General features: G+C 54.2%; 56 protein-coding genes, 1 tRNA gene and 1 riboswitch (1 of these 58 cut by a window edge). Of the genes, 48 read left to right on the forward strand and 9 right to left on the reverse strand.

Annotated features, from left to right (window positions below; translation table 11 throughout):
• Positions 1-182: 182 nt before the first annotated feature.
• The 13 genes from ilvA (at position 183) to B5F80_RS00870 (ending at position 12,116) form a co-directional block, all read left to right on the forward strand.
• The gene (gene ilvA, locus B5F80_RS00810) at positions 183-1,403 is read left to right on the forward strand and encodes a threonine ammonia-lyase (RefSeq protein ID WP_087476909.1); all 1,221 of its coding nucleotides are present in this window, start codon (positions 183-185) and stop codon (positions 1,401-1,403) included.
• Between the two features lie 22 nt (positions 1,404-1,425).
• On the forward strand, positions 1,426-2,820 hold the full coding sequence (locus B5F80_RS00815; RefSeq protein WP_087476910.1) for an amino acid permease: 1,395 nt from the start codon (positions 1,426-1,428) through the stop codon (positions 2,818-2,820).
• 171 nt (positions 2,821-2,991) lie between these two features.
• The gene (locus B5F80_RS00820; protein WP_087476911.1) at positions 2,992-3,378 is read left to right on the forward strand and encodes a RidA family protein; all 387 of its coding nucleotides are present in this window, start codon (positions 2,992-2,994) and stop codon (positions 3,376-3,378) included.
• Positions 3,379-3,550: 172 nt separating this feature from the next.
• Positions 3,551-3,626 (forward strand) — tRNA-Lys (locus tag B5F80_RS00825).
• A 161-nt stretch (positions 3,627-3,787) separates the two neighbouring features.
• A complete protein-coding gene (locus B5F80_RS00830; RefSeq protein WP_087476912.1) occupies positions 3,788-5,239 on the forward strand; it encodes a leucyl aminopeptidase family protein in 1,452 nt (483 codons plus the stop codon).
• On the forward strand, positions 5,236-6,042 hold the full coding sequence (locus B5F80_RS00835) for a PHP domain-containing protein (protein ID WP_087476913.1): 807 nt from the start codon (positions 5,236-5,238) through the stop codon (positions 6,040-6,042). Before B5F80_RS00830 ends, B5F80_RS00835 begins: the two co-directional genes overlap by 4 nt.
• Before the next feature lie 9 nt (positions 6,043-6,051).
• Positions 6,052-6,876, forward strand: a complete 825-nt coding sequence (locus B5F80_RS00840) for a hypothetical protein (protein WP_087476988.1) — start codon at positions 6,052-6,054, stop codon at positions 6,874-6,876.
• 13 nt (positions 6,877-6,889) lie between these two features.
• The gene (locus tag B5F80_RS00845; RefSeq protein ID WP_204246308.1) at positions 6,890-7,708 is read left to right on the forward strand and encodes an MBL fold metallo-hydrolase; all 819 of its coding nucleotides are present in this window, start codon (positions 6,890-6,892) and stop codon (positions 7,706-7,708) included.
• A gap of 36 nt (positions 7,709-7,744) precedes the next feature.
• Complete coding sequence (locus B5F80_RS00850) at positions 7,745-8,098, forward strand: hypothetical protein (RefSeq protein WP_087476915.1); 354 nt, start codon at positions 7,745-7,747, stop codon at positions 8,096-8,098.
• 23 nt (positions 8,099-8,121) lie between these two features.
• Positions 8,122-8,745 (forward strand): DUF1847 domain-containing protein, encoded by a 624-nt coding sequence (locus B5F80_RS00855; protein WP_087476916.1) that lies wholly within the window; start codon positions 8,122-8,124, stop codon positions 8,743-8,745.
• Positions 8,746-8,825: 80 nt separating this feature from the next.
• Positions 8,826-8,903, forward strand: a riboswitch (ZMP/ZTP riboswitch).
• A 61-nt stretch (positions 8,904-8,964) separates the two neighbouring features.
• The gene (locus B5F80_RS00860; RefSeq protein ID WP_087476917.1) at positions 8,965-10,140 is read left to right on the forward strand and encodes a phosphoribosylaminoimidazolecarboxamide formyltransferase; all 1,176 of its coding nucleotides are present in this window, start codon (positions 8,965-8,967) and stop codon (positions 10,138-10,140) included.
• A gap of 123 nt (positions 10,141-10,263) precedes the next feature.
• Entirely contained in the window at positions 10,264-11,388 is a 1,125-nt protein-coding gene (locus B5F80_RS00865) for a DUF362 domain-containing protein (RefSeq protein ID WP_087476918.1), read from the forward strand.
• 266 nt (positions 11,389-11,654) lie between these two features.
• On the forward strand, positions 11,655-12,116 hold the full coding sequence (locus tag B5F80_RS00870) for a hypothetical protein (RefSeq protein WP_087476919.1): 462 nt from the start codon (positions 11,655-11,657) through the stop codon (positions 12,114-12,116).
• Positions 12,117-12,173: 57 nt separating this feature from the next.
• Here B5F80_RS00870 and B5F80_RS00875 read toward each other — a convergent pair whose 3' ends face one another.
• Complete coding sequence (locus B5F80_RS00875) at positions 12,174-13,619, reverse strand: amino acid permease (protein WP_087476920.1); 1,446 nt, start codon at positions 13,617-13,619, stop codon at positions 12,174-12,176.
• Between the two features lie 142 nt (positions 13,620-13,761).
• Positions 13,762-14,532 carry an IclR family transcriptional regulator gene (locus tag B5F80_RS00880; protein ID WP_087476921.1) on the reverse strand — a complete coding sequence of 257 codons (771 nt, stop codon included), beginning with the start codon at positions 14,530-14,532 and terminating at the stop codon, positions 13,762-13,764.
• A 243-nt stretch (positions 14,533-14,775) separates the two neighbouring features.
• Between B5F80_RS00880 and B5F80_RS00885 the strand changes: the two genes are divergently transcribed.
• The 7 genes from B5F80_RS00885 (at position 14,776) to B5F80_RS00915 (ending at position 20,913) form a co-directional block, all read left to right on the forward strand.
• Positions 14,776-15,312: a 2-oxoacid:acceptor oxidoreductase family protein gene (locus tag B5F80_RS00885; protein ID WP_157949742.1), complete on the forward strand. Its 537-nt coding sequence runs from the start codon at positions 14,776-14,778 to the stop codon at positions 15,310-15,312.
• 12 nt (positions 15,313-15,324) lie between these two features.
• Entirely contained in the window at positions 15,325-15,591 is a 267-nt protein-coding gene (locus B5F80_RS00890) for a 4Fe-4S dicluster domain-containing protein (protein WP_087476923.1), read from the forward strand.
• Between the two features lie 3 nt (positions 15,592-15,594).
• On the forward strand, positions 15,595-16,776 hold the full coding sequence (gene porA / locus B5F80_RS00895; RefSeq protein ID WP_087476924.1) for a phenylglyoxylate dehydrogenase: 1,182 nt from the start codon (positions 15,595-15,597) through the stop codon (positions 16,774-16,776).
• A 12-nt stretch (positions 16,777-16,788) separates the two neighbouring features.
• A complete protein-coding gene (locus B5F80_RS00900; protein ID WP_087476925.1) occupies positions 16,789-17,697 on the forward strand; it encodes a thiamine pyrophosphate-dependent enzyme in 909 nt (302 codons plus the stop codon).
• Positions 17,698-17,843: 146 nt separating this feature from the next.
• Positions 17,844-18,113 carry a chorismate mutase gene (locus B5F80_RS00905; RefSeq protein ID WP_087476926.1) on the forward strand — a complete coding sequence of 90 codons (270 nt, stop codon included), beginning with the start codon at positions 17,844-17,846 and terminating at the stop codon, positions 18,111-18,113.
• 2 nt (positions 18,114-18,115) lie between these two features.
• Positions 18,116-20,278 carry an ATP-dependent RecD-like DNA helicase gene (locus B5F80_RS00910; RefSeq protein WP_087476927.1) on the forward strand — a complete coding sequence of 721 codons (2,163 nt, stop codon included), beginning with the start codon at positions 18,116-18,118 and terminating at the stop codon, positions 20,276-20,278.
• Positions 20,272-20,913, forward strand: coding sequence for a ComF family protein (locus B5F80_RS00915; protein ID WP_087476928.1), 642 nt, complete (start codon positions 20,272-20,274; stop codon positions 20,911-20,913). The genes B5F80_RS00910 and B5F80_RS00915 overlap by 7 nt, the downstream gene beginning before the upstream one ends.
• Here B5F80_RS00915 and B5F80_RS00920 read toward each other — a convergent pair.
• Positions 20,908-21,516: an HD domain-containing phosphohydrolase gene (locus B5F80_RS00920; RefSeq protein ID WP_087476929.1), complete on the reverse strand. Its 609-nt coding sequence runs from the start codon at positions 21,514-21,516 to the stop codon at positions 20,908-20,910. The two genes, B5F80_RS00915 and B5F80_RS00920, sit on opposite strands and share 6 nt — an antisense overlap.
• Positions 21,517-21,545: 29 nt before the next feature.
• Entirely contained in the window at positions 21,546-22,052 is a 507-nt protein-coding gene (locus tag B5F80_RS00925) for an S-adenosylmethionine decarboxylase (protein WP_087476930.1), read from the reverse strand.
• Positions 22,053-22,361: 309 nt separating this feature from the next.
• Between B5F80_RS00925 and nadA the strand changes: the two genes are divergently transcribed.
• Genes nadA through nadC form a run of 3 tightly spaced genes read left to right on the forward strand, consistent with a single transcriptional unit; the run spans position 22,362 to position 25,464 of the window.
• A complete protein-coding gene (gene nadA, locus B5F80_RS00930; RefSeq protein ID WP_087476931.1) occupies positions 22,362-23,270 on the forward strand; it encodes a quinolinate synthase NadA in 909 nt (302 codons plus the stop codon).
• A gap of 26 nt (positions 23,271-23,296) precedes the next feature.
• Positions 23,297-24,607, forward strand: coding sequence for an L-aspartate oxidase (locus tag B5F80_RS00935; protein WP_087476932.1), 1,311 nt, complete (start codon positions 23,297-23,299; stop codon positions 24,605-24,607).
• On the forward strand, positions 24,604-25,464 hold the full coding sequence (nadC, locus tag B5F80_RS00940) for a carboxylating nicotinate-nucleotide diphosphorylase (RefSeq protein WP_233127939.1): 861 nt from the start codon (positions 24,604-24,606) through the stop codon (positions 25,462-25,464). The genes B5F80_RS00935 and nadC overlap by 4 nt, the downstream gene beginning before the upstream one ends.
• Before the next feature lie 65 nt (positions 25,465-25,529).
• Here nadC and B5F80_RS00945 read toward each other — a convergent pair whose 3' ends face one another.
• Positions 25,530-26,105, reverse strand: a complete 576-nt coding sequence (locus tag B5F80_RS00945; RefSeq protein ID WP_158099939.1) for a PepSY domain-containing protein — start codon at positions 26,103-26,105, stop codon at positions 25,530-25,532.
• Positions 26,106-26,228: 123 nt separating this feature from the next.
• Positions 26,229-28,820, reverse strand: a complete 2,592-nt coding sequence (clpB, locus tag B5F80_RS00950) for an ATP-dependent chaperone ClpB (protein ID WP_087476934.1) — start codon at positions 28,818-28,820, stop codon at positions 26,229-26,231.
• A gap of 194 nt (positions 28,821-29,014) precedes the next feature.
• Here clpB and B5F80_RS00955 point away from each other — a divergent pair, with 194 nt between their 5' ends.
• Positions 29,015-29,824 (forward strand): tetratricopeptide repeat protein, encoded by an 810-nt coding sequence (locus B5F80_RS00955; protein WP_087476935.1) that lies wholly within the window; start codon positions 29,015-29,017, stop codon positions 29,822-29,824.
• A gap of 153 nt (positions 29,825-29,977) precedes the next feature.
• Here the strand turns inward: B5F80_RS00955 and gltS are convergent, their stop codons facing one another.
• Both gltS and B5F80_RS00965 read right to left on the reverse strand, forming a co-directional pair.
• Positions 29,978-31,246: a sodium/glutamate symporter gene (gltS, locus tag B5F80_RS00960; protein WP_239386275.1), complete on the reverse strand. Its 1,269-nt coding sequence runs from the start codon at positions 31,244-31,246 to the stop codon at positions 29,978-29,980.
• A 137-nt stretch (positions 31,247-31,383) separates the two neighbouring features.
• Positions 31,384-32,601 carry a nucleotidyltransferase family protein gene (locus tag B5F80_RS00965; RefSeq protein ID WP_087476936.1) on the reverse strand — a complete coding sequence of 406 codons (1,218 nt, stop codon included), beginning with the start codon at positions 32,599-32,601 and terminating at the stop codon, positions 31,384-31,386.
• Positions 32,602-32,823: 222 nt separating this feature from the next.
• Here B5F80_RS00965 and B5F80_RS00970 point away from each other — a divergent pair, with 222 nt between their 5' ends.
• From B5F80_RS00970 to B5F80_RS01065, 20 genes are all read left to right on the forward strand, one after another.
• Complete coding sequence (locus tag B5F80_RS00970) at positions 32,824-33,363, forward strand: hypothetical protein (protein ID WP_232818840.1); 540 nt, start codon at positions 32,824-32,826, stop codon at positions 33,361-33,363.
• 28 nt (positions 33,364-33,391) lie between these two features.
• On the forward strand, positions 33,392-34,588 hold the full coding sequence (locus B5F80_RS00975; protein ID WP_087476938.1) for an acetate kinase: 1,197 nt from the start codon (positions 33,392-33,394) through the stop codon (positions 34,586-34,588).
• Between the two features lie 141 nt (positions 34,589-34,729).
• Complete coding sequence (locus B5F80_RS00980; protein ID WP_087476939.1) at positions 34,730-35,419, forward strand: HAD family hydrolase; 690 nt, start codon at positions 34,730-34,732, stop codon at positions 35,417-35,419.
• Positions 35,420-35,429: 10 nt separating this feature from the next.
• Positions 35,430-36,806, forward strand: a complete 1,377-nt coding sequence (radA, locus tag B5F80_RS00985; protein WP_087476940.1) for a DNA repair protein RadA — start codon at positions 35,430-35,432, stop codon at positions 36,804-36,806.
• Between the two features lie 172 nt (positions 36,807-36,978).
• Positions 36,979-38,172, forward strand: coding sequence for a TRAM domain-containing protein (locus B5F80_RS00990; protein ID WP_087476941.1), 1,194 nt, complete (start codon positions 36,979-36,981; stop codon positions 38,170-38,172).
• Entirely contained in the window at positions 38,173-39,363 is a 1,191-nt protein-coding gene (gene ispD, locus B5F80_RS00995) for a 2-C-methyl-D-erythritol 4-phosphate cytidylyltransferase (protein WP_232818841.1), read from the forward strand.
• Between the two features lie 22 nt (positions 39,364-39,385).
• The gene (gene gltX, locus B5F80_RS01000) at positions 39,386-40,849 is read left to right on the forward strand and encodes a glutamate--tRNA ligase (protein WP_087476942.1); all 1,464 of its coding nucleotides are present in this window, start codon (positions 39,386-39,388) and stop codon (positions 40,847-40,849) included.
• Between the two features lie 314 nt (positions 40,850-41,163).
• The gene (gene cysS, locus B5F80_RS01005; protein WP_087476943.1) at positions 41,164-42,609 is read left to right on the forward strand and encodes a cysteine--tRNA ligase; all 1,446 of its coding nucleotides are present in this window, start codon (positions 41,164-41,166) and stop codon (positions 42,607-42,609) included.
• Entirely contained in the window at positions 42,606-43,091 is a 486-nt protein-coding gene (locus tag B5F80_RS01010; RefSeq protein ID WP_087476992.1) for a ribonuclease III domain-containing protein, read from the forward strand. Before cysS ends, B5F80_RS01010 begins: the two co-directional genes overlap by 4 nt.
• 2 nt (positions 43,092-43,093) lie before the next feature.
• Positions 43,094-43,843 carry a 23S rRNA (guanosine(2251)-2'-O)-methyltransferase RlmB gene (gene rlmB, locus B5F80_RS01015; protein ID WP_087476944.1) on the forward strand — a complete coding sequence of 250 codons (750 nt, stop codon included), beginning with the start codon at positions 43,094-43,096 and terminating at the stop codon, positions 43,841-43,843.
• A complete protein-coding gene (locus B5F80_RS01020) occupies positions 43,840-44,367 on the forward strand; it encodes an NYN domain-containing protein (protein WP_087476945.1) in 528 nt (175 codons plus the stop codon). The genes rlmB and B5F80_RS01020 overlap by 4 nt, the downstream gene beginning before the upstream one ends.
• Positions 44,368-44,379: 12 nt before the next feature.
• Positions 44,380-45,069 (forward strand): RNA polymerase sporulation sigma factor SigH, encoded by a 690-nt coding sequence (sigH, locus tag B5F80_RS01025; RefSeq protein WP_087476946.1) that lies wholly within the window; start codon positions 44,380-44,382, stop codon positions 45,067-45,069.
• 44 nt (positions 45,070-45,113) lie between these two features.
• A complete protein-coding gene (gene secG / locus B5F80_RS01030) occupies positions 45,114-45,350 on the forward strand; it encodes a preprotein translocase subunit SecG (RefSeq protein ID WP_087476947.1) in 237 nt (78 codons plus the stop codon).
• An 80-nt stretch (positions 45,351-45,430) separates the two neighbouring features.
• Positions 45,431-47,755: a ribonuclease R gene (gene rnr, locus B5F80_RS01035; protein ID WP_087476993.1), complete on the forward strand. Its 2,325-nt coding sequence runs from the start codon at positions 45,431-45,433 to the stop codon at positions 47,753-47,755.
• 12 nt (positions 47,756-47,767) lie between these two features.
• Entirely contained in the window at positions 47,768-48,235 is a 468-nt protein-coding gene (smpB, locus tag B5F80_RS01040) for an SsrA-binding protein SmpB (protein ID WP_087476948.1), read from the forward strand.
• A 243-nt stretch (positions 48,236-48,478) separates the two neighbouring features.
• A complete protein-coding gene (locus B5F80_RS01045; RefSeq protein WP_087476949.1) occupies positions 48,479-49,405 on the forward strand; it encodes a phosphate/phosphite/phosphonate ABC transporter substrate-binding protein in 927 nt (308 codons plus the stop codon).
• Between the two features lie 14 nt (positions 49,406-49,419).
• Positions 49,420-50,214, forward strand: a complete 795-nt coding sequence (phnC, locus tag B5F80_RS01050) for a phosphonate ABC transporter ATP-binding protein (protein WP_087476950.1) — start codon at positions 49,420-49,422, stop codon at positions 50,212-50,214.
• Positions 50,211-50,984: an ABC transporter permease subunit gene (locus tag B5F80_RS01055; RefSeq protein WP_204246309.1), complete on the forward strand. Its 774-nt coding sequence runs from the start codon at positions 50,211-50,213 to the stop codon at positions 50,982-50,984. The genes phnC and B5F80_RS01055 overlap by 4 nt, the downstream gene beginning before the upstream one ends.
• Positions 50,981-51,820 (forward strand): ABC transporter permease subunit, encoded by an 840-nt coding sequence (locus B5F80_RS01060; RefSeq protein WP_158099940.1) that lies wholly within the window; start codon positions 50,981-50,983, stop codon positions 51,818-51,820. Before B5F80_RS01055 ends, B5F80_RS01060 begins: the two co-directional genes overlap by 4 nt.
• Positions 51,821-51,834: 14 nt before the next feature.
• A complete protein-coding gene (locus B5F80_RS01065; protein ID WP_158099941.1) occupies positions 51,835-52,965 on the forward strand; it encodes a phosphonoacetaldehyde reductase in 1,131 nt (376 codons plus the stop codon).
• Between the two features lie 75 nt (positions 52,966-53,040).
• Here B5F80_RS01065 and B5F80_RS01070 read toward each other — a convergent pair whose 3' ends face one another.
• Positions 53,041-53,502: a nucleoside deaminase gene (locus tag B5F80_RS01070; RefSeq protein ID WP_198643550.1), complete on the reverse strand. Its 462-nt coding sequence runs from the start codon at positions 53,500-53,502 to the stop codon at positions 53,041-53,043.
• A gap of 193 nt (positions 53,503-53,695) precedes the next feature.
• Between B5F80_RS01070 and B5F80_RS01075 the strand changes: the two genes are divergently transcribed.
• The 4 genes in view from B5F80_RS01075 to coaE are tightly spaced (at most 13 nt apart) and all read left to right on the forward strand, a layout consistent with a single transcriptional unit that may run on beyond the window.
• Positions 53,696-54,100, forward strand: coding sequence for a signal peptidase complex subunit 2 (locus B5F80_RS01075; RefSeq protein ID WP_232818842.1), 405 nt, complete (start codon positions 53,696-53,698; stop codon positions 54,098-54,100).
• Positions 54,101-54,112: 12 nt separating this feature from the next.
• Entirely contained in the window at positions 54,113-56,689 is a 2,577-nt protein-coding gene (gene polA / locus B5F80_RS01080) for a DNA polymerase I (protein ID WP_087476952.1), read from the forward strand.
• Between the two features lie 10 nt (positions 56,690-56,699).
• Complete coding sequence (gene mutM / locus B5F80_RS01085; RefSeq protein WP_087476953.1) at positions 56,700-57,518, forward strand: bifunctional DNA-formamidopyrimidine glycosylase/DNA-(apurinic or apyrimidinic site) lyase; 819 nt, start codon at positions 56,700-56,702, stop codon at positions 57,516-57,518.
• A gap of 13 nt (positions 57,519-57,531) precedes the next feature.
• Positions 57,532-57,671, forward strand: the 5' portion of a protein-coding gene (coaE, locus tag B5F80_RS01090; protein WP_087476954.1) for a dephospho-CoA kinase. 472 nt of this gene lie beyond the right edge of the window; only the first 140 of its 612 coding nucleotides appear in the window; it begins with the start codon at positions 57,532-57,534; the stop codon falls past the right edge of the window.

The raw sequence follows: 57,671 nt of genomic DNA on the forward strand, positions 1-57,671 counted from the left end.
GAAACGTAAGATAATAAAGCAATAACGAGCATATTTTGAGAATGTTAAAAATGGAACAAATCTGTTGACAGTGGACAGAAAAAAAGGTATAGTGAAGATGTAAAAAGCGAATTGCTCATTGCGGATAGATGTAATGAGCCTTATGAATATCTCATGTCTTTATATATTTAGGAGGAATAATTATGAGTGAAGAACGAGTTACCCTTGCGATGGTCAAGGAAGCGCAGGAACGGTTGAAAGGCGTTGCCCAGAAGACTAGCTTGTCCTATGCGACCTCTGTCAGCGAAGTTGCTGGCTGCGACGTATGGCTGAAATTGGAAAACTTACAGCGCACCGGTTCTTTCAAGCTGAGAGGCGCGTATAACAAAGTGGCTTCCTTGACGCCGGAAGAACGTGAAAAAGGCGTTATCGCCGCATCGGCAGGCAACCATGCACAGGGCGTTGCATTAGCTGCCAGCGTATACGGCTGCCAGTCGACGATCTGCATGCCTAAACATGCTCCGTTGATGAAAGTAGCTGCTACGCGCGGTTACGGCGCAAACGTCGTTCTCCACGGCGATTTCTTCGACGAAGCTGCTGCGAAAGCCGTAGAATTGACGGAAAAATACGGCTACACCTTCGTACATCCCTTCAACGATCCTCAGGTTATTGCTGGACAGGGCACGATTTCCCTGGAAATTCTCGACGAAATTCCCGATATCGACGTCATTGTAGCTCCTATCGGCGGCGGCGGATTGATTTCCGGCCTGGCTGTCGCAGCTAAAAACATCAACCCGAAAATCAAGATTATCGGCGTACAGACGGCTAACATGCCTTCCATGAAAGAATCTATTGAAAAAGGTCAGATTTTGACTGTCGACGGCAAAGCAAGCTTAGCTGACGGCATTACGGTAAAAACGCCGGGCGACTTGACCTATGAAATCTGCCAGAAATATGTCGACGACATCGTAACAGTCGACGAAACGGAAATTGCCGCAGCAATCCTCTGGCTCATCGAACGCGTTAAGACCGTTGCAGAAGGCGCCGGCGCCGTACCGGTTGCAGCTCTCATGAACGGCAAGGTTTCCGGCATCCGCAACAAGAAGGTAGCGGCTCTGGTCAGCGGCGGCAACATCGACGTCAACAGAATGTCCCGCGTCATCAACAGCGGCCTGCTCCGTTCGTGGCGCAAAGTCTTCTTCGAAACGGTCATTCCCGACCAGCCGGGCGAATTGGTTAAATTGATTTCCATCATTTCCAATTCCAACGCAAACATCCTCTCCATCACGCATGAACGCAGCCAGCACAACATCGGCATGGGCTACACGGCAGTTTCGTGCGAACTGGAAACGGCTAACGAAAAACATGTAGAAACATTGTTTGAAACGCTGAAAGACAACCACTATCACGTTACGTTGAAATAAGCCCTAAAAGGAGGACTTTATCATGGAAGACAACAGCAAATTAGAGCGTGGGTTAAAACCCCGCCACGTGGAAATGATCGCCCTGGGCGGTACGATTGGCGTCGGCCTGTTCATGGGCTCGGCCAGCACGATTCAGACTGCCGGTCCGTCCGTATTGCTCTGCTATGCATTGGCAGGTTTGGTTATGTTCTTCATCATGCGTATCATGGGCGAAATGCTCTATCTGGAACCGGTAACGGGTTCCTTCGCTACGTATGGTCATAAGTATATCTGTCCCTTTGCCGGTTACTTGACGGCGTGGTGCTACTGGTTCCTGTGGGTTACGGTAGGTCTTTCGGAAGTAACGGCCGTAGGCATTTACGTTCACTTCTGGTTCCCCGACGTTCCCCAGTGGATATCGGCCTTAGGCGGCATGCTCATCGTAACCTTGGCCAACATGGCTGCCGTTAAATACTACGGTGAATTCGAATTCTGGTTTGCTATTATCAAAGTTACGACTATCGTCGTCATGCTCGTCGTCGGCGCGATGATTATCCTGTTCGGCTTCGGCAACAACGGCGTACCCCTCGGTTTCTCCAACCTCTGGTCTCACGGCGGCTTCTTCCCCAACGGCTTCGGCGGCATGATCAGCGCAATGTGCGTCGTCGCGGCAGCCTTCCAGGGCGTCGAACTCGTCGGGATAACGGCCGGGGAAGCGCAGAACCCGAAAGAAACGTTGCGCAAAGCTACGAAAAACATCGTTTGGCGTATTCTTATCTTCTACATCGGCGCTATCTTCGTCGTCATCACCTTGTATCCTTGGGATGAACTGGGCATGCTCGGCAGCCCCTTCGTAACGACCTTCGCTAAAGTAGGCGTTACCTCCGCCGCCGGCATCATCAACTTCGTCGTACTGACGGCTGCATTGTCCGGCTGCAACAGCGGTATTTACAGCTCCGGCCGTATGTTGTACACCTTGGCTGAAAACGGCCAGGCTCCGAAATTTTTCGGCAAATTGTCCTCTCACGGCGTACCGCAGCACGGCATCATGGTCACCTTGGCCTGCCTGCTCTTCGGCGTTGTTTTGAACTACCTCATTCCGGATTCCAAGCTGTTCCTGTACATCTACAGCGCCAGCGTATTCCCCGGCATGGTTGCCTGGTTCGTACTGGCTTACTCGCAGAAGAACTTCCGCAAACGCTGGGGTGAAAAAGCGATGGCTGAACACCCGTTCAAATCGCCGCTCTTCCCGTACGCTAACTATTTCTGCCTTATCTTCCTCGTTCTCGTTACCATCGGCATGTGGGTCAACCCCGATACGCGTATGTCCCTCATCGCCGGCTGGACCTTCATGATCATCGTTACGGCCGGATATTTCCTGGCTGGATATCGTAAGAACGAATATAATGAAGACGGCACCTTAAAAGCAAAACACTAATTCATACTAAAAGGAAGCATGCGTCTGCGTGCTTCCTTCTGTATGATACTTGCTTTAATTGGATTTAAATTATGACAGATATATTTATTTTACTGTCTAGTCAAAACGGACAAAGTAAGATATAATATAGAATACTCACAGTAATAAATCAAAAGGAGATGTTGTATCATCATGGCAGTAGAAGTTATTAGCACGACAAACGCTCCGGGCGCAGTAGGCCCGTACTCCCAGGCTATCAAAGCTGGTGATTTCCTCTTCGCATCCGGTCAGGTTCCCCTCGTTCCGGAAACGGGCAAAATCGTAGCAGGCGGCGTTACGGCTCAGGCTGAACAGAGCATGAAAAACGTCGGCGCTATCTTGGAAGCCGCTGGCCTTTCCTATGACGATGTCGTTAAAACGACGGTATACTTGGCTAACATCAGCTTCTTCGGCGCTGTTAACGAAGTATACGCTAAATATTTCAACAAAACGTTGCCGGCTCGTTCCTGCGTAGAAGTCGCTGAACTCCCGAAGGGCGCTCTCGTAGAAGTCGAAGTTATCGCATACTGCGGCAAATAATCTGACATAGCCTTGAAAAAAGTCTCCGGCGCGCAGCCGGAGATTTTTTTGGTCAAAAGCAGAGAGGCATTTGGATGTGAGAAAAATTTTTTGATAAATTTTGAAAAAAGGCTTGCATTTTCTTATCAGATGGTGTAATATATAAAACGTCCTTTGGAGAAAGAAATGACATGGACCGTTAGCTCAGCTGGCAGAGCACCTGACTCTTAATCAGGGTGTCCAGGGTTCGATCCCCTGACGGTCCACCACATACTACCTATGCAGAACATCACTGCATAGGTATTTTTTTTGCAGAAAATGCTCTATTCTTGATTTTACAGGCGGCAGGACGGTATAATGAATCTGTATATATAATGTTTATAATAAAATCATACGGACGGCTATATGATGGATTGAGGAGAGATATATCATGATTACTTGCAACAGTAACGGCAGTATGGACGTCGTGGCGATCGGCGTCGATACGCGGATGCTGGCTTTATCCCGCATTCCTAAGGAAGACGGGGAACTGATTCGGGCCTATGTGGAAGCGCATGAAGACGTCATGCATTATACGTCCCTGCGCGTGTTTCACTGCCTGACGGAAGGCCGGAGTAAGACCTATTTTTTGATTGGATTGCATAAGAAACCCATACGGTATGCTACGTATGAAGATTTTCTGACGGCGAAGCGCCTCATGGCCGCGGCGATGGCCGAAGGCGTGTCGGAGCTGGCCGTCATGGTCGACACGCTGGAAATGGATATCGGCGCCTTAATCGACGGCTTATTATATCGGAACTACGAATTCCTGCATTATAAAAGCGACGCGAAGGGGCGGACTGTCCGCAGCATCAACCTGGTTACGTCGAGCTTGGAAATCAAGGCCTTCAATACGATGTGCTACATGTATTCCGCCATATACGAAGGCGTGTACATGGCCCGCAATTTGGTCAACATGCCGCCGAACGAGCTGACGCCGCGGCGGTTTTCGGAAATCGTATCGGCCGTCGTCAAGGGCGACAATATTACCGTCGAGATGCTCAATAAATGGGCGCTGGAAAAGCGGAAGATGGGCGGTATCGTCGCTGTCGGCAAGGGCAGCATGAACCCGCCGCAGCTCATGACGATAACCTATAAGGGCGACCCGGACAGCAAGGACATGCTGGGCATCGTCGGCAAGGGCGTGACCTACGACAGCGGCGGCTTATCCATCAAGAGCCAGGCCAATCAGGAATTCATGAAGGACGACATGGCCGGCGCGGCTGCTGCTGTCGGTGTCATACGGGCCCTCATGCTGCTGAAATATCCCGTCAACGTCGTCGCTGTGATTCCGCTGGTGGAAAATATCCCGTCGGGTATGGCTTACCACGTCGACGATATATTGACGATGTACGGCGGCAAGACGGTGGAAATCAAAAATACCGATGCTGAAGGCCGCCTGATCCTGGCCGACGCCGTGTCCTATGCCCAGGAGCTGGGAGCGACGAAGCTCATCGATCTGGCTACCCTGACCGGTGCCTGCGTAACGGCCTTGGGAACGGTGCGTTCCGGCATGATCGGCAACCATCAGGAATGGATGAACCGTTTCTTCGACGTAGCCGCGGCGGTTCACGAAAAGGTATGGCAGCTTCCGGCTGACCGGGAATATGAAGACCTCCTCAAAAGCGACGTAGCGGACCTAAAGAATACGGGCGGCCGCGACGGCGGCGCGATTACGGCGGGCTTGTTCATCAAGCAGTTTGTCCATCCCGATATTCCGTGGATTCACCTGGATATTGCCGGTACGGCCTTTTGTGAGAAAAAGGATGAAACGGGCTTCTTCGGCGCGACCGGCGTGGGCGTCAAGTCCATTTTGGAATTATTGAAAGGAGGAGCCAAGTGAAAGTCGATTTGCACATGCATACGACCTGCTCCGACGGCGTGTATACTCCCGAGGAGCTGACGAATTTGGCTGTCCAGGCCGGGCTGGACGTCATGGCTATTTCCGACCACGACACGATTGATGCCTATACGACGGGCTGCCGGCTGAACCCCGGCGTCCGCATCATTCCGGCGATGGAAATGAGCTCCGATTACGACGGCGAGGACGTCCACGTTCTGGGCTATTACCTCGATACGGAAAACGCTGCCCTGCAGGAGTACTGCGCGCAGTTTAAGCTGCGCCGTCAGATGCGGGCCATGGAAATCGTCGAGCGCTGTGAGTCCTTAGGCTATGTCCTCGACAGGGAGCAAATCGAAGGCGTATTAGCTCGCGGCGGCACTATCGGCCGGCCCCACATCGCGCGTATGCTCGTGGCTAAGGGGTACTTTCCCGACGTGACGGCCGTCTTTGATGCGATATTATACCGCGGCGGCCCGGCCTACGTGCCCTATCGCCGCAAGTCGATTGATGAATGCATCGAGCTGATCCATCAGGCCGGCGGCTTGGCCGTGCTGGCGCATCCGGGGCTGCTTCACGCGGCGCTGCCGCACGTACTGACGCATTCCTTCGACGGTATCGAGGTATATCATCCAAAGAATCGGGGGCGCTATGAAGAATTTTTAGCCGTCGCCGAGGAAAAGGGCTGGTATGTCGGCGGCGGCTCGGATTTCCACGGCACGACGGGGCGCTATCCGGAGCAGGTCGGCATATTCTCCTTTGATACGGAGCGCGTAGAGCCTTTGCTGCAATATAAGAAGAAATAGGTGAACGCTATGAAAGTCATCGGATTTATCGGAGCCAGCGGTACGGGAAAAAGTCATCACGCCCTGGACGTGGCGTACGACCATCATATTTCCTGTATCATTGACGACGGCCTGCTGATTTATCAAAATCGCATCGTTGCCGGCCGCTCGGCCAAGGAAGAAACGAACCGCATGAAAGCCGTCCGCCGGGCGATCTTTCTGCAGCAGGAGCACGCCCAAAGCGTAAAAGACGCGCTGGATGAGCTGCAGCCGGACCAGCTTCTCATTTTAGGGACGTCGAAGCACATGATACATCGCATCTGCGAAGCTCTGGGGCTGCCTGAAGCGGACTCGTACATTCGCATAGAAGACGTGTCGTGTCCCGTCGAAATTGAAAAGGCCCGGATGATTCGCATCAACGAGGGAAAGCACATCATTCCCGTGCCGACGATGGAGCTCAAGCCGCGCTTCCGCGGGTATTTGCTGGCGCCCATCCACTCCCTGCTGACCCGGCGGAATCAAAAGGCTCCGGATTTCGAGCATTCTGTTGTGCGTCCCGTTTTCAGCTATTACGGGAAATTGACCTTTTCCAACGAAATGCTGGAGCATCTGATTATCCACCGCCTGCGGCAGATAGGCGGATTGGCAAAGGTCAACCGCCTGCGGATCGATAAAAACCGCGAGTCGGAAGGGAACGGGCTGGCCGTATTTTTAGTCGTAACGGTATATTACGGCGAAAATCTGAAAAAACTCATGAGCACCATCAAAAAGGGACTGCAGCAGGATATAGAATATACGACGGGCATGTCCTTTGAGATTTTGAAAATTACAGTTCGCGGCGTCGTACTGCGATAGAAGGGGAGATAGCGTGTCAGGTACAGAATTATTGATGTTGGGAACGGGAAATGCGATGGCTGTGCGCCGGTATAACACGTGCTTTGCCGTCCGTACGGCTGAGGGACAATGGTTTTTAACCGACGCCGGCGGCGGAAACGGCATTTTCAAGCGCTTGGAAGACGGCGGCGTTGCCTATGCGGATTTGCATTATATGTTTGTAACCCACGGCCATACGGACCATATCATGGGCGTCCTCTGGGTCATGCGCAAGATCGCTTCGCTGATGGGATCCGGAGCATACGACGGGCAGTTCCACATTTATTGTCACGACGTGGTGAAGCAAATGCTGCTGTCTATGGCGGAAATGATGTTTAAAAAGAAGGATTTTGCCTGTATTGGCAAGAACATCTGCATTCACGAATTGAAAGACGGCGACACGGTGGAGTTTCTCGGCCTGTCCCTTACGGCCTTTGATATCTGCTCGACCAAGGCCAAGCAATTCGGATATCTATTGACCTTCCCCGACGGCATGAGGCTGACCTGTCTGGGCGACGAGCCGTATAACGAGCGCTGCCGGCAGTACGCCGAAGGAACGGATTGGCTGCTGGCCGAGGCCTTTTGCTTATACGAGCATAGAGATCTGTTCCGGCCCTATGAGAAGAACCACAGCACGGTAAAGGACGCGGCGGAAACGGCGGCTTCTCTCGGCGCGGCGCGTTTGGTGCTGTACCACACGGAAGAAAAGACCGGCAGCAGCCGGAAGGGGCTGTATACGGAAGAAGCGAAGGCCTATTACGGCGGCGCCGTGTACGTCCCCGAAGATATGGAGCGGATCGCGCTCAGCCGCTGAAGCGCAGACTGATGGATTATATAAAGGAGTCGTTCGATGATACAGCTTATACTTTGCGGATTGGTAACGGGCTTATTATATTTTTGGAATTATAAATACTGCAAACTCAGCGCGGACCCGGCCTATGCGCTGCAAAACCCGATTATGCTGCGCATCAGTTCTATAGCGCGCAGCGTCGGCACGCCGGCGTTTCTGGCCTTTCTCTTTTATACTGTGGAGTGGAGCGCCGTCTATTATCTGGTCAGCCTGTTTGTCGGCATCCTTGCGGCCGGCTTGGCTTATAAAGGCGGCAAGGGAAGGGGCTTCATGCATTTTATGGGGATTATCGCCTGGATTCCCTGGGTGTGCCTCAACGGAATGCTGTTATATTTGATTATGAAATCATTATAGTAAACGGAAAGGTTGTGAAGACAATGGCAGAACGAACTCTTTCCTGCGCCGACTGCGGCGTAGTGAACTGCAACGTCATGGATAAGGAATACCCCTCTTTCTGCGCGACGACGCACATGGATGAAGAGGTAAAGCGGGAAGCCTTAGCATTGTATGAGCAGGACGACAATCAGCAGGTCATGCAGACGGCGGCTGGCGTCGAATGCGACGGCTATTTAAAGTGGTGCCGCGTCCAGGAGACCATTGAATTTGCCAAACGCATGAATTTCCATAAAATCGGCATTGCGACCTGCGTCGGCTTGATACAGGAAACGCGGATGCTGGCGGGGATTCTGCGCAAGCACGGCTTTGAAGTCTTCGGGATGGCCTGCAAGGCCGGCGCCGTTCCCAAGGTAGAGCTGGGAATTGACGAAAAATGCAATGCCGTCGGCGTCAACGCCTGCAATCCCATCCTCCAGGCTAAGATGCTCAATGCCAAGCATACGGATATGAACATCGTCATGGGCTTGTGCGTCGGCCACGACAGCTTATTTTACAAATATTCCGAGGCCCTGACGACGACGCTGGTCGTCAAGGACCGCGTGACGGGCCATAATCCCGTGGCGGCATTGTATACCAGCCAGTCCTATTATAAGACGAAATTATAAGCCGAGCGAGCGTATCGCTAAAAGGCGCTGCCCTTGTCTGTTTCCCATTGACACAGGGCGGCTGCGCCTTGTATAATGAAACAGAAGCATGTGACTGACGGAAGTGGAGCTACCACGGGGAGCATGGTTCATTACAGCCGACCGTCTGGGCGAAGGTTCCAGAAGTGTCGGTATTTTTATTTTTGCCAGGAAATTTCTTATTTTCAGGAGGTAATACTAATGAAAGAATTGCAATTGAAATACGGCTGCAATCCGAATCAATCATCGGCAAGAGTATACATGAAAGACGGCAGCGACCTGCCCTTTGAAGTCATGAACGGCCGTCCGGGCTACATCAATCTGCTCGACGCCTTCAACAGCTATCAGCTGGTCAAGGAATTGAAGGAGGCGACGGGCCTTCCCGCCGCGGCGTCCTTTAAGCACGTCAGCCCGGCCGGCGCTGCCGTCGCGACCGACATGAGCGATACGCTGAAAAAAATCTATTATGTAGACGACTTGAAATTATCTCCCCTCGCTTCGGCCTATGCCTGTGCCCGCGGTGCAGACCGCATGAGCTCCTACGGCGACTTCGTCGCCTTGTCGGATATTTGCGACGCCGAAACGGCGACGCTGCTGAAACGGGAAGTATCCGACGGCGTTGTAGCTCCGGGATATACGGACGAAGCCCTGGCTATTCTCAAGACGAAGAAAAAGGGCAACTACTGCGTGCTGAAAATCAATGCCGATTACGTTCCTCAGCCTGTCGAATCGAAGGACGTATACGGCATTACCTTTGAACAGGAACGCAACAACGCCAAGATTACGGCCGACTTGTTCCAGAACTGCCCGACGAAAAATAAGGACATCCCCGAAGCGGCGCAGCGCGACTTGCTCATAGCGCTGATTACCCTGAAATATACGCAGTCCAACTCGGTCTGCTACGTCAAGGACGGCATGACCATCGGCGTCGGCGCAGGCCAGCAGTCCCGCGTTCACTGCACGCGCCTGGCCGGCAACAAGGCCGACATCTGGTGGCTTCGCCAGAATCCGAAGGTATTGGCCCTGCCGTTCCGCGACGACGTGCGCCGTCCGGACCGCGATAACGCCATCGACGTATATATTTCCGACGACTACGAAGACGTGCTGGCTGACGGCGTATGGCAGAATCTGTTTACCCAGCAGCCGGAACCTCTTACGAGAGAAGAAAAGAAAGCCTGGATCGGCCAGCTTCACGGCGTAGCGCTGGGCAGCGACGCCTTCTTCCCCTTTGGCGACAACGTAGAACGGGCCCACCGCAGCGGTGTCGATTACATCGCCCAGGCCGGCGGCTCCATCCGCGACGACAACGTCATCGAAACGTGCGACAAATACAATATTGCCATGGCGATGACCGGCTTGCGGTTGTTCCACCACTAAGATATATCAAGAGCGTCCCCTCTGGGGACGCTTATTTTACAGCCTTCTTTTTCTTGACTTAGAGCGTACTTCATGTGATACAATGAAAGTGTTTATGAGAATGAGTTTATCGGGAGGTAGGTTATGGAAAAAGCAAAAGTATATTTTACGGATTTTCGCTGTAAAGTAGGGACGAATAATCTGATGAAGCTGCAGAAGCTGTGCAAGAAAGCCGGCATCGAAACGATCGACTTCGAAGGAAAATTCGTCGCCATCAAAATGCATTTTGGCGAATTAGGCTGTCTGGCATCGATTCGCCCGCAGTACGTTAAAGCCGTCGCCGACTTGGTTAAAGAATTAGGCGGCAAGCCCTTCCTGACGGACTGCAATACATTGTATCCCGGCAGCCGCAAGCACGCCCTGGAACATTTGGACTGCGCCAACCTGAACGGCTACAATACAATTACGACGGGCTGTCAGATCATCATCGGCGACGGCCTGCGCGGCACGGACGAAGTGGAAATTCCCGTCAAAAACGGCGAATACGTACAGAACGCCAAGATCGGCCGGGCGATTATGGACGCCGACGTATTTATCAGCCTGGCTCACTTCAAAGGGCATGAAATGACCGGCTTCGGCGGCGCCGTTAAAAACATCGGCATGGGCTGCGGCAGCCGCGCCGGCAAGATGGAACAGCATTCGTCGGGCAAGCCGGCTGTCAACGCCAAGAAGTGCAAGGGCTGCCGCCGCTGCGCATCCGAATGCGGCTCCGATGCAATTACCTATGAAGATAACATCGCCCATATTCACGAAGATTTGTGCAAGGGCTGCGGCCGCTGCATCGGCGCCTGCGCCTTCGACGCCATTCACACGGTGCAATGGGACGCCAGCGAAAAACTGGATTACAAGATGGCTGAATATGCTCAGGCCGTCTGCCAGGACCGCCCGTGCTTCCATATCAACCTGGTCATGGACATTTCGCCGAACTGCGACTGCCATGGCGAAAACGATGCGCCCGTATTGCCGAATATCGGCATGTTCGCTTCCTTCGACCCCGTTGCCCTCGACCAGGCCTGCGTCGACGCCTGCTTAAAGGCCACGCCGCTGCCGAACAGCCAGCTGTCCGATAACCTGGCGAAACCCGATTGGGAATGCCACCACGACCATTTCCTCGACGTTCATCCGGATATCAACTGGGAAGCTACGCTGCGCCATGCTGAAAAAATCGGCCTTGGCGTAAGAGACTACGAATTAATTACGGTAAAATAAGCCGAAGCCTATGCGGAAGGCCCCGCCTGCATTTGTACAGGCGGGGCTTTTCGTTTATAATGAAAAGAAACTGCTTTTGAAGAATTTGTATTTATTTTATCAAAACCAATTGATTTTTCCGGGCACTCTCTATATAATGTAGTTATATATTAAAAAATATTATTAAACCATTAATGTAAATTATAAATATATTAAAACGTACGCTGGTAGTTGACGATGCGGCATGTCGCCGACGGCGTATGACGAGAGAGCGAGGGAGTGAAGCGATGAATTGTGTAATTTGCGGGAAAGAATTTACGCCGCGGCGATCTATTCAGAAATACTGCAGCGCCGAATGCCGGCGGTATGCCAACCGTCATGGCGTCAACGATATCCGGGCCGCCGCTCCGGCTACGGCTCCGGTAATTCGTGAATTCCGCTGTCTGAAATGCGGTACCATCGTCAGAGTACGGGATCATTCGGACGGCAGGATGAAGTTTTGCTCCCAGCATTGCGAAAAGCTGTACTGGAAACATTCGAAGAAAGTAAAGGCCGTCACGGTGTACCGCAAGTTTTCCTGTCGGGAATGCGGAAAGCATGTCCTCGTTACGGACCCGCTGGACCGGCGGCGGATTTTCTGCAGCCGCGAATGCCGCATCCACTGGTTCGGCAAGCACAACGCGGAGAAGAGAGCTAAGATGGCTGCAGCTCATGCAGGGGGCGATGTACATGCCGGACAGATGCTGTAGGAAAAAAAGAAGGCACGCGAATCATATATAACGTTCGCGTGCCTTTTTTTGTTTGTCTTATTTATGGCGGGACAAGTCTACTTCGTCCAGCGGAATAATATTCGTATGGTGTTTTACCTTGTGATACAGGTATACGGCGAGGAAGACGGGAATGCCGATGTAGGCGACACTGGCGCCGTACCAGTCAATTTCTGCTCCCGTAAAGGCCGAGTAGTTCTGACCGGCCGTAACGATGATGCACATGAGCAGGGCCAGCAGGGGGCCGAAGGGGAAGAAGGTTGCTCTGTAGGGCAATTCCTTTAAATCCTTGCCTTGGGCCACGTAGGCGCGGCGGAAGCGGTAATGGCAAATAGCGATGCCGATCCAGGTAATAAAGCCGGCCATGCCGCTGATGTTGACGAGCCAGTCGTAGGCCTTGCCTTCGCCGATGAGCGACGTAAGGAAGGCTGCCAGGCCAAAGATAACCGTTGCGAACAGCGCATACGACGGAACGCCGCGCTTATTCAGCTTGAGGAAACATTTTGGTGCCTGGCCGGTCTGGGCCATGGCGTAGAGCATACGCGTCGAGACGTACAGGCCGGAGTTGCCGGCAGATAATACGGCTGTTAAAATAACAGCGTTCATAATCGAGGCGGCGGCAGCCAGGCCGAAGCGTTCAAATACCAGCGTAAAGGGGCTGATAGAAATATTTTCTACGCTCGAATTGAGAAGATTCGGGTCCGTATAGGGAATGAGGAACCCAATGACGACGAAGGCTCCTAAATAGAATAACAAAATACGCCAGAAAATAGAGTGAACGGCACGGGGAACGTTTTTTTCCGGATTTTCACTTTCGCCGGCAGCGATACCGATCATTTCCGTTCCCTGGAAGGAGAAGCCGGCAACCATGAAGATGCTCAGCATGGCGGTAAATCCGCCGACGAAGGGCGCATCGCCGACCGTCCAGTTTACGAATCCCGGCGACGGCTCGGGCCCGAGTCCCAGAATGAGGAAGGCGCCGGCGCAGAGGAAAATTAATACTGTCAGAACTTTGATACCAGCAAAGATAAATTCGCTTTCACCGTACGAGCGGGTCGAAAGATAATTAAGGACAAATAAGATAATCAGGAAAATGCCGCTCCATACAGCTGCCGGGACATCGGGAAACCAGTATTTCATAATCAGGGCGCCGGCAACCAGTTCGGCTGCGACGGTAATAGCCCAGTTGAACCAATAGTTCCAACCCAAGGCAAATCCTAAGGATTTATCGACGTAGCGGTTGGCATACGTTTCAAAGGAGCCGCTGACCGGCAGGTACGCTGCCATTTCCCCTAAGCTGGTCATAAGGAAATATACCATGACGCCGATGAGGGAATAGGCAACGAGGGCACCGCCCGGACCGGCTGTGCTGACGGTCTCGCCGCCGGCGACAAACAGGCCTGTGCCGATAGCGCCGCCGATGGCGATCATATTCAGATGGCGGGCTTTTAAGCTACGGCGCAGCTGTTGTTGTTCTTCTTTCATTCAATCACAACCTTTTTTATAGTATTACTATAGTAAAAAAAAACTTACCTGTATATTATAGCGAATGTTTTTCTTGTTGACAATTAAAGGTTTCATCAGGGTTTATACCAAATTTGAAAATAAAATACGCTGGAGCAGGCATTTAACGCAATGTCCTGGACAATTCGTCAACCGTATGTTTCAACAGGACAATATGCGATTTTTTATGCGTTTTCATGCGCGTCGTCGGGCCGGAAATGCTGATGGAGGCGACAGCTCGTCCTGTTGCGTCGACGATAGGGACGGCAAAACAGGTCAGGCCGAGTTCGCTTTCTTCGTTGTCGCAGGCGTAGCCCTCTCTTTTTACCTGGTCGAGAAGGTGGAGGAGCTCGCCGGCATCGCCGAGAGACGCAGGGGTCAGCTTTTGGAAGCTGACTCTTTTTATATATTCTCGTATGACCTGGTCGGACTGAAATCCTAAAATCGCCTTGCCCGATGCCGTGTGGTGAGCGAGCTGACGATAGCCCAGGGCCGTTTCCATTTTCAGCTGCGACGTGCCTAAGGCGCGGTCGATGAACATGATGTGAATGCCGTCGTCGACGATGCCTAAATGGCTCGTTTCTCCCGTCTGCCGGGCGATGTCCTGCAGGTAGGGGTGGATGAGGGCGGCCAGCTCCATGCGGTTATAGGCCAGCATGCCTAGGGAAAACATGTTGAGGCCCAGACGATAGGTGGCGTGGTCGGTCTTCGATAAAAAGCCGCGGTTTTCCAAGGTGACCATGAAGCGGAACACCGTGCTGCGGCTGAGGCCCAGCAGCTTGGCCGCGTCGTTTACGCTGAGTTCTTCATAGTCGAAGAAGAGATTTAGGAGAGACAGCGTATTGTCTACAGAGGTGAGTATATATTTTTCTTTATTCGAGGCGTCTTCTTTCATATACAGTATCCTTTGCGGGGTTAGTTTTTTGTGTACAATGTATAAATCATTTTTATTATAGCATACTCACCGTAAGAGACCTATAGATATGACGCGGGCACATCATAAAGAGGCGGAAAATATCGCTTTCTCATATATCATATTTTTCATTGACACATAACTTTAATCATTCTAATATAGAAATATAAAGTTCATATAAAGAAACTAAAGTATCTTTATATGAATAAGCGAGGAGATGAAACTATGAAGGAAATTCGTTTGCAGGGCCGCGGCGGCCAGGGCGTGGTCAAAGCGTCGCAGCTCGTCGTGGAAGCGGCCGTAGCCGAAGGGCTGTACGGACAGGCTATTCCCTTTTTCGGCGTAGAACGGAAGGGATCGCCTGTATTTGGGTATCTGCGCTTGTCTCACAGTCCGATTCGCCGCCGTATGCAGGTCTATGAGCCGGATATCTTGATTATATTTGACGATTCCCTCGTGTCGGCGCCGGAGACCTTCGACGGCTTGAAAGCAGGCGGTATGGTGATTCTCAATACGACTAAAACACGGGAAGAGCTGCCCCTTCCGCCTCAGGCCGGCAGCGTATGGCTCGTCGACGCCGCGGGAATTTCGGAAGGCCTGTTAGGCCGCAACATGCCGAATACGGCCATGCTCGGCGCTTTTGCCAAGGCGACAGGCTTGGTGGATAAGGATACGCTGTTGGATAAGATTGAGCATACCTTTGGCGCAGAGAATAAGGAAGCAGCTGTCCGGGCTTACGACAGCGCTGCGGAATACAAGTAAGGGGGAGAAACTATGAACGAACGCCTTCATATTACGCCGGTCGGCGATACGGGGATGTATATTTTGGATACGGCGTCGTGGCGCGTATTCCGCCCGGTTATGGACAAGGAAAAATGCGTAGAATGCGGCATGTGCCTGACGTATTGTCCGGTGAATGCTATCGTCGGCCGTGAAGATAATACATATGAAATTACTTACGATTACTGCAAGGGCTGCGGCATCTGCGCCCAGGAATGCCCGCGCAAAGCGATTGATATGGCGCCGGAAGGAGGAATTTAGACGATGAGCAGAAAAGTAGTATTGACGGGAAACGACGCGGCGGCGGAAGCGGCGGCTTTGTGCCGTCCCGATTTGGTAGCGGCTTACCCGATTACGCCGCAGTCCAAGGTCGTAGAACATTTAGCTGATATGATATACGACGGCCGGCTGGACTCGGAAATGATTCAGGTAGAGAGCGAGCATTCGGCCATGAGCGCCGTCCAGGGTGCGTCTGCCGGAGGAGGACGGGTCTTTACGGCGACGAGCGCCCAAGGGCTGGCCCTGATGTTCGAGCCCTATATGCGGCAGGCTACGCTGCGCCTGCCCATGGTCATGGCCTTGGCAACGCGGGAAATGACGTCGCCTGAAACGGTGTGGAGCGGCCAGCAGGACGCCATGTCCGTCCGTGAAGCCGGCTGGATGCAGGTATTCTGCGAGAGCAATCAGGAAATCATCGACATGATCATTCAGGGCTACATGCTGGCCGAAGATCCGCGGGTCTTATTGCCTATCAACGTGTGTTACGACGGCTTTTACAGCTCCCATCTGACGGAGGGTGCGGAATTGCCTGATCAGGAAGACGTCGATGCATTCCTGCCTCATTACAGCGCAGATTGGAATCCTATTTTAAATCCCGATAAGCCTCTGGCTCTGGACCCGCTGACGGCGGGCCCGCTGCTGATGAAATACAGAGAGAGCCATTTGGACGCGATGGAACGGGCCCTGGCCGTACTGGAAGAGGTAGACGCGAAATTCGCCGCCGCCTTTGGCCGGTCTTACGGCGGCGCGGTTGAAGAATACCGCCTCGACGATGCCGACGTCGTTTTGATTACCATTGCCGGCATGAGCGGCACAGCGAAGGACGCCGTCGACATAGCCCGCGAAAAGGGCGTCAAAGCCGGCCTCATCCGCCTGCGCTTCACGCGGCCCTTCCCGGGAAACCGTATTGCCAAGGCCCTGTTGGGCAAGAAGGCCTTCTGCGTCCTCGACCGAAGCGTATCCTTCGGCTGGAGCCAGGGGCCGATGCATGTGGAAGTCAAGGCGGCCCTTGCCGACCAGGGGGCGTCGTACTGTCATTTTTCGGCTATCGGCGGCTTAGGCGGCGCCGATATTTCATTGACGGAAATTTCCGGACTTATAGATGAATTAGAAACCCATAAAGATGAAAAAGGCGAACGGCCTGTTCGATGGCTGCTGAAGGATTGAGGAGGGAATCGTATGAACTACGTATCATTGCTGAAGGACGCGCCCGATCAGATTACGCCGGGCATGTCGGCCTGTCAGGGCTGCGGCGGCGAACTGATCCTGCGGCGGGTCATGCAGGTTGCCGGAAAGAATACTATCGTGGCGATTCCGCCGGGATGTTTGGCCGGCGCCGGCGTCGTCGGCTGGAACTATGCCAACGGGCAGAAAACGCCGGTTCACATTACCCTTCTGGACAACACGGCGGCCTTTCTCAGCGGCTTGTCGCGCATGTACGAACGGAAGGGACGGAGCGATGTCAACATCGTCGCCGTCGCAGGAGACGGCGCGACGGCTGACTGCGGCTTTCAGAGCTTGTCGGCCGCGGCAGAGCGAGGCGAAAAGATGCTGTATATCTGCTATGACAACGAAGGCTATATGAACACGGGCTATCAGCGCAGCTCGACGACGACGCTGGGGTCCCGCACGTCGACGACGCCTTTGGGCAGCAAAATCAGCGGCAAGGAACAGCAGCAGAAGTATGTGCCCCTCATCATGGCCATGCATCAGATCGAATACTGCGCTACGGCCTCGCCGTCCCACATGAAGGACATGGTGGAAAAAATCCAGAAGGGGCTGGAGGCCAGCAAGAAGGGCTTCGCGTACCTGCATGTTTTCTCGCCCTGCCCGACGGGCTGGGGCTATGGTAGCCACATGAGTATTACGATGGCTCGCCGGGCTGTAGAGTCCAATCTGTTTCCTCTGTGGGAAATGGCCGAAGGCAAGCTGACCGTAAACGTCAAGCCGGCCAATCCCCTGCCCGTAGCCGACTTTGTCGAAGCCATCGGCAAGTTCAAGGCACTCAGCGACGAAGCGATTGCGGCAATTCAGCAGCGGACAGATCAGAGGTTTCAGCTGCTGCTGACGTTAGCCGGAAATGAATAGAGATGCGTCATAACGTATGTTACCTGCCTGAGGCGGCACTGCGCTGCTTCAGGTTTTTTCCTGCCTATTTCTGCCTAGCCAGGGTATGACATATATCGTATAATAAGTACATATGTACCATCTTATTTTCGTAGAAGGAGACACTTATGAATTTGGAAGAATGCCGGAAGGAAATCGACAGGCTGGACAAAGAGCTGACGAATTTGCTGGAGCAGCGCATGCAGGTAGTGGCGAAGGTAGCCGCATATAAAAAGGAAAATCACATGGAAATATTCGACCCGCGGCGGGAGCGGCAGGTCCTCGACAAGATTGCCGCTATGGCGCAGTATAAGGAGCTGGCTCCGTACTTGCAGAAGATCTATCAATGCATTATGGACGAAAGCAAAAACTATGAACGGGAGTATATGAAGTTATAAATATGGCAGATATGGAAACGGTGCAGGGGGCGGTAGAACGCGTTTTGTTTGAGGCCCCCGATTCGGATTATATAGTCTTCCGCATTCGGCGCGAAGACGACGAGTCCCTGCTGACGGTTACGGGAAACGGCCCGAAGCCGCTGGTTGGAGACCGCATAGAAATCATGGGCCGGTGGACCCAGCATAAAAAGTATGGCCGCCAAATGGCGGCGTCGGCGTGGAAGCGCCTCATTCCCGATACGGCCGACGGCATCGAGCGGTTTTTGGCGTCGGGCGCCGTAAAGGGCATTGGACCGTCTCTGGCTCGCCGTATCGTATCGGCCTTCGGCAGCCAGACGATGGCCGTCATGGAAAAGGAACCAAAACGCCTGCTGGAAATCGAAGGCATCGGCGCGAAAAAGCTGGCCGTCATTACTGAATCGTTTTATGAAGAAAAGCAGGTCAACGACCTGGCCTTGGATTTGGAGACCCACGGCGTGTCGGGGCGCTATGCGGCGCGGCTCGTGCAGAAATACGGCGAAGAAGCCCTGTATGTGCTGACAGAGGAGCCGTACCGCATGATTGCCGAAATAGACGGCATCGGCTTTAAAACGGCCGACCAGATTGCCTTGGCGTACGGCATGGACCCGCAGTCGCCGGAGCGGCTGGCGGCGGGCTTGACGTATGTCCTGCAGGACATGACGCAGAACGGCCACGTATGTATTCCTGATAGGGAGCTCGTCTACCGGGCGTCCCTCATCTTGCGGGCGGAACAGCTGATGCTGCGGGATGTGCTGACTGAAGCGCTCGCCATGGGGCAGCTTTGTGCCGATGATTACGGCGGAGAGACCTATGTGTATACGCTGCAGGCCTATGAAGAAGAACGGGGCGTTGCCGAGCGGATCCGGGAAATGGCCGCGTATACGCCGCCTAAGCCGCGAAGGCATGTGGAATTGTTTTTAGACCGCTGGCAGGAGTCGTGTCAGTTCCAGCTGGCCGAGGGGCAGCGCGAAGCCGTATCCCAATCCCTGCAGTCGGGAATGCTGGTCATTACCGGCGGCCCGGGGACCGGCAAGACGACGGTCGTGCAGGCGATTATCCGCCTGGCCGAGCAGGAAGGGCTGCGCATCGTCTTGTGCGCGCCTACGGGGCGGGCGGCGAAGCGCCTGGCCGAAACGACGGAGCGCAAGGCTAAGACGATTCACCGCCTTCTCGTGCCGGAAGGCTTTGCCGGCGGCCGGCAGGTTTTCGAATACAACGAAACGAAGCAGCTGCCTGCCGATTTGGTCATCGTCGACGAAGTTTCCATGCTGGATATGGAAATGCTGTATCACTTGCTGCAGGCGTTGAGCCCGCACTGCCGGTGCATCCTCGTCGGCGACGCCGATCAGCTGCCGTCGGTCGGAGCTGGCGCCGTCCTTCACGATATTATTCAGTCTGACATACTCCCCGTCGTGCGGCTGCAGACGATTTTCCGCCAGAAAGAAGGGGGACGCATCGTGACGAACGCCCATCTCATCAACGGCGGCGGCCTGCCCGTAGTCAATGAAGACGAGGAATTCCGATTCGTGGAAATTGAACGGGAAGAGCAGGGAGCAGACGTGATCTGCCGGCTGTACGCGGCGGAAACGGCAGAGGCCGGCGATAAGTTCGCCGTGCAGGTGCTGTCGCCTATGTATAAAAATCCCTGCGGCGTCGATAATTTAAACGCCGTCATACAGTCCGCCGTCAACGGGCCCCAAAAAGGCAAGGGAGAGCATAAGGCGGGAAAGATGACCTTCCGTACAGGCGATAAGGTCATGCAGAAGCAGAACAACTATGACAAGGGCGTATTTAACGGCGACATCGGTGAGATTTTTGCCGTGCAGGACGACATCGTGTACGTGCGCTATCCGGAGCAGGACATCAAGTACGAAGGGCAGGAAATCGATGAAATTACCCTGGCCTATGCTATAACGGTTCATAAGAGCCAGGGGAGCGAGTACCATACGGTTATCATGACGCTCGTCAACAGCCATGGCATCATGCTGCAGCGGAACCTGCTGTATACGGCGGTTACGAGGGCCAAGGGCAAGGTCATTCTCGTCGGTACGAAAGCGGCCCTGCGCACGGCCGTTCAAAACGTGCGGACGAGCCGGCGCTTTACCTTGCTGGCTCAGCGGCTGAGGGAGGAAGAAATATGCTGAAGGAATGGCTGCTGAACCTGTTGTATCCGCCGCGCTGTCCTGGCTGCGGCGCTGCCGTAAGCCGTCATGGCCAGTGGTGTTCTTCCTGTTTTGGGGCAGTCTGGCGTCCGCGCCGGCTCGCGCGGAAACGGGAAAGCCGCCTAGCCGCCTGTTACTGCCTGTGCGATTACCGCGGGCCTGTCCGGACGATGCTGCAGCGGCTTAAATATGACGGGGCCGTGCGCTACGAACGGGCTGCGGAGGAACTGCTGACGCAGTTTCCTTGGCCGGAGCGGCTGGGGCATATCGACTGCGTCGTGCCGGTGCCCCTGGCTCCGGAAAAAGAGCGCAAGCGGGGATTCAACCAGTCGGAAGTATTGTTCCGCTCCTGGGCGGAACAGCGCTGGCCATGGAAAGACGGCCTGCAGCGCGTCCGTTCGACTCAGGCCCAGTGGCATCTGGACAAGGCGGACCGCGCTGACAACGTAAAACGAGCCTTTGAAGTCAAAGGCTCGTTTGAGGTACGGGGAAAGCATATTCTGTTGGTCGACGACATTTATACGACGGGGACGACGATGGAAGCCTGCGCTTACGCGCTGCATAAAAAAGGCGCTGCCAGCGTGACGGGATTCGTCGTTGCCAGCGGCGCCTTATAATTGACCTAACGTTTCGATAAATGCCTTGACGACTTCCGGGTCGAAGAGGATGCCTGAAGCGCTGAACATTTCGCGGACGGCCTGCTGCTTCGTCTTGGCCCAGAGCTCTGTCGACGGGTTGATGATGCGGTCGTAGTAGTCTGCGACCGCGATGATGCGGGCGCAGAAGGGAATATTGGCCCCGCGCAGGTGTTTGGGAAATCCCGAGCCGTCCCACCGTTCGTGGTGATAGCGGATATACGGCACGATATCCTGACAGCAGGGAATGTTTTCCAGCATGTTGCCGCCCGCCGCGGCGTGGCGCTTGTACTGGGCGTTTTCCCGGCGGTTGAGATAAGGGATTTTTGCCAGCAGCGTATTGGAAACGAAGAGAAGGCCGACGTCGTGCAGCAGGGCCGCGTGCTTGATCTGCTCAATTTCACTTTTGGGAAGAGCCAGCTTGGCGGCGATGCTGACGCTGTAGTTGGCAACCTGGAGAGAGTGCATATACAGCCGTTGGTTCTTCAGTTGTATGAATTTGAGCAGCTCCGCCGTAATCGTGTCGAGGGAATTCATTTCCTCCATCCCGATGCCGGCGGCCTGTTTCAGCGATACCATGTACATGACGGACAAAACCTTTCTTCAATACTATATTACTTCTTTTTTATGCGCCGGGAACGGCGCATTTTTTGCGGATGGCGCAGGATATTAAACATCCTGGCGCTCGTTTTTTTGATGCGGGAGCCCGTATTCTTCATGCGGCGGACCGTCGTAATCTTCGATTTGCGGGCAGGCCGCATGTCGCGGAGCGAGCCGAAGTCGCCGCGGCGGATGCTCGTAGCTTTGATGCGGTCGGAGCCTAAGATGACCTTCAGCGTGCTCATGACGTGGCTGGCGTTGAGGTCGTTGTTGAAGCTGTAAATGTCGACGGCGACGTAAGCCAGCTGGGGATAAATGTGGATGCAGAGATGGGCGTTTTTCGACACGCCGATACAGACGAGCTCCTCCGCGTCGTCATGGTACAGCGTGATGCCCTCGATGGGCGCGCCGACAGGCTCGAAGGCCTTTTTTACCAGATTCTGCAGTTCGTCGTTCGTCGTCAGTTCTGCCTTGCAGTTGTAAAAGTCTATCAGTAAATGTTTTCCTAATGTATTAGCCATGAATTTCCACCCGTTAGTTTAGTACAGCTCATTATATACTGTTTTTTCCGCCTTGTAAACGCAGTTTTCCAAATGGAAATAAGGACGGAGATACTATAAGTATTTTCTATTATCGTAAAATATACGTAAAAATGCGACCTCCGAAGCTATCGGGCAAGAGATGCCTATGGTTAACATATCAAAATGTCATAAAACTATGCTGAATATGCCTTCTGTTTTACGGCAAAAGAAATATCATTCATTGTCTTGTCAGCTGTAAATGCTTGATGCTATAATAGCAGGTAAACGATGAAGAGAAAGGGGATTGCAATGGAATTGATTGAAAAGGAAATTGCCCGGCTGAAAAAGGAGCGACGCGCCGTCATATTGGCTCACTACTACGTGCCCGACGACGTACAGCGCGTCGCCGATTACGTCGGCGATTCTTTTTACTTGAGCAAGAAGGCAAAAGAGACTGACGCCCAGACGATCGTGTTCGCCGGCGTACGTTTCATGGGAGAAAGCGCGAAAATCCTCAATCCGCAGAAACGGGTCCTCATGCCGGACAGCACGGCCGACTGCCCTATGGCGCACATGGTCACGGCGAAGGCCGTAGAAGACATGCGCCGGCAGTACGACGACCTGGCCGTCGTATGCTACGTGAACTCCACGGCGGAGATTAAGACGCACAGCGACGTGTGCGTTACGTCGTCCAATGCGGTGCACATCGTCAAGAAGCTGCCGCAGCGCAATATATTCTTTATTCCCGATAAAAATCTGGGGCATTACGTGAGCACGCAGGTTCCGGAAAAGCATATCCTGTGCAATGACGGCTACTGTCCCCGGCACAACGGCGTCCGCCCGGACGTCGTACGGGCCTGCAAGGAACAGCATCCCAAGGCCCTGTTTTTGGTTCATCCCGAATGCCCGGAAGAAGTTTTGGCCTTAGCTGATTACATCGGCAGTACGGCCGGCATTATCGAGTATGCCGGAAAAGCCGGAGCCGACGAATTCATTATCGGGACCGAGGACGGCGTTATGTACGAATTGACGAAGCGGTATCCGGAAAAGACGTTTTATTCCGTCATGGAAGGCCGGGTCTGCGAAGATATGAAGAAAGTGACGCTGGAAAAGGTACTGCAGTGCCTGCGCGACGGGACGGGAGAAATTACCGTGTCCGACGAAGTGCGGGAAAAAGCGCTTCGTTCGCTGGACCGCATGCTGGAATTAGCTGAATAAGGCGATTTGATAAAGAGGGAATAGGTATGAAGATAATAAATACGGACGTGCTGATCGTAGGGACCGGCGCCAGCGGGCTCTTTGCGGCGCTCCACCTGCCGACGGACAAGCAGGTGCTGATGATTACGAAAGACCAGACAGAAAACAGCGATTCCTATTTGGCTCAGGGCGGCATCTGCGTGCTGCGCGACGAAGACGATTATGACAGCTTCATGGAAGATACGCTGAAAGCCGGCCATTATGAAAACCGGCGCGAGTCTGTCGACATCATGATTCGTTCCTCCCGCAGCGTCATCGACCAGCTTATCCGCTGGGGCGTGGATTTCGCCATGAAGGACGGGCAGCTGGATTACACGCGGGAAGGATGTCATTCCAAAGCGCGGATTCTTTACCATGAAGACGTGACGGGGAAAGAAATTACCAGCAAGCTGCTGGCCGCCGTGCGCGGCCTGCCGAATGTGACGATTCTGGAATATACGACGATGATCGATTTGGTAGCCAAGGATAACCGGTGTCTCGGCATTATCGCCCGGGATGAAGCAGGCGGATACATGGCCATTGAAGCTGCCAAGACGATATTAGCCAGCGGCGGCGTAGGCGGATTGTACGAAAGGTCTACGAATTTTCCCCACCTGACGGGCGACGCCATTGCCATTGCCCGCCGGCACGGCATCGCTCTGGAGCATATCGACTACGTGCAGATTCACCCGACGTCGCTGTATACGACTCATCCCGGCCGAAGCTTTTTGATTTCCGAATCTGTCCGCGGCGAGGGGGCCAGGCTGTACGGCAAGGACGGCCGGCGGTTTGCCAGCGAGGTGCTGCCCCGCGACGTGATGACGGCGGAAATCCGCAAGCAAATGGCCAAAGACGGCATGCCCTACGTATGGCTGGACATGACGGTCCTCGGAAAAGACACGATTTTCCGCCATTTCCCCAATATCTATCAGAAATGCCTGGAAGAGGGCTTCGACGTAACGAAGGACTGGATTCCCGTCGTACCGGCCCAGCATTACTTCATGGGCGGCATCCACGTCGACTCTTTCAGCAAGACGACGATGGACGGATTATACGCCGTTGGTGAAACGAGCTGCAACGGCGTGCACGGTAAAAACCGCCTGGCCAGCAACTCGCTGTTGGAAAGCTTGGTCTTTGCCGAACGGGCTGCCGGGCAGGTTAGCCAGCAGATACGGCGTCCGGCGGCGCGTCCAGAGGGAGAATTTGAATGGCTCGGCGAACGGGCTGTTCAGGCGCTGAAAAAGGAAGAACGTACGCTGGCAGCGCAGTATAAGGCCGAAGTATTACAAGAAATGGAACGGGAGCGGAGTGCACAATGAATGAACTGAATTCGATTACGATGAAGCTGCATGTAGATCCGATATTGATGATGGCCCTGCAGGAAGATATCAGCAGCGAGGACGTGTCGACGAACGCCGTCATGCCCGAAGCCTGCCTGGGCGAAGTAGAGCTGCTCAGCAAGGCCGACGGCGTCATCGCTGGCTTGCCGGTCTTTGCCAGAGTGTTTACGCTGCTGGATGAAGAGACGGACTTTACCTTTTATGTCAAAGATGGCGACAGAGTGTCCAAGGGACAGAAGCTGGCCGTCATCCGCGGCGATATCCGGGCGCTGCTGTCAGGCGAACGGGTGGCGCTCAACTATCTGCAGCGCCTGAGCGGCGTGGCTACGTACACAAACCGGGTCGTCAAGCTGCTGGAGGGAAGCGGTATTAAGCTACTCGACACGCGCAAGACGACGCCGAATATGCGGCTTTTGGAAAAATACGCCGTTACCGTCGGCGGCGGCTGCAACCACCGCTACAATTTGTCCGACGGCATTTTACTGAAGGACAATCACATCGGCGCAGCCGGCTCGGTGGCGAAAGCCGTTGCCATGGCCAAGGCCTACGCCCCCTTCGTCCGCAAGATAGAAGTGGAAACGGAGACCCTCGACATGGTGCGCGAAGCCGTCGAAGCCGGCGCCGATATTATCATGTTCGACAACATGACGCACGATATGATGAAGGAAGCTGTGGCTATCATCGACGGCCGGGCGGAAACGGAATGCTCGGGCAACGTAACAGAAGAAAACATCAGCAAGCTGAAGGATGTAGGAGTAGATTATATTTCCAGCGGAGCCTTGACCCATTCTGCGCCGATTTTGGATTTGTCCTTAAAGCATCTTCATCGCCTGTAATTTCATTTGCATAGTAAAACAGCGTCTCGGCGAAAGGAGCGGAGACGCTGTTTTTGTGTGCTGGCCTATTTTCTCTTATCGGCATTCCAATCCAGTATAATGCCCGTGTCCGGGTCGATTTCAAATTCGTAATACATCGTGCCGGTGAAAAGCCGTCCTTCATAGCGCGGCGCACCGTCGTCGGACTCGCGCCAGATCTGCACGTCCTGCGGCGAAGCGCCGGGCACCTTGGATAAGACGATGTCTTTCGCTTCGTCCATGGAAACGGGATGCCTGTCCTGACGGCGGGCCCATTCGTTCTTGACTTCGTAATCGGAGCCGACGATGTCTCCGCTGTGCATGTCGATTTCAAAATCGTAGTCGCCGTAATCCGTTTCAAATTCCACGTCGTATACGGGAATGGCGGCGTCCCTGTCGCGGTCTATTTTTACATTGTACGCCTGATTTGCAGAAACGCCGGCATGATCCAAGGCGATGGACAGGGCGTCATCGGCGCTGATGTCGGCGGCGCGCTGCTGCGATGCGGGAACTGGCTGCGCTGTCGGCTTTGCCGCTGCAGATTCCGCCGTCTGGCCGCAGCCGCTCAGGGAGAGCAGGGCGGCCAAGGCCAGGAGACAGCAGGCAATAGTGCTTCGATTCATGATCATTCCTCCTCATCAAAATATACTTTTATTATAGTCCCATAGGGAAAAAAGACAACGCGTTTACAGCAAAAGGCCGCAGCATCTGTTAGGGTGCTGCGGCCTTTCTTGTCCTAGTCTTAGTTAGTTGTCTTCGTGGCGGCGCATAGGCGTGAAGGTAAATTCACTGCCGTCAAAGCCGATGGCGACGGTATCGCCTTCGCGTACCGTACCGGCGATAATGTCATGGCTCAGCGCCGTTTCTACCGTATGGGTAATGAGGCGGCGGAGAGGACGGGCGCCGAACTGCGGGTTGAATCCCTGATCGCCCAGGGCCTGCAGTGCTTCGTCGCTCCACGTAAGGTGAATCTTAACCTGCTTTTCCAGCCGTTCGCCCAGGCGTTCCAGAAGGATGGAGGCGATATCTTTGACCTGTTCTTTCTGCAGGGCCTTGAAGACGACGATGTCGTCGACACGGTTGAGAAATTCCGGGCGGAAATACTGCTTCAGCAAGTCGCGGACCTTTTTGTCGGCTTCTTCAAAATTCTGCGATTCGAGGATTTCATGAGAGCCTAAGTTGCTGGTCATGATGATGATGGTGTTCTTGAAGTTGACGACCCGGCCTTTGCCGTCAGTCAGCCGGCCATCGTCGAGAATCTGCAGGAGGACGTTGAAGATGTCTGGATGGGCCTTTTCGATTTCGTCGAGGAGGATGACGCTGTAGGGACGGCGGCGGACGGCTTCGGTCAGCTGGCCGCCTTCATCGTAGCCGACGTATCCCGGAGGCGCCCCGATGAGGCGGGACACGGTGTGTTTTTCCATGTATTCGGACATATCGATGCGGATGATGTTCCGTTCGTCGTCAAAGAGGGCTTCGGCCAGGGTTTTGGCAAGTTCGGTCTTGCCGACGCCTGTCGGGCCGAGGAAGATGAACGAGCCGATGGGGCGGTTCGGATCCTTGATGCCGGCGCGGGCCCGCATGATGGCGTCGCTGACGACCTGGACGGCCGCATCCTGGCCGACGACTCGTTTATGAAGGGTTTCGTCGAGGTGGAGCAGTTTTTCCCGTTCGCCGGTGAGCATCTTGGTGACGGGGATGCCTGTCCAGCGGCTGACGACCTGGGCGATGTCTTCTTCACCAACCTCTTCTTTTAAGAGCTGCGAATCCTGATGTTCTGCCAAATAGGCTTCCTGGTCCTTCAGCTTTTGTTCCAGTTCAGGCAGCTTGCCGTATTTTAATTCCGACGCCTTGGCGTAATCGTAGTTGTGTTCCGCTTGTTCCATCTGGCCTCTGACGGAATCGATTTCCTTTTTGATGGCCTGCGTGCGGAGGATGGACTGTTTTTCTTCATCCCACTGGGCTTTGAGCTGGCTTTCTTTTTCTTTCAGTTCGTCTTTTGTTTCGACGATTTTGGCCAGCCGTTCTTTTGAAGCTTCGTCCGTTTCTTTCGTGAGCGATTGTTCTTCAATTTCCAGCTGCATGATCTTATGGCGCAATTCGTCGATAGGCGTCGGCATCGATTCGATTTCCGTGCGCAGCTTGGCGGCGGCTTCGTCGACTAAGTCGATGGCCTTATCGGGGAGGAAGCGGTCGGAAATGTAGCGGTCCGACAGTACGGCGGCGGCTACGAGGGCCTTGTCGCGGATGCGGACGCCGTGATGGATTTCATACCGTTCTTTCAGGCCGCGGAGGATAGTAATCGTGTCTTCTACGTTCGGCTGGTCGACCATGACGGGTTGGAAGCGCCGTTCCAGGGCGGCGTCCTTTTCGATATACTTCTGGTATTCGTTCAGCGTCGTCGCGCCGATGCAGCGCAGGTCGCCGCGGGCCAGCATCGGTTTTAAGATGTTGCCGGCGTCCATGGAGCCTTCAGACGCGCCGGCTCCTACGACCGTATGGATTTCATCGATGAACAGGAGGATCTGGCCGTCCGATTTGGCGATTTCGTTTAAGACCGATTTGAGTCGTTCTTCGAATTCGCCGCGGTATTTAGCTCCGGCGATCAGAGAACCCATGTCGAGGGAGTAAAGCGTCTTATTTTTCAGCGATTCCGGTACGTCGCCGCTGACGATGCGGCGGGCCAGCCCTTCGACAATAGCCGTTTTGCCGACGCCCGGTTCGCCGATGAGGACAGGGTTGTTTTTGCGGCGGCGCGACAAGATTTCGACAGTACGGCGGATTTCGTCGTCGCGGCCGATGACCGGGTCCAGCTTGTTCTGGCGTGCGGCAGCCGTCAAATCGCGGCCGTATTTTTCCAGGGCCTTATAATTGCCTTCCGGGTTGTCCGTATTGACGTTGCTCTTGCGGTTGGCCTTCACGGCGGTCATAATGTTGTTTTTCGTCAGGCCGAATTCGCGGCACAAGGATTGCATATCGTCGCTGCTTTCTTCGACGATGCCCATGAGGAGATGTTCCGTGCTGATATAGTCGTCGTGCATGGATTCCGCCAGCTGCTGGGCTTTGCCGATGACCCGGACCATTTCCGTCGACATGGACATTTGGCTTTGTCCTTTGACAGAGGGAATCTTTTTCAGCATTTGTTCCAAACGGGCCTGCAGCATGGGCAAATCCGTATGGCATTCGGAGAAAATCGTGGAGAGAAGACCTTCCGGTTCCTTTACGAGCCCCATGAGCATGTGGACGGAAGAAATTTCCTGATTATAGTGCAGCGCGGCGATTTGCTGGGCTGACTGAAACGCGTCGATTACTTTCTGCGTGTATTTTTCATTTCCCATAATAAGACCTCCTTATATTACAGGCGATTCATAACGTAATATGGTGTGCGAGTATTTGTATATGCTCAAGTATCATTATACCTATAAAAGTCAAAAAGTCAATAGAACAAAAGATAAAAACGAAGAAGATCTATCTTGACAATAAAAAATCCCTTCCGTACAATGCCAATAGGATGAGAGAGAAGGGGTAGTATATGAAAGAAGAAAATCTCTTGGCCTTGGAAAAGCAGGCCTTTCAGGGCGATGCGGAAGCGCAGTGCCGCCTTGGCGACGTATATTTTTTTGACGGCGATGAAGACGATTTAGCTCGCTCTTTCTATTGGTACGGCATGGCGGCCCGCCGCGGCTGGGCTGAAGGACAGTATAACCTGGCCTATCAATACGAACAGGGATTGGGCGTGCCGCAGGACTATGAACGGGCCGGCAGCTGGTATAAGAAGGCGGCTCTGCAGGGACATGGGCCGGCGGCCAATAATTTAGGACATTTATATGAAATCGGCTGCGGCGTGCCCCAAGATTATAAGGCGGCTTTATTTTGGTACGAACAGGCCGGACGGAACGGCGACGCCGACGGGCAGTGCAATGCCGGCATCATGTATCAATTTGGCTATACCGGCGAGGCCGATTACGAGCAGGCAGCCTATTGGTATGCTCAAGGTGCGGCGCAGGGAAATTTTATTGCCCAAAATAATTTAGGTTATCTATATGAAATGGGAAAGGGTGTCGAAAAGGACGAAGCGAAGGCGGCGGCCCTGTACGAGCAGGCGGCCTTTGCCGGCGACGGGCCGGCGCAGAATAATTTAGGCCAGCTGTACCGCGACGGCCGCGGCGTCGCCCAGGATTTGCAGCAGGCGGCGTATTGGTTTGCCCTGTCGGCTGCCAGCGGCTATACAGAGGGAATTAAGAATTATATATACGCCCTGGAGCATGGCGAAGGCGTGCGGCAGGATATACAACAGGCAGCCTACTGGCACAATCTGCTTCATGAGTTGGAGAAGCCATGAGAAGACATTGCCATTGGAACCTGCGCTGGATTTAACCTATACCATGCTGCCATTAAGATAATACGGCACTGTAAATGAAGAATTATATAAAATAATAACAGGCTGATGCAGAACATTCCTTGATGCTGCATCAGCCTGTTTGCTGTAATTATATTAAATCAAAATATTGATGAATATCATGAGAATCGACGCGTTGACCGGGTCGATGATGAGCGAACCGATGAGGGGGATGACGAAGAATGCCGTCGGCGCCGGACCGAAGAGCTCCGTCATAGCCGTCATATTGGCGATGGCGTTCGGCGTTGCGCCGAGGCCAAAGCCGCAGACGCCTGACGACATGACGGCCGCTTCATAGTTCCGGCCCATAGTGCGGTAGACGATGAAGTAGGCGAACAGGGCCATGAAGACGGTCTGCGTCAGCAGGAGGACGATCATCGGAAGGGCCAGCGCGCCGAGCTGCCATAGTTTCAGGCTCATGAGGACGCAGGTCAGGAAAATGGTCAGCCCTAAGTTGCCGAGTACCTCGCTTTCCCGCTGGTATACGGGATAGACGTGGGTGAAGTCGGCAATATTCCGGATGACGGCGGCGACGAGCATAGAGCCGATGTAGGCCGGGAAGACGAGGCCGACGCTGACGAAGAAATTGCTGACTAACGTGCCCAGGCCCATAGCTAAAAAGAGGTGGGCCATGGCGTTCATGAAGCGGTGATTGTTAATCGTCTGGCCTGATTTTTGTTCCTGCTCGATGGCTTCATGGGCTTTTTCTTTATCAGCTGCGGCGGCTTCCAGCTTTTCTACTTCCGGCTGCGCCGCGGCCGGGTCGAGGCGTTCTGCAGCGGCGCTGCTGTGCAGGTCGAATTTATGGACGAGGCGTTCGCCGACTGGGCCGCCGATGATGCCGCCGGCGACGAGACCGAAGGTAGCTGCGGCGACGGAAATAGTCGTGCCGTTTTCAAGGCCTATTTTTTCCAGAACCGGGCCGAAGGCCGCCGACGTAGCGTGGCCGCCGACGAGGGGAATTGAACCTGTCGCAAGCCCCATGAGGGGATTCAAATCGAAGACGCTGGTCAATCCTACGCCGATGATATTTTGGCAGAGAATCAAAACTGTCGTGATTACGGCCATCTTGAATACGAGGACGCCGCCTCGCTTGATCAGGCTTAGGCTGGCCGTGTAGCCGACGCTCGTAAAGAAAAGCATCATGCAGATATTCTGCATCGTCGTGTCCTGCTCATACGTCCAGATTCCGTTCGTGTACAAGACGCAGTTGAGGATTGCAAATAAGATGCCGCCGACTACCGGAGCCGGAATACAATACTTGCGGAGAAAGCCCAGCTTGACGCGCAGAAACACGCCGACGTAATATACGATGATGGCGGCCGCCAAGGTTTGATAAATATTTAGATTTAACGATATCCCCATGCTGCAAAACCCCTTCCAATTCCCTGATTATAAAATTTGATTTTGGGATATGAAATAAAAATAATAACATAGTACATCATAGCAAATTTTTGCAGAATATACAAATATTAATGCGGACTGCATGGGAAGAAAAAAGATTACTGGCGAAATATGGACTTTTTCATGGAAGGCGAGGCGTAATAATCTTTCAGGCCGCCGCGGCCGGACGGCGAGCGGAAGCACAGGGATTGTATATCGGTGCTCCGCATATCGTACTGGATCATTCGCTGCCCGAAGGGCGAAAGGCGGTTCAGGCCTGTCCGCAGCCTCGTAATGATGGGGATTTCTTTTTTCGCTTCCTTTAAGACGGACGCGCCGAGGGGCGACAAGGCCAATACACGGCCGTATTGGGGCCCTTCGAGGTAGGCTTTTTCCATATCGGCGCGGCTTACGGCAAGGGCCGTATAGGCTCCCATGCGGCGCAGGCGGCTGTAGGCGTAGCGCTTCGTCTTCAAGGCGTCGAGCGCTTCCGGCCAGGACGTCGATTGCAGAAGGCAGCGTTGCCAGCGGTTTTCCAGGCCCTCCGAAAAGGCCGGCAAGGCGAGGAGTTCCTGCGGCGAGAGGAGGCGGCTGCGGTACAGGATGCAGTCGCCGTAGCGGCTGTAGTCGGCGTATTGGCCCTGAGAAAGGAGACGGCCTATGTCGGCCAGCTCCTTTGCTGGAAGATACGGCGCGGCATCTTCAAGGCGGCCGGCCTGCAGCTCGCGGCGAATCGCCGAGGCGCTGGCAAAGGGGCCGGTTAAGTCTGCTCCGTCATGTTTTCCTTGCCGGAGAATGGGGACGAATTCGAAAGACGGCGCGTAGCGATGAATCGCCTTGACGTATTCCAGGGCCAGCAGGGCGTTCGGCTCGCCGAGGAGCGCCGCCGTTTCCGGCGTAGTCTGACTGGCCGTGGCCTGGCTGACGTACTGGCCGTAGGTCAGCCCTGTTTGGCCGGGGCGGAAATCGTCGAGGACTGCAAGGGACGCCTGGGCGAGGCGATGAAAATCGTCGGCCGTACCGTCTTCTACGCCGCAGGACAGATGGGTACAGCCGAGGCGGGCCGCCAGCCGGACGGCGCCGGCGGCAAAGCCTTCGGCGCTGGACAAGGCGTAGAGGGCCGGCAGCTCGACAACGCAGTCGGCGCCGCCGTCCAATGCCCAGGACGCCCGGGTCCATTTATCGAATAAGGCCGGCTCGCCGCGCTGGACGAAAGAGCCGCTCATGACGACGACGATCGGCGCGCTGCTGCCGAAACGGCTGCGCAGGGTGCGAAGCATATAGTGATGGCCGTTGTGAAAGGGATTGTATTCTGCAATGACGGCAATGCGGTTCATAATAGTCTCCTTTATCTGACGTTTGAGTTTCTAATGTATTGTTTATTATATACTACGATGAAGGGCGATTGAAATAAAAAATAGAGTAGAATAATATGGCTAATATGCTTGTATAAAAGGCATGACAGGAATTCATGATTGTCCTCATATTTCCCTTTTTATCAAAAGCGGAATATGCTATAATGAACGTAGTCTGGAGAAAGCATAAAATTAGGTGGTTGTATGATGAAACGATGGAAAACCTTATCTGTTGCGGCGATGACGGCGGCGGCAATGCTTCTGGCCGGCTGCGGCGGCGCTACGATGATGGAGGAATACAGCTTTGGATACGCCCAGCTGAAGGCCGGCGATTCGGAAGTATATCTCCTGAGTCCCTTTGATTTAGCCCATGTCAGACGGCAGGGCAGCGGCGCCATGATGTATGTCAACAACGACAAGCACCTGAATCTGATCGTGATGTCGGAGCCTGCCGGTGAAATGACGCCGCAGATGGCAGCCGAGCGCGACGTGGCCATGCTGGAACAGACGCCGGATATTTCGGATCTGCAAACGAAGATCACTCCGACGACAGCCGGCGGAAGACCGGCCGTGAAAGGGGAGTATACGTACCGCGAACCCCTGAACGGCCAAGTATCCGATCTCGTCGTACAGAGTCTCTTCTTTGAAGATAACGGTCAAATTTGGCACGTCATGTACATGTACCGTCAAGGCGACGGCATGGGACAGGAAGTGACCGAGTATATTTTTGGCCAAATAAAATAATTACAGAAAATGAAAGAGGGTAAATTGCATGATCGTATTGGTTGTAAACTGCGGAAGCTCGTCCTTGAAATACCAGTTGGTAAACATGGACAATGAAGAAGTCATGGCAAAAGGGGTTGTCGAAAAAATCGGCTTGTCCGATTCTTTGCTGACCCATAAATGGAATGGCCAGAAAAAAGAAATCCAGCAGTCTATTCCGGATCACCAAGTTGCTGTTAAGCTCGTATTGGATATTTTGACAGACGCAGAATGCGGCGTCATCAAATCGATGGATGAAATTGATGCCGTAGGCCACCGCGTCGTTCACGGCGGCGAAGAATTCGCCTGCTCGACGCTGATTACGGACGAAGTCATGAAAGCCCTGGAAAAATGCTCCGCTATGGCTCCGCTCCACAATCCGCCCAACATCATCGGCATCAACGCCTGCAAAGCTATTATGCCGAACGTTCCTCAGGTCGGCGTATTCGATACGGCCTTCCATCAGACGATGCCGGCGAAAGCTTTCATGTATGGCCTTCCGTATGAATTATACAAAGAAGACGGCATCCGCCGCTATGGCTTCCACGGCACGAGCCATCGCTATGTAGCCGGCCAGGTTGCGAAAGTAATGGGCGTACCTGTCGAAAAACTGCGCATCATCAACTGCCACTTGGGCAACGGCTCTTCCCTGGCAGCTATCAAATACGGCAAATGCGTCGACACGACGATGGGCTTTACTCCCCTGGCAGGCGTACTCATGGGCACGCGCTGCGGCGATATCGACCCGGCTATCGTCCTCAACGTCATGGATAAACACAACTTGTCCACGAAGGAAATGGACGCTCTCATGAACAAAAAATCCGGCGTTCTCGGTATTTCCGGCGTTTCCAGCGACTTCCGCGATCTCGGCGACGCAGCGTCCCAGGGCAACGAACGGGCTCAGCTGGCGCTCGACATGTTCCACTATCAGGTTCGTAAATTGATCGGCGCATTGGCTGTTGCCATGGAAGGGGTCGACGTCATTACCTTTACGGCCGGCGTAGGCGAAAACGGCATTGAAGACCGCGCCGCTATCTGCCAGGGCTTGGAATTCCTGGGCGCTAAATTGGATCCCGAACGGAACAATGTCCGCGGCAAAGACACGCTGATCAGCACGGACGATTCTACTGTCAAGATGTACGTCATCCCGACGAACGAAGAAATCATGATTGCCCGCGATACGAAAGACATCGTATCGAACCTCTAATAGGGCATATCTGGCGTCGGCCGGAAGGCGCGTCTGCTGCATGTAGTTTTTAACGCAACGTAAAACAGGGGCTGGGAGCAGGGTAGAGGGAGTTAGATTCCCCTATGCTGCTCCAGCCCCTATTTTTAATGAGGTGACACGATGAAGCTGTTATACTGGGACATAGACGGCACGCTGCTGAATACGGGCAGGGCCGGATTATACGCTATAGAAGAAGTCTTCCATACCATGCAGGGCGAAGACGCGGCGGTGCCGCCTATTTCTGCCGGCGGCCGGACGGACAATTACATCTGCCAGCAGCTGCTGTATAAAGCGACGGGCCGCATGCCGACAGATGAAGAAGTGAGCTGGTTTTGCCGGGAATATGAAAAGAAGCTGATGAAATGGCTTAAAGTCAAGCGGGAAGAAAGCGTGATCTTTGAGCCCGTCCGCGATATTTTGGCTTTTTTTGCCGACCGGCCGCCCTTTAAGCAGCTGCTTCTTACGGGAAACAGCGTCCACGGCGCGCGCATGAAGCTGGATTTTTTCGGCTTGTCGTCCTATTTTGATTTCGACCATTCCGGCTTTGCCTGCAATTTTTACTATCGCGACGATTTAGCGCGCCACGCCTATGGGCTGGCTAAGGACGCCTGGGGCGACGCGGTGGAAGAAATGTATGTCATCGGCGACACACCCTATGATATCCAGTGCGGCAAGGCCATCGGCGCGAAGACTATATCCGTCGCGACAGGCCATTATTCCTGTGAACAGCTGGCTCATCATGAACCGTGGAAGCTCTTGCAGACGCTTCCAGAGCCGGAAGAGTTTTTAGACCTTCTCGAATCGGAATAGGAGGACGCTGATGGCTAAAACGAAGATCCGATACGTATGCGCTAACTGCGGCAGCGTGTCCAGCCGCTGGCTGGGCCGGTGCCCCCAGTGCGGAGAATGGAATACGATGATGGAAGAACAGGCTGTGCCTGAACCGCCTAAAGGCGTCGGCGCGCGGCAGGGCAAGGGGGCGAAGCCGGCCTTGCTGCAGGATATCGCCATGGAACAGATGAGCCGCGTCCGGACGGGCATCGGCGAATTGGACCGCGTGCTGGGCGGCGGCATCGTGCCGGGAGCGCTGATCTTGCTGAGCGGCGACCCCGGTATCGGCAAATCGACCTTGGTGCTGCAGATTGCCGATGCCGTGTGCCGCCATGCCGGCGCGGTGCTGTACGGCTCCGGCGAAGAATCGGCCGGACAGATTAAGGTGCGGGCGGAACGATTGGGAATTACGGCTTCCAATCTCATCATACAGGCCGATACGTCTCTCGACGCCGTACTGCAGGAAGCAAAGCGACGCCGTCCGGTGCTGCTGATCATCGATTCTATCCAGACGATGTACAGCAGCGACGCCGACGGCATGCCGGGCAGCATGACTCAGATACGGGAAAGCACGCGGCGTCTCATGGAATTTGCCAAGACAGAGTCCATTTCGGTCATCGTCATAGGCCATGTCACGAAGGAAGGGGCGATTGCCGGACCGCGCATGATGGAACACATGGTAGACGTCGTCCTGTATTTTGAAGGCGAGCGGAATTATCAGTTCCGCGTGTTGCGGGGAATCAAAAATCGCTTTGGGTCGACGAACGAAACGGGATTGTTTACGATGGAAGAAACGGGGTTGTCCGAATTGACTAATCCGTCGCAAATGCTCCTGGCCGAGCGGTCGGCAAATCAAGCCGGCTCGGCTGTCGCCGCCGTCATGGACGGCATGCGGCCCCTTTTAGGGGAGATTCAAGCCCTGACAACGCATTCCGTTTTTGCCGTCCCGCGCCGCACGGCGTCGGGCATGGACTATAACCGGCTGATTATTCTGCTGGCCGTGCTGGAAAAGCGCGTCGGCCTGTCTTTGGGCACGCAGGACGTGTATATCAACAGCGTCGGCGGCCTGCGCGTCACGGAAACTGCCGCCGATTTAGCCGTCGTGCTGGCCGTTTTTTCCAGCCTGCGCGACATGCCGATGGACAGCCGAACCGTCGTCATGGGTGAAGTAGGCCTGACCGGCGACATACGGCGCGTGCCCCATGCCTTGCGGCGCATCAAGGAAGGCGCGAAGATGGGGTTCCAGACCTTTATCATTCCCAAGGGAAATCTGGATGAAATCAAGGAAGGAGCTTTCCCGCAATGCCGGATTATCGGGGCGGCGACGCTGCGCGACGCGATACAGGCGGCGTTTACAGCGACGTAGAAGCCTGCACAACCCATTCGCTGGGCCAAGAGAGGGGCTTCGTCGGGAAAAGTTTATCCTTTTGTAAAAAAATTGTGATGTCCCTGTTATTTTTGTGGTTTATTATTAAAAAGTGTGATATAGTTATGTAGTTATCGTAAATCATACACGGTGAAAAAGGAGGTGCGGCACAATGGATGTGGAACGTACGACTGGTACGAACGAAAAGGGAAAGGAACGGCGTACAAAGAAATTTAACGGCGGCAAGATTACCGATAATATCATGAGAGGCGTTATCATGCTGATCATGGCCGTGGTCTGCGTCATGATTTCTGATCAAATTATCGCGACGCCTTACTTCAGCGCGGAAATTGAAGTGAGATTTTTTCACGGCAGCGTTTTCGGCATTACGCTGCTTACCGTTATCGCTTATATCATAGGCGTCGTCCTGGGGGTAGCGATTGGCTATCTCATTTCTCCCTTTGTCCTTCATTTGATTTGGAAGATCATTCACCGTATCGAATCGGGAATGAGCGATTTCGAAAGCCAGGACCTGATAGTCGGAACGCTGGGTTTGCTTTTTGGACTTATTATTGCTAATTTAATTGGGCTGGCGTTTGCCCGACTGCCTATTATCGGCGCTTACGGTCCTATCGTGTTCAGCATCGTGTTCGGATATGCCGGCATGAGCATTGCTATCCGCAAGCGGGCTGATATTTTGGGGCTAGTTGGTTCTATCCGCCTGGGAAAACAGAATAAAGAACCGAACGTCAAGCGCCAGCACAATGAGTTTTCCGGAAAGCTTCTCGATACCAGCTCGATTATCGACGGCCGCATTGCGGAAATCTGCAGCACCGGATTTCTGGAAGGGCCGCTGCTGGTTCCGGTCTTCGTCCTGGAAGAGCTTCAGCTCATCGCCGATTCGTCGGATTTGCTCAAGCGGAATAAAGGACGCCGGGGCCTGGATATTTTGAAGCAGATGCAGGAAGACAACTATGTCGAAGTCAGGGTTATCAACGATGATTTCAGCGATGTCCAAGGCGTTGACTCCAAGCTCGTGCGGCTGGGCCGTCAGATCAACGCCAAGGTCGTGACGAACGATTACAATCTCAATAAGGTAGCTGCCCTGCAGGGCGTCGTCGTCCTGAATATCAACGATTTGGCCAACGCGCTGAAACCGGCCCGTATTCCCGGAGAGCAGATGGAAGTCTATATCGTAAAGGCCGGGAAGGAAGAAAATCAGGGCGTAGCATACCTGGACGACGGCACGATGATCGTCGTTGAAAACGGCCATAAATATATCGGCAAAAACGTTCCTGTCACAGTGACGTCGGTGCTGCAGACGTCGGCAGGCCGGATGATTTTTGTAAAAATTACGGATGAGTAGGTGAATTTTTTGAAAGTATCTGTTATCGTCGTAGCCGCCGGTTCAGGCCGGCGTTTTGGATATGAGCGGAATAAGCTCTTTTATCCATTATGCGGCAAACCGGTGCTGGCGCATACGCTGATGCACGTTTTTTCGGCTTCGTCCGTCGACGAGGTCGTTATCGTCAATGCCGAACGGGATCATGAGGATATCGTATCCATCGTCGAGTCTCTCCACCCATCCATGCCGGTGCGGTATGCCTTAGGCGGAGCGGAGAGGGAAGATTCCGTGTACAATGGGTTAATGGCGACGAGCCGCGACGCCGATGTCGTCATGGTTCACGACGGCTCGCGTCCTTTTGCCGGGCCGGAATGGTACGACAACGCCGTCGGGGTTATGGCCAAAGCCAAGGCTGCCGTTTACGCCATTCCCGTCAAGGATACGGTAAAGGAACGGGAAATTGCCGGCGGACAGGGGCTGCAGACGGTGCGGACCCTGGACCGGAGCCGGCTTATTGCTGTGCAGACGCCGCAGATATTTCACCGCGACGTATTGATACAGGCTCACGAGTACGCTAAAGAGCACCATATCAGCGGAACAGACGACGCGTCTTTAGTGGAAGCTTTGGGAGAAAAGCTCTTTATTTTGCAGGGCGACGAGCGGAATCACAAGGTTACGACGATGGATGACGTGCCTATTCTGGAATTTTATATGAACGGCCCGACGGAACACCGCGTCGGCAGCGGCTACGACGTCCATCCCCTGGCGGAAGGGCGGAAGCTCGTATTGGGCGGCGTAGAAATCCCTTTTGAACGGGGACTGGCCGGCCATTCCGACGCCGACGTGCTCGTTCATGCCGTGATGGACGCCTTGCTCGGAGCGGCAGGACTGAAGGATATTGGCACGTATTTTCCCGATTCAGACGCAAAGTTTAAGAATATATCCAGCCTGCTGCTGCTGGAAAAAGTGCGGCAAATCCTGATTGAAAACAGCTGCCGGGTTATCAACGTCGACGTGACGCTGATGGCGCAGCGGCCAAAGATCAAAGATTACGTGCCGCGCATGATTGAAAATATTGCCGGAGCTCTTCAGATAGACGAAGCTGCCGTGTCGGTCAAGGCGACGACGACGGAACGGCTCGGCTTTGTCGGCAAGGAAGAGGGCATGGCCGCCCAGGCTGCGGCGATGGTCCTGAAATATAGAAATAAATAGCATTTTATGGGAGGAATTGTTCATGACACAAGAAGTTCGCGTTCGTTTTGCGCCGAGCCCGACAGGCCCGTTCCATATCGGCGGTGCTCGTTCGGCGCTGTTCAACTATTTGATGGCTAAGCATACGAACGGCAAATTCGTAGTACGCATTGAAGATACAGACAGAAAGCGTTCGACCAGCGAGTCGGAAGAAAATATCAAGGAAGCCTTGAAATGGCTGGGCATTACGTGGGATGAAGGCATCGACGTCGGCGGCCCGGACGGACCGTACCGTCAGACGGACCGCCTGCCGATTTATCAGAAATATACGGAAAAACTGCTGGCCGAAGGAAAGGCCTACTATTGCTTCTGCACGCCTGAAGAATTGGAAGCGGAAAAGCAGGAACAGATGAACCGCGGCGAAACGCCTGTATACAGCGGAAAATGCCGCAATCTGCCGAAGGAAACGGTAGAGCAGTATTTAAAAGAAGGCCGTCCCTACGTCATCCGCGTCGTGACGCCGAAGGATGAAACGCTGGAATTCGACGACCTCGTCCGCGGCCACGTGGCCTTTGATTCCAATAAGGTCGGCGATTTCGTCATCGTCAAGTCCGACGGTATTCCCGTCTACAATTACTGCGTCGTCATCGATGACGCCCTCATGCGGATTACCCACGTCGTCCGGGCGGAAGAACATTTGTCTAATACGCCGCGCCAGCTCGTCCTGTACCATGCCCTGGGATTCCCCGTGCCGACCTTTGCCCACGTATCGTTGATTTTAGGTGCCGACAAGAAAAAGATGAGCAAACGCCACGGCGCTACGTCGGTGCAGCAGTACCGCGATATGGGCTATCTGCCTGACGCGCTGGTCAATTTCCTGGCCCTTCTCGGCTGGACGCCGGACAGCGATCAGGAAATCTTCAGCCGTGAAGAACTGAATCAGCAGTTCTCCTTAGACCGCGTAGCGAAGAATCCGGCCGTATTCGACATCGAAAAGCTGAATTGGATTAATTTCCATTATATGAAGCAGCTCACCGCCGATCAGCTGCTGGCCCTCTGCCTGCCCCATCTCCAGCAGGCCGGCTATGCCTCGCAGGAACCGGACGCCGCTGAGCTGTCCTGGCTGAAGGACGTCGTTTGGGCGATGCGCGAGCACGTCCAGTACGGCGCGCAGATCGTCGATGCCGTCCAGGTATTCTTTACGGAAGACTATGCTCCGGAAAATGAAGAAACGGCGGCCGTATTGAAGGAAGAAACGGCTCCGGCTGTGCTGACTATGTTCCGCGATGAGCTGGCGGCTCTGGACGAAGTAACGGCCGACACGGTACAGCCCTTGTTCAAGAAGATTCAAAAGGGCCTGAAGGTCAAGGGCAAATTCGTATACATGCCTATCCGCGTCGCCATTACCGGCGTGATGCACGGCCCGGACCTCAACGTCATCGTCGCCCTCATGGGCCGCGATAAAGTGTTGAGCCGGTTGGAGCAGAGCGGTTTGCTGAACCAATAAGGGCTTGACAGATTAGGGAATATTCGCTAATATAAGTAGCACATAGTAATAAATAATGTATATCTAAATGCAATGACCAAAATGATTTGCAGACGAGCGCTACAGAGAGAACGGGCCTGGGCTGAGAACCTGTTTAGATGGCAGAAGCTGCAAAGATGCCTTTGCGAGCAGATCAGGTGAAGCTAGTAATCTGGTCCGGATGCACCCGTTATGTGCTTTGAGATTATGGCGATGCCATAAAAACAGAGTGGAACCACGGGCCACCGTCTCTGTAAAGGGATGGCGGCCTTTTTGTATTATCAAGGAGGTTTACCATGAGAGAATTAAAAGTATATAATACGCTGACTCGTAAAAAAGAAACCTTTACGCCCGTCACGCCGGGACAGGTCAAGATGTACGTCTGCGGCATCACGCCGTACAATCATTCCCATATGGGCAACGCCCGTCCCTTCGTCACCTGGGACGTCATCAAGCGCTACCTGGAACACCTGGGCTATGAAGTAACGCATATTCAGAACTTTACCGACGTAGACGATAAGATCATCAATGCGGCTAACGGCGAAGGCGTAACGTGGGATACGATTTCCAACCGTTATATTGCGTCGTACTTCGACGTCATGGACAAGCTCCATGTCCGCCGGGCCGACAAATACCCCCGCGTATCGGAGCATATGGAAGAAATCATCCACATGATTGAAGTGCTCATTGAAAAGGGTTTCGCATACGTCATCGACAACGACGTATATTACAGCGTGGAAAAATTTGCCGGCTACGGCAAACTGAGCGGCCGCAGCCTCGACGATATGATGGCCGGCGCCCGCATCGAAGTAGACGACCGCAAGCACAATCCTATGGACTTCGCTTTGTGGAAAGGCGCTAAGCCGGGCGAACCGTCTTGGGAAAGCCCCTGGGGACCGGGCCGTCCGGGCTGGCATATCGAATGCTCGGCTATGAGCAATAAGTATCTCGGCGATACCTTTGATTTCCACGGCGGCGGCAGCGATTTGATTTTCCCGCACCATGAAAATGAAATCGCCCAGTCCGAAGCGTATACGGGCAAGAAGCCTATGGTCCGTTACTGGCTCCACAACGGCTTCATTACGATCAATTCGGAAAAAATGAGCAAATCCCTGAATAACTTCTTCCTGGTCAAGGATGTACTGGAACATTATAATCCGGACGCCCTGCGGTTCTTCCTCATTTCCAACCATTACCGCAGCCCCCTCGACTTCAGCGACGAACGGCTCGAAGAAATGACCCGCAGCCTGGAACGCCTCGGCACGTCGATTGACAACGTGCTGGAACTGCTCGACATGCCGGCCGGCGCGAAGTCGGAAGAAGCGGCGCAGCTCATGGCTGACGCCAAGGCCAACGAAGAAGCCTTTGAAGAAGCGATGTGCGACGATTTCAACACGGCTCTGGCCAGCGCGGCAATGTTCGATTTGGCGAAGAAGGTCAACATCTATAAAGACGCCGTCGTCAACAACGGCGTGCCCGTCGATTCGTCCGTCGTATCGGAAGTAAAGCGCATTTTCAAGACGATGACCGACATCCTCGGCATTTTGGAAGAACGGTGGAGCGGCCAGAAAGGCAGCGCCAGCAGCAAGGATTACAACGACCTGATGGACGCAATCCTGGAAATCCGCCAGGAATGCCGGGCGCAGAAGCAGTATGCTTTGGCCGACGCCATCCGCGATAAGCTGGCAGCCTTGGGTATTACGATTGAAGATTCTCCTCAGGGAGCGCGTTGGAAAAAGTGAAATTTAAACAGCTTCAAGCCTTAAAAGGACGAGCCTATGCGGCCTTTGCCAAAGGCGAGCGGCTGGAGGTACCTGAACAGGATGCCTCGCGGCTCGACCCGATTTCCCTGGCCTTTGTCGGCGATGCGTATTACGCCCTGTATCTGCGGCGGCGTTTGGTGCAGACCGGCATTCCCAACGTGCAGGTCCTGCACCTGCTGGCTTCGGAATTCGTTTCGGCTAAGGCCCAGGCTTATGTGTACCGTCATATCAAGGAGACGCTGGATGAGACGGAAGCTTCTGTCTGCCAGCGGGCCCGCAATGCCTATTCGCAGGCGCCGAAGAGCGCGTCCGTCGCCGAGTATCACGACAGTACGGCGCTGGAAGCCCTGGTGGGATACTTGATTATGGCGGAGAAAGCCGGCCGCCTCGGCGGGCTTATGGATGAAATATACAGGTTTACGAAAGAATATTGTGCAATAAAACATGGAGAAAAGGTGTAACCATGAGCGACGAAAGCATCATTGTCGGACGCAACAGCGTGACGGAAGCGCTGCGTGCCGGCCGGTCCATTACAAAACTATATATAGCTGCCGGAAATGACGCGCCGCCGCTGCTGCGTATCCAGGAGCTGGCCCGCGAGAAGGATATTCTCATAGAACGCGCGCCGGTTAAGATCTTGAATCATCTGGCGCCTGGGAGCCGCCATCAGGGCGTCGTCGCCTTCGCCGCTCCCGTGGCCTATGCCGATTTGACCGACGTGCTTGCCGACGTGGAAGCGTCGGGACGAACGCCGTTTCTGGTGCTGCTGGACGGTATTGAAGACGTGCACAACGTAGGCGCTATTATCCGTACGGCCGAATGCGCCGGCGTCGACGCCGTCCTCCTGCCGAAGCGGCGCAGCGCGCCGATTAACGAAACCGTCGGCAAGACGTCTGCCGGCGCCGTCGAGTATATGCCTATCGTGCAGATCGGCAACACGACGCAGACCTTGAAGAAATTGCAGAAGCGGGGCTTTTGGGTTATCGGCGCCGATATGGACGGCAGCGTCGATTATTTTCACAGCTCTCTGACCGAGCCTATCGTCCTGGTCATCGGCAGCGAAGGCCGGGGCATATCCCATTTGGTAAAGGAAACATGCGACGTTCTCGTGCAGATTCCCATGTTCGGCCAGGTTAATTCCCTCAATGCTTCCGTGGCGGCGGCCCTTTTGATGTATGAAGCCGTGCGCCAGCGGCAGGCGGTGGCAAAATGAAGGATTTGCTGATCGTCGACGGGTACAATATCATTTTTGCCTGGGACGAGCTGAAAAAGCTGGCAGCCCAATCGCTGGACCACGCGCGGGAGAAGCTGACGGATACCCTTGTGAGCTACGGCAAGGCTAAGGGATATAAGTTGGTCCTCGTCTTCGACGCGATGTACACGGACGAGGCGGAAAAAAGCATGAAAATCGGCAGGGACTGCGAAGTCATCTTTACGGATAAAGAGGAAACGGCGGACAGCCGCATCGAACGGCTGGTCTACGAGCACCGCAACGACAAGCGCATCATTTACGTCGCTACATCCGACGGTTCGGAACAGACGCAGGTGCTGGGCACCGGCGCGTACCGCATGCCGGCGAGAGAGCTTGCCGAGGACGTAGAGCGGACGCGGAAGGAAACGGCGGCCTACGAGCACCGCAACGTATTGAAGCATGGCGGTCAGCGCAACGAAGTCGTGTACCGCGTGCAGGACGAAGACGTGCTGAGAAAATTAGAAAAAATTCGCAGATCGAAATAGTAGAGGTATAATATGCAGGCAGAAATGCGAGAGGAATTTCCCCGGTCGGACAGATTTGAAGGGATGAGCGACGAAGAAATCGTTCAACTGGCGCAGCAGGAACAGGACGGCGAGGCGATGGATTACATCGTCAATAAGTACCGTAACTTTGTGAAATCCAAAGCACGGGCCTACTTTCTCGTCGGCGCCGACCGCGACGACATCATTCAGGAAGGCATGATAGGCCTGTATAAAGCGACGAGGGACTTTCGCGGCGACAAGCTGGCCTCGTTCCGGGCCTTTGCCGAGCTGTGCGTTACGCGGCAGATCATTACGGCTATCAAGACGGCGACGAGGCAGAAGCATATTCCCCTCAACTCGTACGTATCCTTGAATAAGCCGATTTATGAAGATGAATCGGACCGGACGCTGCAGGATATTCTGTCGGGAATCCGCGTCAGCGACCCGGAAGAGCTCGTCATCAGCCGGGAGGAATTTGCCGACATCGAGCTGAAGATGAACGAAATCCTGAGCGACCTGGAATGGCAGGTGCTGACGGCCTATCTGGAAGGGAAGTCCTACAACGAGATGTCCAAAGAACTGCATCGCCACGTAAAATCCATCGACAACGCCCTGCAGCGCGTCAAGCGCAAGCTGGAACGTTATTTGGAAAACCGGGATGGAGAAAATAAATCAGAACCTATTGATAGAAAAGGCAAATGAGTGTACAATAGTATCGTTAAGCATGTGTTGTAAGGAGGATTAGCGTGATTACTGTATTGGAAATCTTAGTTGTCATCTTGTCTCTGATTCTTATCGGCGTTGTCGTAGCCCAAAAAAGCAAGACTCAAGGCATGGGCGCCGGCTTCGGCGGAGGCGCGGAAGACCTGTTTGGCAGCAGAGCCCGCGGTATGGACGCATTGCTGTCTAAAGTAACTATCGTCGTATCTATTGCCTTTGCAATCGTGACATTGATTTTAGGCAGATTGCTGAATACATTTTAATGAACGTTATGGCCTGCGGCGTCGTCGCAGGCTTTTTTCATATGCAGACGAACGACAGAGAAAGGGAATGTATAAAGAGTATGAATTTGAAGTTGTCCCATGATATAATGGATATATGTAATGTGGAACCGGACGGCGTTACCGTGGAGGACTGCGCCGAGCGGCTGCATCTGGCCGGCGGGGAGCTGTCCGAACTGTTTGAAACCTTTGAAGAGATGATAAGGAGGGGGAGTCTCGTGAGAATATCCGAAGAACGCTACGGCGCATCTAAGCGGGCTCAGGAAATCGTAGGCATATACAAGGGATATACGCCTACCTTTGGATTTGTCCTCTGCGAAAATATGCAGGACGATATTTACATTGCCGAGCAGTACCGGCATACGGCCATGAATAACGACAAGGTAGCCGTGCGCATTATTCAGAGCGGCAGCGGCCGCCATAAAACGGAAGGGGAAATTATCCGCATTGTCGAGCGAGCGAATAAGACCCTGGTCGGGACGTTCGAGCGGGAAAAGCAATGTGGCTTCGTCCGTCCTGACGACGAACGGATCCGGGAGGATATCTATATTCCCCTGGATAAAACGGCCGGCGCCCGCAGCAGCGCCCGCGTCCTCGTGACCATTACGAAATGGCCTGAAGAAGGCCGCAAGGCCGAAGGCGAAGTGACGGAAATATTAGGGTATGACGGCGACAAGGACTTGGATATTAAAGTCATCATGGCTCGTCACGGATTGCCCTTTGCCTTTCCCGACGACGTATTGAAGGAAGCCGACTCTATCGACAGGACTGTCGTATTGGAAGACGGCCGCCGCGATTACCGCCATCGCCAGCTCATTACGATTGACGGCGAAGACGCCAAGGATTTGGACGACGCCATCGATGTGGAACGCCTGTCCAACGGCAATTACCGCTTAGGCGTATACATTGCCGACGTAAGCTATTACGTGCGGCCCCGCACGCTGCTCGACGCCGAAGCGTACGAACGCGGCACGAGCGTATACCTCGTCGACAGGGTCATTCCGATGCTGCCGACGGTTCTTTCCAACGATATGTGCAGCCTCAATGCCGGCCAGGACCGCTATTCCATGACCTGCGTAATGGAAATCGACAAGGAAGGCAAGGTCGTCAAGGCCGACATCGGACCGGCCGTCATCCGCGTAAAGCGGCGCTGTAACTATAAAGAAGTCAAAAAAGCTTTAGTTGACGATATTATCCCCGACGACTTGCAGCCCTTTATGCCCATGCTGCGGGACCTGCAGGACGTAGCGCAGATTTTGAAGCAGATGCGGCTGCGCCGCGGCGCCATCGATTTCGATTTTCCCGAATACAAGATTATCCTCGACGAAGAAGGCAAGCCCTTGCGGCTGGAAAAGAGAGAGCGGACGATTGCCGAGCAAATCGTAGAAGAATGCATGCTCATCGCCAACGAGACTGTCGCCGCCTATTTGAGAGACAGCGAAAATCCGGCCGTATACCGGGTGCATGAAACGCCCGAGCCGGAACGGCTGGAGATGATGCGCACCGTGCTGGCCAGCTTTGATTTGCCTGTGCCGTCAGGCGACGACGTGAAGCCCGCCGATTTTCAAAAGCTGCTGAAGCAGTCCAAGGGAACGAGCGCCGAACTCGTCGTGCAGACCATTGCCCTGCGCTCCATGCAGCAGGCCCGGTATTCGACGAATAACGCCGGCCACTTCGGCTTGGCTTCGGAGTGCTACACCCATTTTACGTCGCCTATCCGCCGCTATCCCGACTTGATGGTGCACCGGCTGATCCGGCAGAATAAAAAACGAGGCAAGCTGACTCAGGAAGAAGCGCAGCAGTCCCTGGCGTACCATACGATCGCCGCCGATCAGGCCAGCTCCCGCGAGCGCATCGCCGTCGAGGCTGAACGGGAAACGGACGATTTAAAGAAGGCTCAGTACATGGTCCCCTTTATCGGCCAGCCCTATGAGGCCCATATTACGGGGATTACGTCCTTCGGCCTGTTCGTCGGCCTGGAAAACGGCATTGAAGGGCTGGTTCACATTTCCCTGCTGACCGACGATAATTACGAGTTCGACGAAACGACGTATACGATGCGGGGACAGCATGGCGGGCGCGTATACCATCTGGGCGACATGATGGAAGTGACGCTGGCGAAGGTCAACGTCGAGAAATGCGAAATCGATTTTGTTCCCGGCAAGGTAGAATCGCTGGAGGATTTGCGGCAGCTCATGGCAGCCGGCGCCGAACGGCGGCATAAAAAGAACGGCAGCCGGAGCGGCAAGCAGGAAGTGACGAAGCGAAATTGGTTCGCCGGCGCTGCGGACTCCCAGAAGGGAAAGAAAAAGAAGAAGGACAAAAAAATCAAGAAAAAGGGTAAGAAGGATAAAAAACGCAAGGGCAAGAAGTCCAGGAAAAAATAGGAGGAACTGCCAGTGGCACAATCACCGAGTGGCGTAAAATATATTACGGACAACCGCAAAGCGCGCCACGATTATTTTATTCATGAAACCTACGAAGCGGGAATCGCCTTGACGGGAACGGAAGTGAAGTCCCTGCGGCAGGGGAAGGTCAACCTGAAGGACAGCTTCTGCCGCATTGAAAACGGCGAGGTGTTTCTGGTCGGCATGCACATCAGCCCCTACGACCAGGGAAACCGCTTCAACCACGACCCGCTGCGGACGCGGAAGCTCCTGCTCCATAAGTATGAAATACTCAAGCTGTTGGGGCGTATTAAAGAAAAAGGATATGCCTTGATTCCCCTGAACTTATATTTCAAAAAAGGCAAGGTCAAAGCGACGATTGCCTTGACGACAGGGAAGAAGCTGTACGACAAACGGCAGGCCCTGGCTGAAAAGGAAGCGAAGCGGGATATTGAACGGCGCATGAAGGAACGCCGCTGATAGGGAATCGATGAAACCTCTGAATGGCAATGGATGTCGTTCAGAGGTTTTTTGCTGTTTCTTCCTGCGTTTGCAATTTCAACCACATATTTCTAAAATATGCAAATAAATGCTGTAAAATACAATTATTTACAAAAAATTTGCAATATATTTTCTGGAACTACATATGGATACCGTAGGATATAGGTATAGCAAGGCATTATATGGAAAGTATCATATTGTCGTACACAGGAGGAAATGGACATGAATATGAAACGGTGGATGAAAGGTCTTAGCGTGTCTTTAATGTTGGTAGCCGCGGCGGCAGGCTTCGGCGGCTGTGGCAGTTCCGGAGGCGGCAGCGGGCAGCAGCCCTTTACGATCGCCTACGCGCCGAACGAATCGACGGAGCAGAGCGCCGACGCCCGCAGCGCCTTATCGGCAGATTTAGGCAAAGCATTGGGACGGGAAGTAAAGGAAATCAGCGCGTCCGACTACAACGGCATCATTGAAGCCTTGCGGACGAAAAAGGCCGACATGGCTTATTTGGGAGCAGAGGGCATCTCTCTGGCAAACCAGCGCTTAGACGGTAATGTAGACGTCATCGTCATGAAGGCCCCTGACGGAGACAAGGCGAAGGCCCTGTATCATTCCGTCTTCATTACGAGGGCAGACCGTTCGGATATCAATTCCCTTCAGGACGTAAAGGGCAAGAAGATGGCCTTTGTCGACCCGGGCTCCACGTCGGGCAATCTCATTCCGACGAGCATGCTCATGAAGGCCTTTGCCAATGAAAATCTCGACAGCGAAACGCTGCACATGAACGAAAAGTTTTTCTCGTCGGCTATGTTCTCCGGTAAGCATCAAGCCAGCATTCAGGCCGTTGCTAAAGGTGACGTAGATGTGGCTGCTGTGTCAGATCAGATTTTGCAGGCTGAAATTAACAGCGGCAATGTTCAGGCTGGAGACATCAAGGTCATTGCCACTTCAGATCCGATTCCTTCAGAAGGCATGATCATTCGTGCTGATATGGATCAAAATCTGCGCAAGACACTGACGGATTTTCTCCTGCAGTATAACAACGAAGATTATTTCACAAAGGTTATTAAAGTAAAAGGCGCTCGCTTTGTAGAAGCTTCTAAAGCCGATTACCAGCCCATTATCGAGCTGAATCAGCTCCTCAGCAAGTAAGGAGGCCGGCTCGCATGAATTGGACAGAAGAGCAGCCAGTCGTCGTATTTGAACATGTAGGCAAGCGGTATGGAAACGGAACGCAGGGATTGAATGATGTCAGCTTTTCCGTATATCCGGGAGAATTTATTGCCGTCATCGGCCCATCCGGCGCCGGAAAGTCGACGCTGCTTCGCTCCGTCAACAAGCTCCACGACGTGACGGAAGGGCGCATACTTATCGGCGGCGAGGATATTTCTAAAGCTAAGGGCAGCCATTTGCGGACGTTGCGGCGGAAAATAGGCATGATTTTCCAGAACTACAACCTGGTATACCGCTTATCGGTGCTGCAGAACGTGCTCCACGGCCGTCTGGGCTACATGGGCTCTTTGCAGGGGATGATAGGACGGTACCGGGAAGAAGATAAGGAAAAGGCCGTAGAATTACTGAAAGAAATCGACATGGGCGATTTCCTCAATACGCGGGCCGCCGACCTGTCGGGCGGCCAGAAGCAGCGCGTCGGCATTGCCCGGGCGTTTATGCAGGAGCCGCAGATTCTTCTCTGCGACGAGCCCATTGCTTCCCTGGATCCGTCGAGCGCTAAAATCATCATGGATATGATTTATTCCATGGCCTCGCGCCGCCGCATCGCCTGTCTGGTCAACCTGCATCAGATCGACGTGGCTAAGGCCTATGCGACCCGCGTCATCGGTCTGCGGAAGGGAAGAATTGTCTTTGACGGCCCGCCGGGCGATATGGGTGACGACGTGATTCAGGCTATTTACGGCGTATCGGCCGACGAACTTGCGATAAAGGAACGAAACCTATGAAACAGAACGAATCTCATGTAATCTATACGATGACCGGGCTCATGGCGGCGGCCTTTATCGCCGCCACAGCCTATACCGGCTTTAACCCGGCAGAAATCATACCGCAGCTGGGCGAAGGATGGAAGTTCTTTACGGAAGACTTTCTGCCGCCGCAGGTATCGTTCAGCGAAGCCGTCATGGAATGTATTGCCGTGACGATTTCCCTGGCCATATCGTCAGCCTTTGTCGCGGCAGTGCTGGCCGTCGTGGCCGCCGTATTCGGCAGTGAAAAGACGTCGCCGTCCCGGTACGTTGCCGGCGTCATCCGCGGCGCAGCTACCTTCCTGCGCAACATTCCGACCCTTGTCTGGGCCTTTATCCTCTTTTCCTCCCTGGGCGTCGGCACGAGCGTAGGGTTTATCGCCCTGGTCATTACCAGCTTCGCCTTTATGACCCGCACGTTTATCGAGGTTATTGACGAAATTCCTCAGGACACGTTAGAATGTATGGAAGCCGTAGGTGCTGATTTCTGGCAGCGCATGTTCCAGTGCGTGATTCCCTGCTGCATAGCCGGCTTTATTTCATGGTTTCTCTATTGTCTGGAAGTCAATATCCGCGCCTCGACCATCGTCGGCATGGTGGGAGGTGGCGGCAGCGGCATGGTCCTGCTGTCGTATCTGAAAGCCTTTAAATATCCGCAGGCCGCCGGCATCATCTTGATGATTGCGGCTATTGTCATCTTGGTAGATATCATGACGGGATGCTTGCGAAAGAGAGTGATGAATCCATGAATATAGAAGAAGTTACGGCTGTAGATTCGGCCGTGAGGCCCGAGAAGAATGGGAAGAAAAAGATAGATGTCGGCGTCCGCGGGGGAGATCATTTCATCGCCTTGTTCCTGGCCGGTACGGCGGCAGCCGCCGCGGCGTCTCTGTACATGCTGCACATTGACTGGCTGCAGCTGGCGGAACGTTCCTCCGGCATCGTTGAAATTTTTTGGAAAATGGCTCATATGACGACGGACAGCGTCGACTTTACCCTTCTTTCCTTCGCCGATACCTTTTCCATTATGGTGCTGGCTACGGTGTACAGCATATTCCTCGGCCTCGTCTTCGGACTGCTGGCTGCGGAAAACGTCGTCGGCAGCAGAATCGCCGCCGGGGCGGTCAAGGCCTTCTTTACCTTTTTGCGGGCTGTGCCGACGCCCGTATGGGTTCTACTGATGCTGGTCTGCTTTGGATTCGGCCCCGTAGCAGGCGTTACGGGCTTATCGATTCACACGGTGGCCTTTTTTACGCGGGCCTTTTCCCAGGCCTTTGAAGACGTGCCGCAGGATACGATAGACGGCTTGGCGGCCTTAGGCGCGACGCGCTGGCAGATCATTTGCTGCGGCTTGCTGCCCAGTGCCGTTACGCAGCTCGTCGCCTGGATTGCCCTGCGGTTTGAAATCAATTTTGCCGAATGCGCGATTCTGGGGATGGTGGGAGCCGGCGGCATCGGCTTCGCTATTTCTACGAGCATACAAAACTATCAGTATGGACAAGCGGGACTCGCCGTTTTTCTGGTATTCGCCTTCGCTTTTTGCTTAGAACGTGGCTTTTTGCTCGTCAAGCGGTCCATGCAGTAAAAGGAGTGGTAACGTTGGAATTTTATAATCCTGTGCGCATCCTTGCCGGACATGACGGCTTGGAAAAGCTGGCTCTTTACTTGGAGGAAACGAGCCGGGAGAAGAAGATTCTCCTGCTGACCCGCGGCATGGATTTCTCTCAAAGTCCTGCCGGACAGGCTTTGCGGAAGGCCTTAGCGGGGCGCGACGTCCGGGAAGAGGAGCTGACGCTTTCCAATCCCGACGTGGCCGATATGGCTGCAATGCTGGAGCGGGTGGGCGGCGAACCGTACGGCCTCATCCTCGCCGTCGGCGGCGGCAGCGTCATGGATACGGCGAAGACCCTGGCCCTGGCGATTCCTGCCGGCATTCGTGGGACCGAAGGGCTGCGGGCCTTTATCGCCGCAGAGGCGTATGAAGCGGTGCAGCCTATTCCCTGGATCGGCGTGCCGACGACGTCCGGCACGGGTTCGGAAGTGACGCCGTGGGCGACCGTATGGGATCGGGAACGGGAATGTAAGATGTCCTGCAGCTATAGTCATAACTTTGCGGCCCTGGCCGTCGTCGACCCCGTATGCACGGCGACATGTCCCGCAGCGCTGACGATATCGTCGGCGTTGGACGCCCTGTGCCACAGTACGGAGTCCTTCTGGGCCCGCCGGTCGAATGAAGTATCCCAGACCTTTGCCTTATTATCCATCGGCCTCATTCGCCGCCATTTAGAGGACTTGGCGGCTCATCCGGACGACGCGGAGCTGCGCCTGCTCATCGGCAAGGCCAGCTTATATGCCGGACTGGCTTTCAGCAATACGAAGACGACAGTCTGCCATTCCGTATCGTACCCCATGACGGAAAGATTCGGCGTGCCTCATGGCACGGCGGCGGCTTTGACGCTGGGCGATTTCATGGATTTCAATAAGGCGGCGATTCCTCGCTATGCTGAGCTGCTGAAAGCGTATCAATGCGCTTCGGCGGCAGAGGTCAAAGACTGGGTATTCCATATGCTGTCTCTCGGCGGCTTTGCTCTTCGCCTGCGGGACTACGGCATCGGCAGCGGCGATATTCCCTACATCGTCGGTCACGCTTTCACCAAGGGCCGGGCGGACAACAATCCCGTCGCCGTACAGCCCGAAGATGTGCAGGCTGTACTGGAACGTATTTTTTAATCGCGACGATGAAAAAAGCTTGAAACAAAGGGACTTTTTAGAGTCCCATGTTTCAAGCTTTTTCGTTTGCAGCGATTAATATATGGTCATATTCTTTTCTTTGTACTGTTCAAAGATCTTGATGGCCTCTTCGCGGCCCATCTGCCGCAAGGCCAGCGTATCTTCGTCGGCGCAGCCCCGCTTGATGAAATCGTAAATGAAGTCGTCGCGGAAGCCGATGGCGGCGGCGTCTTTGGCGCTGTTGCCGTAATACACCGTTTTAATATTCGCCCAGATGATGGCCGAAAGGCACATGGGGCAGGGTTCGGCCGACGTGTAGAGCTCGCAGCCCGATAAGTCGTACGTGCCGAGATTGCGGCAGGCGTCGCGGATGGCCTGTATTTCGCCGTGACAGGTCGGGTCGTTGTTTTTCAATACTTCGTTATGGCCGCGTCCGACGATGACGCCGTCCTTGACAACGACGGCGCCGAAAGGTCCGCCGTGGCCTGTTTCTAGGTTTTTTGCCGATTCGCTAATGGCTTCGTCCATGAAATTCATCGTATATCATTCCTCCATGATTCGCAGATTTCTTTTTACGCTTCGCATATTATACCATAGGCAGGCGGGAAAACGAAATGGTTTGGGCTGCCGGACTTGTTTTGTATGAATGAATAGATAATCAAAACGATAAATGATATAATAAGAGAGATATTTTGTATTATGTGTGCTACAGAAATTTAGGAGGACTACTATGAAGTGCCGCTATTGCGATAGAGAAGCCGTCTATGACGACGGCATGTGCGAATCGTGCCATCGCTTGTACCAGCAGTACGAGCAGGCCGAAGCCAAGGTTATGTCGGATCACGAACGGGACAGCTTCCGCGGGCAGACGATCGAAGAAGATGGTACGGTACGGGACGAACAGAAAGCCTATGAGGAGCAGATGCGCGAACAGCAGCGCCGCCGTTCAGGCGTGCGCATCATCACGTCGGGGTTGTCCTGGCGCGTCAAGCTGGCCCTGGGCTTTATCGTATTCTGCATCGTCGCCGTCATCATCAGCGCCCTTGGCTTTATCATCATGGCGATGCCCTATTTGCTGGGCGCGCTGGTCATTTATTTTGTATATAACATCGTCAAGGCGTTTCTGCATCGGTAAGAGGAGGCTGACATGAAGGAAACATTGTTGATTATAGATGGAAGCAGCCTGTTATACCGGGCCTTTTACGCCATCCCTTCCCTGACGGACAGCCAGGGCCGGCCGACGAACGCCGTGTACGGCTTTTTGAACATGCTGCTTAAATTGTACGAGCAGCTGGAGCCCCATTACGTAGCCGTAGCCTTTGACAAGGACAAGCATACCTTCCGAAACGACTTGTACGACGGCTATAAGGCGACGCGCAAGCCGGCGCCCGACGACCTGCGGCCCCAGTTCCCCTTGATACGGGAAGTGCTGGAATGCCTGGGCATTCATGTCCTGGAGCTGGAAGGCTATGAAGGCGACGACATTATCGGCACCGTTGCCCGGCAGATGGAAGCGAAGGATTTTCACATTGACATCGTGACGGGAGACCGCGACGCGCTGCAGCTCGTCGATGAAAACGTCACGGTCCATTTGACGAAAAAGGGTATTACGAATATGCTGGCCGTTACGCCTGACGTCATGGCGGCGGAATACGGCTACGCGCCGTCCCAGGTCGTCGACATGAAGGCCCTCATGGGTGATACGGCCGACAATATTCCCGGCGTTCCCGGCGTCGGAGAAAAGACGGCGGCGAAGCTCATCGCTCAATTTCAGCATGTAGAGACACTGTACGACCGTATCGGCGAAGTGAAGGGCAAGAAACTGCAGGAAAAGCTGGCCGACAACAAGGACAAAGCTTTTTTGTCCAAGGAACTGGCGACGATCTGCTGCAGCGTGCCCGTCGAGTATAGTCTGGATATGTTCCTGCCGCAGCCGCGCAAGGAAGACGTATCCGCCTTGTTCCGCAGCCTGGGCTTTAAAAACATGCTGTCCCGGTTTGCTGCCTTCGACCGCTTTGCATCCTTAGCTGATGAGGAACCGGCACAGGACGTATCCCTGCAGCTGCTGGACGACTTGCAGCCCCAGGACTTGGCCGGCCAGGTCGTCGCCGTAGAAGGCGTGTATGAATCGGCTGCGCCCCTGCCTGTGCTGAAGGCTTTAGCTATTGCGGGAAGGCAGGGCGTGTTCGTCGTGCCGGCAGGACGGGAAGGAGAGTATCTCCGCGCCTTGGCCGACGCGGCCTTAGTCGTCACGTCGCAGGGCAAGCAGCTCGTCAAGGCGGCGTCGCCTTATACGGACAAGCGCCTGCCCTTGGCGGATATCATATTGGCAGCGTATTTGCTGGATCCGACGCGGACCGCCTATGGCCTGGCGTATTTATCGGAAAAATTTGCCGTGCCTTTGCAGGAAAGCGGCGACGAAGCCTTGCGCCTGGCCGGCGACGCGCAGTTTTCCTTCGACGTCTGGCCCAAGGCGGCAGAAGCCTTGGAGCAGGCCGGCTTGACGACCTTGTACGATACGATTGAAATTCCCTTGATTCATACGCTGGCCGTTATGGAAATGAACGGCTTTACCGTCGATACGGAACGGCTCATGGATATGGAACGGGAGCTGTCGCTGGAAGCGGACAAGCTGGAAGAGGAAATTTACGACGATGCCGGCGAGACCTTCAACATCAATTCGACGAAGCAGCTCGGCGTCATCTTATTTGAAAAGCTGGGATTGCCGGTTATCAAGAAGACGAAGACAGGCTATTCGACAGATTCGGCCGTACTGGAAGCCCTCATGGACCAGCATCCTATGATCCCGAAAATACTGCAGTTCCGGGCTTTGAAAAAGCTGATTTCCACCTATTTGGACGGCTTGGAACCCTTGATTTCCCGGGAAACGGGCCGCATTTACACATCCTTTAACCAGATGGTCACGGCGACGGGCCGCCTGAGCAGCTCGGACCCGAACTTGCAGAACATTCCTATCCGAACCGAGCAGGGACGCAAAATCCGCTCCTTATTCGTGCCGGGCGAAGGATACGACTACATCGTATCTGGCGACTACTCGCAGATCGAGCTGCGCCTTCTGGCTCATTTGTCCCAGGACCCGACGATGATCGACGGCTTCAAGAAAAATCAGGACATCCATCGCCGCACGGCGTCGGAAGTATTCGGCATTCCCTGGGACGAGGTCACACCGGAGCAGCGCTCTCACGCCAAAGCCGTCAATTTCGGCATTATTTACGGCATCAGCGACTTCGGACTGGCCCGCAATATTTCGATTTCCCGTCAGCAGGCCAAGGAATACATCGACTCCTACTTCGCCCGCTACAGCACGATTCACGCTTACATGGACAAGCTCGTGGCGGAAGCCCGCGAAACGGGGATGGCCAAGACCATGTTCGGACGCATCCGCACGCTGACAGATATTAACAGCAAGAATTTTACGCGCCGTTCCTTTGCCGAGCGGACGGCGATGAACACGCCAATTCAGGGCAGCGCCGCCGATATCATCAAGCTGGCCATGAACGCCGTTCAGGACGAATTGGAACGCCGCAGCTTGCGAAGCCGCCTTCTCGTGCAGGTTCACGACGAGCTCGTCCTGGAAGTGCCGGCTGACGAGCGGGAAGAAGTGGAAACGCTGCTGAAGGATACGATGGAACACATCGTGACCTTGTCGGTGCCCCTGGTCGTCGATATTCACTGCGGCCGGAACTGGGAAGAAGCGAAATAGGAGGAGTTATATGCCTGAATTGCCGGAAGTAGAATCGGTGCGCGCCTATATTGAAGCGCACGCAGTGGGAAAACGGATTGAAGACGTACGGCTCTTGCTGCCGCGCCTGGTGAAAAACACGACGCCTGAAGAATTTTGCCGCCTATTGACGGGACAGACGATATCAGCCGTCAGCCGCAAGGGAAAATATTTGCTCCTTCGCTGCAGCAGCGGCCCGTCTCTGCTCGTGCATTTGCGCATGACCGGCAGCCTCATCTATCAGGAGGAGTACGAAGAAATACGAGGACAGCGCATTATTTTCGTATTAAATGAAGGATATATCCTGTATCGCGACGTCCGCACCCTCGGGTGCCTGTGGCTCGTGCCGCCGGAGGGGCCGACGGGTATTTCCGGCTACGATTCGCTGGGACCTGACGGCAACAGCGACGAATTTACTCTTTCCTATTTGCAGGAGTCCCTCCAATCGTCGAAGCGTTCCGTCAAATCCTTTTTGCTCGATCAGATCTGCGTAGCCGGCTTGGGCAATATTTACGCCGACGAGGCGCTGTTCCTTGCCGGCGTCAGGCCCCAGCGCCGCTGCTGTGATATAAGCCCCGACGAATGCCGCAGACTCCACGAGGCCATTGGGGTCGTGCTGCGGCAGGGATTGGCCCATGGCGGCACGACGATACGCGACTTTATCAGTGGCAATGGCCAGGAAGGGTCGAACCAGGCCTTTTTGCAGGTATACGGCAAAGAAGGGACGCCGTGCCCGCGCTGCGGCCATACGATTATCTATACGAAGTTTGCCGGCAGGGGAACGCATTATTGCCCTCACTGCCAGGTGTAAGGAGGAACTTGTCATGTATCGCATTGGATTGACCGGCGGGATTGCGTCGGGAAAAAGTACGGTCGTATCGATGCTGCGGGAGCTCGGCGCGTCCGTCGTGGACTGCGACGTCCTGGCGCGCGATGTCGTGCGGCCCGGCACGAAGGGGCTGGC

This window comes from Megasphaera sp. An286, from assembly GCF_002163455.1.
GTDB lineage: Bacteria > Bacillota > Negativicutes > Veillonellales > Megasphaeraceae > Megasphaera > Megasphaera stantonii.

Excerpts from the sequence above, each read along its gene's own strand:
- ilvA (WP_087476909.1), top strand. The coding sequence starts at position 183 with ATGAGTGAAGAACGAGTTACCCTTGCGATGGTCAAGGAAGCGCAGGAA.
- B5F80_RS00815 (WP_087476910.1), top strand. The coding sequence starts at position 1,426 with ATGGAAGACAACAGCAAATTAGAGCGTGGGTTAAAACCCCGCCACGTG.
- B5F80_RS00820 (WP_087476911.1), top strand. The coding sequence starts at position 2,992 with ATGGCAGTAGAAGTTATTAGCACGACAAACGCTCCGGGCGCAGTAGGC.
- B5F80_RS00830 (WP_087476912.1), top strand. The coding sequence starts at position 3,788 with ATGATTACTTGCAACAGTAACGGCAGTATGGACGTCGTGGCGATCGGC.
- B5F80_RS00840 (WP_087476988.1), top strand. The coding sequence starts at position 6,052 with ATGAAAGTCATCGGATTTATCGGAGCCAGCGGTACGGGAAAAAGTCAT.
- B5F80_RS00850 (WP_087476915.1), top strand. The coding sequence starts at position 7,745 with ATGATACAGCTTATACTTTGCGGATTGGTAACGGGCTTATTATATTTT.
- B5F80_RS00855 (WP_087476916.1), top strand. The coding sequence starts at position 8,122 with ATGGCAGAACGAACTCTTTCCTGCGCCGACTGCGGCGTAGTGAACTGC.
- B5F80_RS00860 (WP_087476917.1), top strand. The coding sequence starts at position 8,965 with ATGAAAGAATTGCAATTGAAATACGGCTGCAATCCGAATCAATCATCG.
- B5F80_RS00865 (WP_087476918.1), top strand. The coding sequence starts at position 10,264 with ATGGAAAAAGCAAAAGTATATTTTACGGATTTTCGCTGTAAAGTAGGG.
- B5F80_RS00870 (WP_087476919.1), top strand. The coding sequence starts at position 11,655 with ATGAATTGTGTAATTTGCGGGAAAGAATTTACGCCGCGGCGATCTATT.
- B5F80_RS00875 (WP_087476920.1), bottom strand. The coding sequence starts at position 13,619 with ATGAAAGAAGAACAACAACAGCTGCGCCGTAGCTTAAAAGCCCGCCAT.
- B5F80_RS00880 (WP_087476921.1), bottom strand. The coding sequence starts at position 14,532 with ATGAAAGAAGACGCCTCGAATAAAGAAAAATATATACTCACCTCTGTA.
- B5F80_RS00885 (WP_157949742.1), top strand. The coding sequence starts at position 14,776 with ATGAAGGAAATTCGTTTGCAGGGCCGCGGCGGCCAGGGCGTGGTCAAA.
- B5F80_RS00890 (WP_087476923.1), top strand. The coding sequence starts at position 15,325 with ATGAACGAACGCCTTCATATTACGCCGGTCGGCGATACGGGGATGTAT.
- porA (WP_087476924.1), top strand. The coding sequence starts at position 15,595 with ATGAGCAGAAAAGTAGTATTGACGGGAAACGACGCGGCGGCGGAAGCG.
- B5F80_RS00900 (WP_087476925.1), top strand. The coding sequence starts at position 16,789 with ATGAACTACGTATCATTGCTGAAGGACGCGCCCGATCAGATTACGCCG.
- B5F80_RS00905 (WP_087476926.1), top strand. The coding sequence starts at position 17,844 with ATGAATTTGGAAGAATGCCGGAAGGAAATCGACAGGCTGGACAAAGAG.
- B5F80_RS00910 (WP_087476927.1), top strand. The coding sequence starts at position 18,116 with ATGGCAGATATGGAAACGGTGCAGGGGGCGGTAGAACGCGTTTTGTTT.
- B5F80_RS00915 (WP_087476928.1), top strand. The coding sequence starts at position 20,272 with ATGCTGAAGGAATGGCTGCTGAACCTGTTGTATCCGCCGCGCTGTCCT.
- B5F80_RS00920 (WP_087476929.1), bottom strand. The coding sequence starts at position 21,516 with ATGTACATGGTATCGCTGAAACAGGCCGCCGGCATCGGGATGGAGGAA.
- B5F80_RS00925 (WP_087476930.1), bottom strand. The coding sequence starts at position 22,052 with ATGGCTAATACATTAGGAAAACATTTACTGATAGACTTTTACAACTGC.
- nadA (WP_087476931.1), top strand. The coding sequence starts at position 22,362 with ATGGAATTGATTGAAAAGGAAATTGCCCGGCTGAAAAAGGAGCGACGC.
- B5F80_RS00935 (WP_087476932.1), top strand. The coding sequence starts at position 23,297 with ATGAAGATAATAAATACGGACGTGCTGATCGTAGGGACCGGCGCCAGC.
- nadC (WP_233127939.1), top strand. The coding sequence starts at position 24,604 with ATGAATGAACTGAATTCGATTACGATGAAGCTGCATGTAGATCCGATA.
- B5F80_RS00945 (WP_158099939.1), bottom strand. The coding sequence starts at position 26,105 with ATGAATCGAAGCACTATTGCCTGCTGTCTCCTGGCCTTGGCCGCCCTG.
- clpB (WP_087476934.1), bottom strand. The coding sequence starts at position 28,820 with ATGGGAAATGAAAAATACACGCAGAAAGTAATCGACGCGTTTCAGTCA.
- B5F80_RS00955 (WP_087476935.1), top strand. The coding sequence starts at position 29,015 with ATGAAAGAAGAAAATCTCTTGGCCTTGGAAAAGCAGGCCTTTCAGGGC.
- gltS (WP_239386275.1), bottom strand. The coding sequence starts at position 31,246 with ATGGGGATATCGTTAAATCTAAATATTTATCAAACCTTGGCGGCCGCC.
- B5F80_RS00965 (WP_087476936.1), bottom strand. The coding sequence starts at position 32,601 with ATGAACCGCATTGCCGTCATTGCAGAATACAATCCCTTTCACAACGGC.
- B5F80_RS00970 (WP_232818840.1), top strand. The coding sequence starts at position 32,824 with ATGATGAAACGATGGAAAACCTTATCTGTTGCGGCGATGACGGCGGCG.
- B5F80_RS00975 (WP_087476938.1), top strand. The coding sequence starts at position 33,392 with ATGATCGTATTGGTTGTAAACTGCGGAAGCTCGTCCTTGAAATACCAG.
- B5F80_RS00980 (WP_087476939.1), top strand. The coding sequence starts at position 34,730 with ATGAAGCTGTTATACTGGGACATAGACGGCACGCTGCTGAATACGGGC.
- radA (WP_087476940.1), top strand. The coding sequence starts at position 35,430 with ATGGCTAAAACGAAGATCCGATACGTATGCGCTAACTGCGGCAGCGTG.
- B5F80_RS00990 (WP_087476941.1), top strand. The coding sequence starts at position 36,979 with ATGGATGTGGAACGTACGACTGGTACGAACGAAAAGGGAAAGGAACGG.
- gltX (WP_087476942.1), top strand. The coding sequence starts at position 39,386 with ATGACACAAGAAGTTCGCGTTCGTTTTGCGCCGAGCCCGACAGGCCCG.
- cysS (WP_087476943.1), top strand. The coding sequence starts at position 41,164 with ATGAGAGAATTAAAAGTATATAATACGCTGACTCGTAAAAAAGAAACC.
- rlmB (WP_087476944.1), top strand. The coding sequence starts at position 43,094 with ATGAGCGACGAAAGCATCATTGTCGGACGCAACAGCGTGACGGAAGCG.
- B5F80_RS01020 (WP_087476945.1), top strand. The coding sequence starts at position 43,840 with ATGAAGGATTTGCTGATCGTCGACGGGTACAATATCATTTTTGCCTGG.
- sigH (WP_087476946.1), top strand. The coding sequence starts at position 44,380 with ATGCAGGCAGAAATGCGAGAGGAATTTCCCCGGTCGGACAGATTTGAA.
- rnr (WP_087476993.1), top strand. The coding sequence starts at position 45,431 with ATGAATTTGAAGTTGTCCCATGATATAATGGATATATGTAATGTGGAA.
- B5F80_RS01045 (WP_087476949.1), top strand. The coding sequence starts at position 48,479 with ATGAATATGAAACGGTGGATGAAAGGTCTTAGCGTGTCTTTAATGTTG.
- phnC (WP_087476950.1), top strand. The coding sequence starts at position 49,420 with ATGAATTGGACAGAAGAGCAGCCAGTCGTCGTATTTGAACATGTAGGC.
- B5F80_RS01055 (WP_204246309.1), top strand. The coding sequence starts at position 50,211 with ATGAAACAGAACGAATCTCATGTAATCTATACGATGACCGGGCTCATG.
- B5F80_RS01060 (WP_158099940.1), top strand. The coding sequence starts at position 50,981 with ATGAATATAGAAGAAGTTACGGCTGTAGATTCGGCCGTGAGGCCCGAG.
- B5F80_RS01070 (WP_198643550.1), bottom strand. The coding sequence starts at position 53,502 with ATGAATTTCATGGACGAAGCCATTAGCGAATCGGCAAAAAACCTAGAA.
- B5F80_RS01075 (WP_232818842.1), top strand. The coding sequence starts at position 53,696 with ATGAAGTGCCGCTATTGCGATAGAGAAGCCGTCTATGACGACGGCATG.
- polA (WP_087476952.1), top strand. The coding sequence starts at position 54,113 with ATGAAGGAAACATTGTTGATTATAGATGGAAGCAGCCTGTTATACCGG.
- mutM (WP_087476953.1), top strand. The coding sequence starts at position 56,700 with ATGCCTGAATTGCCGGAAGTAGAATCGGTGCGCGCCTATATTGAAGCG.